This is a genomic window from Nocardia sp. NPDC058058 (genome assembly GCF_042885355.1).
Classification (GTDB): Bacteria; Actinomycetota; Actinomycetes; order Mycobacteriales; family Mycobacteriaceae; genus Nocardia.
The window spans coordinates 903,589-958,957 of record NZ_JBHVSA010000002.1 but is presented as its reverse complement, the minus strand read 5'-3'; the positions used below and the strand labels follow the sequence as shown (position 1 = coordinate 958,957).

60 protein-coding genes (2 of these 60 running past the window's edge) are annotated in these 55,369 nt (G+C 66.9%); 39 read left to right on the top strand and 21 right to left on the bottom strand.

Annotation, left to right across the window (positions count from 1 at the left end; all coding sequences use genetic code 11):
- The 16 genes from folK to ACFVUS_RS19060 form a co-directional block, all read left to right on the top strand.
- A protein-coding gene (gene folK, locus ACFVUS_RS19135) for a 2-amino-4-hydroxy-6-hydroxymethyldihydropteridine diphosphokinase (RefSeq protein ID WP_387767634.1) crosses the window boundary here: on the top strand, positions 1–475 show its 3' portion. 62 nt of this gene lie to the left of the window's left edge; only the last 475 of its 537 coding nucleotides appear in the window; its start codon lies beyond the left edge, outside the window; its stop codon occupies positions 473–475.
- Positions 463–942: a DUF3180 domain-containing protein gene (locus ACFVUS_RS19130; RefSeq protein ID WP_387767631.1), complete on the top strand. Its 480-nt coding sequence runs from the start codon at positions 463–465 to the stop codon at positions 940–942. The genes folK and ACFVUS_RS19130 overlap by 13 nt, the downstream gene beginning before the upstream one ends.
- A 69-nt stretch (positions 943–1,011) precedes the next feature.
- Positions 1,012–2,304, top strand: coding sequence for a DUF6779 domain-containing protein (locus tag ACFVUS_RS19125; RefSeq protein WP_387767628.1), 1,293 nt, complete (start codon positions 1,012–1,014; stop codon positions 2,302–2,304).
- Between the two features lie 114 nt (positions 2,305–2,418).
- Positions 2,419–3,348: a Rossmann-like and DUF2520 domain-containing protein gene (locus ACFVUS_RS19120; RefSeq protein WP_387767625.1), complete on the top strand. Its 930-nt coding sequence runs from the start codon at positions 2,419–2,421 to the stop codon at positions 3,346–3,348.
- Positions 3,348–4,277 carry a pantoate--beta-alanine ligase gene (gene panC / locus ACFVUS_RS19115; RefSeq protein ID WP_387767622.1) on the top strand — a complete coding sequence of 310 codons (930 nt, stop codon included), beginning with the start codon at positions 3,348–3,350 and terminating at the stop codon, positions 4,275–4,277. The genes ACFVUS_RS19120 and panC overlap by 1 nt, the downstream gene beginning before the upstream one ends.
- A 14-nt stretch (positions 4,278–4,291) precedes the next feature.
- Positions 4,292–4,711: an aspartate 1-decarboxylase gene (gene panD, locus ACFVUS_RS19110; protein WP_387767619.1), complete on the top strand. Its 420-nt coding sequence runs from the start codon at positions 4,292–4,294 to the stop codon at positions 4,709–4,711.
- 20 nt (positions 4,712–4,731) lie between these two features.
- The gene (locus ACFVUS_RS19105) at positions 4,732–5,532 is read left to right on the top strand and encodes a type III pantothenate kinase (protein WP_375962334.1); all 801 of its coding nucleotides are present in this window, start codon (positions 4,732–4,734) and stop codon (positions 5,530–5,532) included.
- A 191-nt stretch (positions 5,533–5,723) separates the two neighbouring features.
- On the top strand, positions 5,724–6,338 hold the full coding sequence (locus ACFVUS_RS19100) for a cysteine dioxygenase (RefSeq protein WP_387767615.1): 615 nt from the start codon (positions 5,724–5,726) through the stop codon (positions 6,336–6,338).
- Between the two features lie 5 nt (positions 6,339–6,343).
- Positions 6,344–6,766 carry a rhodanese-like domain-containing protein gene (locus tag ACFVUS_RS19095; RefSeq protein ID WP_364638010.1) on the top strand — a complete coding sequence of 141 codons (423 nt, stop codon included), beginning with the start codon at positions 6,344–6,346 and terminating at the stop codon, positions 6,764–6,766.
- Positions 6,767–6,944: 178 nt separating this feature from the next.
- A complete protein-coding gene (gene lysS, locus ACFVUS_RS19090; RefSeq protein ID WP_387769992.1) occupies positions 6,945–8,411 on the top strand; it encodes a lysine--tRNA ligase in 1,467 nt (488 codons plus the stop codon).
- A 117-nt stretch (positions 8,412–8,528) separates the two neighbouring features.
- Complete coding sequence (locus ACFVUS_RS19085) at positions 8,529–8,891, top strand: Lsr2 family protein (protein ID WP_364637635.1); 363 nt, start codon at positions 8,529–8,531, stop codon at positions 8,889–8,891.
- Between the two features lie 197 nt (positions 8,892–9,088).
- The gene (locus ACFVUS_RS19080) at positions 9,089–9,712 is read left to right on the top strand and encodes an FHA domain-containing protein (RefSeq protein ID WP_387767611.1); all 624 of its coding nucleotides are present in this window, start codon (positions 9,089–9,091) and stop codon (positions 9,710–9,712) included.
- A gap of 174 nt (positions 9,713–9,886) precedes the next feature.
- On the top strand, positions 9,887–10,579 hold the full coding sequence (locus tag ACFVUS_RS19075; protein WP_387767608.1) for a DUF1772 domain-containing protein: 693 nt from the start codon (positions 9,887–9,889) through the stop codon (positions 10,577–10,579).
- 153 nt (positions 10,580–10,732) lie between these two features.
- A complete protein-coding gene (locus tag ACFVUS_RS19070) occupies positions 10,733–11,689 on the top strand; it encodes a lipase family alpha/beta hydrolase (protein ID WP_387767606.1) in 957 nt (318 codons plus the stop codon).
- A 249-nt stretch (positions 11,690–11,938) separates the two neighbouring features.
- Positions 11,939–14,482, top strand: coding sequence for an ATP-dependent Clp protease ATP-binding subunit (locus ACFVUS_RS19065; protein ID WP_387767603.1), 2,544 nt, complete (start codon positions 11,939–11,941; stop codon positions 14,480–14,482).
- 82 nt (positions 14,483–14,564) lie between these two features.
- A complete protein-coding gene (locus ACFVUS_RS19060) occupies positions 14,565–15,344 on the top strand; it encodes a phytanoyl-CoA dioxygenase family protein (protein WP_387767600.1) in 780 nt (259 codons plus the stop codon).
- Positions 15,345–15,395: 51 nt separating this feature from the next.
- Here the strand turns inward: ACFVUS_RS19060 and ACFVUS_RS19055 are convergent, their stop codons facing one another.
- Positions 15,396–16,190, bottom strand: a complete 795-nt coding sequence (locus tag ACFVUS_RS19055) for an LLM class flavin-dependent oxidoreductase (protein WP_387767597.1) — start codon at positions 16,188–16,190, stop codon at positions 15,396–15,398.
- Positions 16,191–16,367: 177 nt separating this feature from the next.
- On the opposite strand from ACFVUS_RS19055, the gene ACFVUS_RS19050 reads away from it, so the two are divergent.
- Positions 16,368–17,024 (top strand): VWA domain-containing protein, encoded by a 657-nt coding sequence (locus ACFVUS_RS19050; protein WP_387767594.1) that lies wholly within the window; start codon positions 16,368–16,370, stop codon positions 17,022–17,024.
- Between the two features lies 1 nt (position 17,025).
- Here ACFVUS_RS19050 and ACFVUS_RS19045 read toward each other — a convergent pair whose 3' ends face one another.
- Complete coding sequence (locus ACFVUS_RS19045; protein ID WP_387767591.1) at positions 17,026–17,688, bottom strand: response regulator; 663 nt, start codon at positions 17,686–17,688, stop codon at positions 17,026–17,028.
- 24 nt (positions 17,689–17,712) lie between these two features.
- Positions 17,713–18,933 carry a sensor histidine kinase gene (locus tag ACFVUS_RS19040; protein WP_387767588.1) on the bottom strand — a complete coding sequence of 407 codons (1,221 nt, stop codon included), beginning with the start codon at positions 18,931–18,933 and terminating at the stop codon, positions 17,713–17,715.
- Between the two features lie 126 nt (positions 18,934–19,059).
- Between ACFVUS_RS19040 and ACFVUS_RS19035 the strand changes: the two genes are divergently transcribed.
- Both ACFVUS_RS19035 and ACFVUS_RS19030 read left to right on the top strand, forming a co-directional pair.
- Entirely contained in the window at positions 19,060–19,956 is an 897-nt protein-coding gene (locus tag ACFVUS_RS19035) for an ABC transporter ATP-binding protein (protein ID WP_387767585.1), read from the top strand.
- Entirely contained in the window at positions 19,953–20,801 is an 849-nt protein-coding gene (locus tag ACFVUS_RS19030) for an ABC transporter permease subunit (RefSeq protein WP_387767582.1), read from the top strand. The genes ACFVUS_RS19035 and ACFVUS_RS19030 overlap by 4 nt, the downstream gene beginning before the upstream one ends.
- On the opposite strand, the gene ACFVUS_RS19025 is transcribed toward ACFVUS_RS19030, so the two are convergent.
- A complete protein-coding gene (locus ACFVUS_RS19025; RefSeq protein WP_387767579.1) occupies positions 20,802–21,422 on the bottom strand; it encodes a TetR/AcrR family transcriptional regulator in 621 nt (206 codons plus the stop codon).
- 103 nt (positions 21,423–21,525) lie between these two features.
- Between ACFVUS_RS19025 and ACFVUS_RS19020 the strand changes: the two genes are divergently transcribed.
- The 4 genes from ACFVUS_RS19020 (at position 21,526) to ACFVUS_RS19005 (ending at position 23,468) form a co-directional block, all read left to right on the top strand.
- Positions 21,526–22,173, top strand: coding sequence for an FMN-dependent NADH-azoreductase (locus tag ACFVUS_RS19020; protein WP_387767576.1), 648 nt, complete (start codon positions 21,526–21,528; stop codon positions 22,171–22,173).
- A 1-nt stretch (position 22,174) separates the two neighbouring features.
- On the top strand, positions 22,175–22,495 hold the full coding sequence (locus ACFVUS_RS19015; RefSeq protein WP_387767573.1) for a DMT family transporter: 321 nt from the start codon (positions 22,175–22,177) through the stop codon (positions 22,493–22,495).
- A gap of 99 nt (positions 22,496–22,594) precedes the next feature.
- Entirely contained in the window at positions 22,595–22,972 is a 378-nt protein-coding gene (locus ACFVUS_RS19010) for an SRPBCC domain-containing protein (protein ID WP_387767570.1), read from the top strand.
- Between the two features lie 52 nt (positions 22,973–23,024).
- On the top strand, positions 23,025–23,468 hold the full coding sequence (locus tag ACFVUS_RS19005) for an OsmC family peroxiredoxin (RefSeq protein WP_375962371.1): 444 nt from the start codon (positions 23,025–23,027) through the stop codon (positions 23,466–23,468).
- A 91-nt stretch (positions 23,469–23,559) separates the two neighbouring features.
- On the opposite strand, the gene ACFVUS_RS19000 is transcribed toward ACFVUS_RS19005, so the two are convergent.
- From ACFVUS_RS19000 to ACFVUS_RS18990, 3 genes are all read right to left on the bottom strand, one after another.
- Positions 23,560–24,351, bottom strand: a complete 792-nt coding sequence (locus ACFVUS_RS19000) for a CbtA family protein (RefSeq protein ID WP_387769989.1) — start codon at positions 24,349–24,351, stop codon at positions 23,560–23,562.
- Between the two features lie 41 nt (positions 24,352–24,392).
- The gene (locus ACFVUS_RS18995; protein WP_375962374.1) at positions 24,393–24,587 is read right to left on the bottom strand and encodes a CbtB-domain containing protein; all 195 of its coding nucleotides are present in this window, start codon (positions 24,585–24,587) and stop codon (positions 24,393–24,395) included.
- A gap of 206 nt (positions 24,588–24,793) precedes the next feature.
- Positions 24,794–25,108, bottom strand: coding sequence for an antibiotic biosynthesis monooxygenase family protein (locus ACFVUS_RS18990; protein WP_387767566.1), 315 nt, complete (start codon positions 25,106–25,108; stop codon positions 24,794–24,796).
- Between the two features lie 73 nt (positions 25,109–25,181).
- Between ACFVUS_RS18990 and ACFVUS_RS18985 the strand changes: the two genes are divergently transcribed.
- From ACFVUS_RS18985 to ACFVUS_RS18975, 3 genes are all read left to right on the top strand, one after another.
- A complete protein-coding gene (locus ACFVUS_RS18985) occupies positions 25,182–25,946 on the top strand; it encodes an alpha/beta fold hydrolase (RefSeq protein WP_387767563.1) in 765 nt (254 codons plus the stop codon).
- 78 nt (positions 25,947–26,024) lie between these two features.
- Positions 26,025–27,197 carry an acyl-CoA dehydrogenase family protein gene (locus ACFVUS_RS18980; protein WP_387767560.1) on the top strand — a complete coding sequence of 391 codons (1,173 nt, stop codon included), beginning with the start codon at positions 26,025–26,027 and terminating at the stop codon, positions 27,195–27,197.
- Positions 27,198–27,259: 62 nt separating this feature from the next.
- Positions 27,260–28,072, top strand: coding sequence for an enoyl-CoA hydratase/isomerase family protein (locus ACFVUS_RS18975; protein ID WP_387767557.1), 813 nt, complete (start codon positions 27,260–27,262; stop codon positions 28,070–28,072).
- A gap of 78 nt (positions 28,073–28,150) precedes the next feature.
- On the opposite strand, the gene ACFVUS_RS18970 is transcribed toward ACFVUS_RS18975, so the two are convergent.
- From ACFVUS_RS18970 to carD, 6 genes are all read right to left on the bottom strand, one after another.
- Positions 28,151–28,429, bottom strand: coding sequence for a DUF4190 domain-containing protein (locus ACFVUS_RS18970; protein WP_387767554.1), 279 nt, complete (start codon positions 28,427–28,429; stop codon positions 28,151–28,153).
- 161 nt (positions 28,430–28,590) lie between these two features.
- Complete coding sequence (gene rlmB, locus ACFVUS_RS18965) at positions 28,591–29,574, bottom strand: 23S rRNA (guanosine(2251)-2'-O)-methyltransferase RlmB (RefSeq protein WP_387767551.1); 984 nt, start codon at positions 29,572–29,574, stop codon at positions 28,591–28,593.
- A 259-nt stretch (positions 29,575–29,833) separates the two neighbouring features.
- Complete coding sequence (cysS, locus tag ACFVUS_RS18960; RefSeq protein WP_387767548.1) at positions 29,834–31,228, bottom strand: cysteine--tRNA ligase; 1,395 nt, start codon at positions 31,226–31,228, stop codon at positions 29,834–29,836.
- A 59-nt stretch (positions 31,229–31,287) separates the two neighbouring features.
- Positions 31,288–31,755 (bottom strand): 2-C-methyl-D-erythritol 2,4-cyclodiphosphate synthase, encoded by a 468-nt coding sequence (gene ispF / locus ACFVUS_RS18955; protein ID WP_364638016.1) that lies wholly within the window; start codon positions 31,753–31,755, stop codon positions 31,288–31,290.
- A 14-nt stretch (positions 31,756–31,769) separates the two neighbouring features.
- Positions 31,770–32,492: a 2-C-methyl-D-erythritol 4-phosphate cytidylyltransferase gene (gene ispD / locus ACFVUS_RS18950; protein WP_387767545.1), complete on the bottom strand. Its 723-nt coding sequence runs from the start codon at positions 32,490–32,492 to the stop codon at positions 31,770–31,772.
- Positions 32,493–32,494: 2 nt separating this feature from the next.
- On the bottom strand, positions 32,495–32,983 hold the full coding sequence (carD, locus tag ACFVUS_RS18945) for an RNA polymerase-binding transcription factor CarD (RefSeq protein ID WP_067569016.1): 489 nt from the start codon (positions 32,981–32,983) through the stop codon (positions 32,495–32,497).
- 305 nt (positions 32,984–33,288) lie between these two features.
- On the opposite strand from carD, the gene ACFVUS_RS18940 reads away from it, so the two are divergent.
- On the top strand, positions 33,289–33,948 hold the full coding sequence (locus tag ACFVUS_RS18940; protein WP_387767542.1) for a hypothetical protein: 660 nt from the start codon (positions 33,289–33,291) through the stop codon (positions 33,946–33,948).
- 197 nt (positions 33,949–34,145) lie between these two features.
- Entirely contained in the window at positions 34,146–35,546 is a 1,401-nt protein-coding gene (gene radA / locus ACFVUS_RS18935) for a DNA repair protein RadA (protein ID WP_387767539.1), read from the top strand.
- Between the two features lie 125 nt (positions 35,547–35,671).
- Here radA and ACFVUS_RS18930 read toward each other — a convergent pair whose 3' ends face one another.
- Positions 35,672–36,346 (bottom strand): hypothetical protein, encoded by a 675-nt coding sequence (locus tag ACFVUS_RS18930; protein WP_387767536.1) that lies wholly within the window; start codon positions 36,344–36,346, stop codon positions 35,672–35,674.
- A gap of 112 nt (positions 36,347–36,458) precedes the next feature.
- Entirely contained in the window at positions 36,459–37,082 is a 624-nt protein-coding gene (locus ACFVUS_RS18925; protein WP_364637691.1) for a carbonic anhydrase, read from the bottom strand.
- A gap of 113 nt (positions 37,083–37,195) precedes the next feature.
- Here ACFVUS_RS18925 and ACFVUS_RS18920 point away from each other — a divergent pair, with 113 nt between their 5' ends.
- Complete coding sequence (locus ACFVUS_RS18920; protein WP_387767533.1) at positions 37,196–38,074, top strand: A/G-specific adenine glycosylase; 879 nt, start codon at positions 37,196–37,198, stop codon at positions 38,072–38,074.
- A 119-nt stretch (positions 38,075–38,193) separates the two neighbouring features.
- Here the strand turns inward: ACFVUS_RS18920 and ACFVUS_RS18915 are convergent, their stop codons facing one another.
- The 5 genes from ACFVUS_RS18915 to kstR form a co-directional block, all read right to left on the bottom strand.
- Positions 38,194–39,072: a metal ABC transporter permease gene (locus tag ACFVUS_RS18915; protein WP_387767530.1), complete on the bottom strand. Its 879-nt coding sequence runs from the start codon at positions 39,070–39,072 to the stop codon at positions 38,194–38,196.
- Positions 39,069–40,034, bottom strand: coding sequence for a metal ABC transporter ATP-binding protein (locus ACFVUS_RS18910; protein WP_387767527.1), 966 nt, complete (start codon positions 40,032–40,034; stop codon positions 39,069–39,071). Before ACFVUS_RS18910 ends, ACFVUS_RS18915 begins: the two co-directional genes overlap by 4 nt.
- A gap of 137 nt (positions 40,035–40,171) precedes the next feature.
- Positions 40,172–41,101, bottom strand: a complete 930-nt coding sequence (locus ACFVUS_RS18905) for a metal ABC transporter solute-binding protein, Zn/Mn family (RefSeq protein ID WP_387767524.1) — start codon at positions 41,099–41,101, stop codon at positions 40,172–40,174.
- 326 nt (positions 41,102–41,427) lie between these two features.
- Positions 41,428–43,998 carry a trehalose-phosphatase gene (gene otsB, locus ACFVUS_RS18900; RefSeq protein ID WP_387767521.1) on the bottom strand — a complete coding sequence of 857 codons (2,571 nt, stop codon included), beginning with the start codon at positions 43,996–43,998 and terminating at the stop codon, positions 41,428–41,430.
- A 301-nt stretch (positions 43,999–44,299) separates the two neighbouring features.
- Complete coding sequence (gene kstR, locus ACFVUS_RS18895; RefSeq protein ID WP_364637704.1) at positions 44,300–44,965, bottom strand: cholesterol catabolism transcriptional regulator KstR; 666 nt, start codon at positions 44,963–44,965, stop codon at positions 44,300–44,302.
- A 147-nt stretch (positions 44,966–45,112) separates the two neighbouring features.
- On the opposite strand from kstR, the gene ACFVUS_RS18890 reads away from it, so the two are divergent.
- Genes ACFVUS_RS18890 through ACFVUS_RS18865 form a run of 6 tightly spaced genes read left to right on the top strand, consistent with a single transcriptional unit; the run spans position 45,113 to position 52,100 of the window.
- Positions 45,113–47,278 carry an acyl-CoA dehydrogenase gene (locus ACFVUS_RS18890; protein ID WP_387767518.1) on the top strand — a complete coding sequence of 722 codons (2,166 nt, stop codon included), beginning with the start codon at positions 45,113–45,115 and terminating at the stop codon, positions 47,276–47,278.
- A 26-nt stretch (positions 47,279–47,304) separates the two neighbouring features.
- Positions 47,305–48,393, top strand: a complete 1,089-nt coding sequence (locus ACFVUS_RS18885; protein WP_387767516.1) for an acyl-CoA dehydrogenase family protein — start codon at positions 47,305–47,307, stop codon at positions 48,391–48,393.
- The gene (locus tag ACFVUS_RS18880; RefSeq protein ID WP_387767513.1) at positions 48,378–49,547 is read left to right on the top strand and encodes an acyl-CoA dehydrogenase family protein; all 1,170 of its coding nucleotides are present in this window, start codon (positions 48,378–48,380) and stop codon (positions 49,545–49,547) included. The genes ACFVUS_RS18885 and ACFVUS_RS18880 overlap by 16 nt, the downstream gene beginning before the upstream one ends.
- 17 nt (positions 49,548–49,564) lie before the next feature.
- Entirely contained in the window at positions 49,565–50,515 is a 951-nt protein-coding gene (locus tag ACFVUS_RS18875; protein ID WP_387767510.1) for a bifunctional MaoC family dehydratase N-terminal/OB-fold nucleic acid binding domain-containing protein, read from the top strand.
- The gene (locus ACFVUS_RS18870) at positions 50,512–50,931 is read left to right on the top strand and encodes a MaoC family dehydratase (protein ID WP_364637714.1); all 420 of its coding nucleotides are present in this window, start codon (positions 50,512–50,514) and stop codon (positions 50,929–50,931) included. Before ACFVUS_RS18875 ends, ACFVUS_RS18870 begins: the two co-directional genes overlap by 4 nt.
- On the top strand, positions 50,928–52,100 hold the full coding sequence (locus ACFVUS_RS18865; protein ID WP_387767506.1) for a lipid-transfer protein: 1,173 nt from the start codon (positions 50,928–50,930) through the stop codon (positions 52,098–52,100). Before ACFVUS_RS18870 ends, ACFVUS_RS18865 begins: the two co-directional genes overlap by 4 nt.
- A 61-nt stretch (positions 52,101–52,161) precedes the next feature.
- On the opposite strand, the gene ACFVUS_RS18860 is transcribed toward ACFVUS_RS18865, so the two are convergent.
- The gene (locus ACFVUS_RS18860) at positions 52,162–52,362 is read right to left on the bottom strand and encodes a hypothetical protein (RefSeq protein WP_387767503.1); all 201 of its coding nucleotides are present in this window, start codon (positions 52,360–52,362) and stop codon (positions 52,162–52,164) included.
- 71 nt (positions 52,363–52,433) lie between these two features.
- Between ACFVUS_RS18860 and ACFVUS_RS18855 the strand changes: the two genes are divergently transcribed.
- The 4 genes from ACFVUS_RS18855 to zapE form a co-directional block, all read left to right on the top strand.
- Positions 52,434–52,997 (top strand): TetR/AcrR family transcriptional regulator, encoded by a 564-nt coding sequence (locus ACFVUS_RS18855; RefSeq protein ID WP_387767500.1) that lies wholly within the window; start codon positions 52,434–52,436, stop codon positions 52,995–52,997.
- Positions 52,998–53,080: 83 nt separating this feature from the next.
- Complete coding sequence (locus tag ACFVUS_RS18850; RefSeq protein WP_387767497.1) at positions 53,081–54,109, top strand: medium chain dehydrogenase/reductase family protein; 1,029 nt, start codon at positions 53,081–53,083, stop codon at positions 54,107–54,109.
- A gap of 66 nt (positions 54,110–54,175) precedes the next feature.
- A complete protein-coding gene (locus tag ACFVUS_RS18845; RefSeq protein WP_387767494.1) occupies positions 54,176–54,484 on the top strand; it encodes a hypothetical protein in 309 nt (102 codons plus the stop codon).
- A 92-nt stretch (positions 54,485–54,576) separates the two neighbouring features.
- Positions 54,577–55,369 carry the 5' portion of a cell division protein ZapE gene (gene zapE, locus ACFVUS_RS18840; RefSeq protein WP_387767491.1) on the top strand. Its footprint extends 167 nt past the window's final position, so only the first 793 of its 960 coding nucleotides appear in the window; the start codon lies at positions 54,577–54,579; the stop codon falls past the right edge of the window.

The window sequence follows — 55,369 nt, the reverse complement described above, 5'->3', positions numbered from 1 at the left end:
CGTGATCGAGGCGCTGCGCCCGCGCCTGCTGGCGGTGTCCTCGGTGTACTCCACACCGCCGTGGGGCGGTGTGCCGCAACAGGATTACCTGAACGCGGTGCTGGTGGCCGAGGATCCGGATCTGGAGCCCTCGGATTGGCTGCGGGTGGGTCAGGAGTTGGAGCAGGCCGCCGAGCGGGTGCGCGAGGTGCGCTGGGGCGCACGCACGCTGGATGTGGATATCGTGTGGGCCGCGCAGCGCCGCCGGGACGGTGAGGTGCCCTGCCGCAGTGCCGATCCGACCCTGACGCTGCCGCATCCGCAGGCGCACAATCGGGCTTTCGTGCTGGTGCCGTGGCTGGAGGTGGAGCCCGAGGCCGCGCTGGAGGTGAGCGCCGGTGCGCCGCGATCGCTCCGGGATCTCCTCGATGCCCTGGACGCCACCGAGATCGAGGGTGTGCGCCGCACCGAATTGGCACTGGGATGGCCGGTGTGAAGCCGACTCGCGTCCTCGATCTGTGCATGAATGTGGCGCTGGCGGCGGTGGTCGCCTGGATCGCCACCAATATCGCGTATTCGAGTTTCCCGCCCATCACGGTGTTCTCCGGGGCCTCGCTGCTGCCGGTGGCGGTGCTGGAGGTGGTGCTGGCGTTCGTGATTCGGGCCCGGGTGGAGAACCGGGGGATCGGCGACAGTCCCAGGCAGCTGCATCCGATCACCGCGGCGCGGGCGGTGGCGCTGGCGAAGGCGTCGGCTCAGGTGGGTTCGCTCGTCGGCGGTATCTGGCTGGGGTTCCTGATCTGGCTGCTGCCGCGGGGCTCGGATCTGCGGGCGGCCTCGGCGGACACCCCCGGTGCGGTGGTGGGGCTGGTGGCCGGGCTGCTGCTGGTCGCGGCGGCATTGTGGCTGGAATATTGCTGTCGAGCGCCGATTGATCCGCCCGATGAAGCGGCTACCTCGTAGCAAACATAAAGTCGACGATGATCGGCAAGGTTGAAGCCGGAGTGTCCAGTTCAAGCTATGTTGGTGGCTATGGTTTCACCCTCCCGGAGCAGTGCTTCCCGTCGACGACGTGAAGACGCGGGAAAATTCTTCACCGGTCTGCTGCTTCTCCTCGGTCTGGTTGCCAGTATTTTCCTGGTCTTCAGCGATAACGTCCACATGATCCGTGTGGGCCTGGTCGCGGCGCTGTGGGCGGCCGCCATCGGAGCCCTCGCCGCGACCCGTTATCGCAGGGAGTCGGCTACGGACCGGGCGAAAGTGGGTGACCTGCAAAAGGTCTACCAACTGCAGCTGGAGCGCGAGGTTGCTGCCCGCCGCGAATACGAGCTCGGCGTCGAGTCGCGAGTGCGTAAAGAGGTCGGCGCCGATGCCGAGGAAATGGCCGCATTGCGTGCCGAACTGACGGTATTGCGCGAGAGCCTGCAGCGTCTCTTCGACGGCGATCTGCCCGGTGAACGTCCCGCGCTGCGCGCCGATGCCGTTCGAGTGCAGGAATTGCCGGCCAGCAACGGCAATTCCGGGAATGGGTCGGCGAACGGTAACTGGGAGGACACCGACGCCTGGGATCCGTGGTCCGCACCGGTCGATCCGATCGAACAGGACCTCGGCAGCCGCATCACCCCGGTCTTCGACGCCGACCATCCCGAGCCGCCGGCCTTCGCCAGTCCCTTCGACGATCCGGTGACCGCGGAGACCTCCATCGTCACCGACAGCATCGACCGGCTGCGCGTGCCGCACCATCCGGCCGACCGCAACCGCGACTACGAGCCGCCGCACGATTTCGAGCACCTGCGCCCGTTCGAGGACGACTTCGCCGCCAAACCCGGTGCGCCGCAGGATGATTCCCGCGACGACGTGGATGCCGCGCGTGCGGCCGCCGACGCGCTCCGCTCGGGTTCTGGTGCGGCGCAGCCGATTCCGCACGCGAACAATGGCGCCGCCGCCGAGCGCAAGCACACCGAACCGCTCACCAGCCTGGAACGTGAAGGGCTCGAGCAGGTTCCGTGGTTCGAAACCGACCTGTCGGAGGCGGAGGGTGTGCCGCCACCCGTCACGGGCGGCGCCGCACAATCCGCCGCGCAGCCCGCGTCCGCGGATGGCGACCAGGCGCGGTCCGGTGCGAACGGCGAACAGCCCGCGGCCGAGCAGTCCGGGTCTAACGGCAATCCGCGACTGGCCCCGCCGACCGCGACCGCGCAGCCGATGGGCACCGCGAGTTCGCGTCGCCGCCGCCGCTCGGACGAGGACGCCGACGATGATTCGGGCCGTCGTCTGTCGGTCGCCGAGATCATGGCGAATCTGCGTTCCGAGGGTGGTCGGTAACCGCCTGTAAGACATCCCACAGTCGGTGGCCTCGCCGTATCGAGGCCGATATCCTCGGGCCGTAACGTCCGGTACCCGCAATGCGGGACTGGAACGAACTTCGAGAGGACAAGGGTGACCTCGGACAAGGATGTCTGCGGAACCGATCTTGCGCCTGCACGACTGACGGTGGGAATCGTCTCGGCGGGACGCGTCGGCTCCGCCCTGGGTGCGGTACTCGAGCGTGCCGGGCATGTGGTCTTCGGTGTTTCCGCGATTTCGGACGCCTCGATTCGGCGGGCCGAGACGCGGCTGCCCGATTCCCGCATTCTGCCCGCCGAAGAGGTGGCGGCGCGCAGCGAACTGCTGGTGCTGGCGGTGCCGGACAGCGAATTGGCCGGGCTGGTCGCGGGTTTGGCGACCGCGGGCGTGGTGCGGCCGGGCACCATCGTGGTGCACACCTCCGGTGCGAACGGCATCGCGATCCTGGCCCCGCTCACCGCGCTGGGCGCGCTGCCGCTGGCGATTCATCCGGCCATGACCTTCACCGGCCATGACGAGGACATCGCGCGACTGGCCAATGCCTGCTTCGGCGTGACCGCCGCGGACGATATCGGCTATGCCATCGCGCAGGCGCTGGTGATCGAGATGGGCGGTGAGCCGGTACGGGTCTCGGAGGAGAACCGCACGCTCTATCACGCGGCCCTCGCGCACGGCAGCAATCACCTGGTGACCCTGATCGTGGATGCCGTCGCGGCCCTGCGCGCCGCGCTCGCGGGCCCCGGCCTGCTCGGTCAGCAGCTGGTCGACGACCAGCCCAACGGCCTTGCCGAGCGCATGCTGGCCCCGCTCGCCTCGGCCGCACTGGACAACGCGCTGCGCCGCGGCCCGGCCGCGCTCACCGGCCCGGTGGCTCGTGGCGATGTGCCCGCGGTCGCCGCCCACCTGGCGGCGCTGGAGGATCTGGACCCGCGTATCGCGGCCGGATATCGCGCTCTCGCACTGCGTTCGGCCGAACGCGCCCAGACCAACCCCGCCCTGTTCGATCTGCTGGAAGGACACTGATGGACCCGAAACTGCGTGGTACGTACAAGCGCGGTGAGCTGACCGTGTTGCACGAGCCTGCGGTGGTCACCTCGGTTGCCAAGGCTTTGCGTTCGACGGGTCGCACGGTCGCTCTCGTGCCGACCATGGGGGCACTGCACGAGGGCCACCTGGAGTTGGTGCGGCGGGCCAAGCGCACCAATCAGGTCGTCATCGTGTCCATCTTCGTGAATCCCCTGCAATTCGGTGCGGGCGAGGATCTGGACAAGTACCCGCGCACCCTGGACGCCGATGTGGAGCTGCTCCGCGCCGAGGGTGTGGAGCTGGTGTTCGCGCCCAGCGCCGCCGAGATGTACCCGGAAGGCCCGCGCACCACCGTGCATCCCGGCCCGATCGGCGATGAGCTCGAGGGCGCGGTGCGCCCCGGCCATTTCGCGGGCATGCTGACCGTGGTGGCCAAGCTGTTCCAGATCTGCCGTCCCTCCGAGGCGTTCTTCGGCGAGAAGGATTATCAGCAGCTGACGCTGATCCGGCAGATGGTCCGTGACCTGAATTTCGATCTGAAGATTGTCGCCATTCCCACCGTGCGTGAGCCGGACGGTCTGGCGCTGTCCTCCCGAAACCGATTCCTCGATCCCGCCCAGCGTGAGCTGGCGACCACGCTGTCCGCCGCGCTGGCCGCGGGCGGGCATGCCGCCGGACTTGGCCCGAAAGCCGTATTGGAAGCGGCACATTCGGTACTGTCCACGGTGTCGGGCATTGAACTCGACTACTTGGAGATCCGCGACTCCAATCTCGGTGTGGTGCAGACCAGCGGAAACGCGCGTCTGCTGATCGCCGCCCGAGTGGGCGGCACCCGCCTCATCGACAATCTGCCCGTCACCCTCGGTACGCCCGTCGACGGCAATCCGAACACTCCCTACCGGCCTGCTCAGGCCACAATTCGTTAGAAAGGCAACAGGCGATGTTGCGCACCATGATGAAGTCCAAGATCCACCGTGCCACGGTGACCCATGCCAACCTCCACTACGTCGGCTCGGTGACCGTAGACCAGGACCTGCTCGATGCCGCCGATCTGCTCGAGGGTGAGTTGGTCGCGATTGTCGACATCACCAATGGCGCCCGGCTCGAGACATACATCATCGCGGGTGAGCGCGGTTCCGGCGTGATCGGAATCAATGGCGCCGCCGCCCATCTGGTGAATCCGGGTGATCTGGTGATTCTCATTGCCTACGCACAGCTGAACGAGGCGGAAGTGCGGGAGTACGCGCCCCGCGTGGTATTCGTCGACGAGCGCAATCGCCAGGTGGAGCTGGGTTCGGATCCGGCGCACGCGCCCGAGGGCTCGGACCTGATCTCACCGCGGTCTCTATCCACGAACTGAACGGAGCGTCGGGGACACCCATGCTGCTGACCATCGATGTCCGCAATACCAGCATCGAGCTGGGCCTGTTCTCCGGTAGCGGGGAGCACGCGAAGCTGGTGCGGCAGTGGCGGACCCATACCAATCCGCTGCTGACCGCCGATGAATTCGCGCTCATGGTGCGGGGTTTGATCGGTGCGGACGCGGAGCAGGTTATGGGTGTCTCCGCGCTGTCCACGGTGCCGCCGGTGTTGCGCGAGCTCCGCGAAATGCTGGGCCGCTACTGGGGTCATGTCCCGAACATTGTGGTGGAACCCGGTGTGCGAACCGGTATTCCGTTGCTGGTGGACAATCCCAAGGAGGTGGGCGCGGACCGTATTGTGAACTGTCTGGCGGCCTACCATCGGTACCAATCCCCGGCCATTGTGGTGGATTTCGGTACGGCTATCTGTGTTGATCTGGTGTCCGCCAAGGGAGAATTTCTCGGCGGCATCATCGCGCCCGGTGTGGAGATTTCCACCGAGGCGCTGGTGGAGCGCAGCGCGTTGCGCCGGGCCGAGCTGGCGCGGCCGCGTTCGGTGATCGGTAAGAACAGCATGGAATGCATGCAGTCCGGCGCCGTTTTCGGTTTCGCCGGTATGGTCGACGGCCTGATCGATCGAATTCGCGATGAATTCGACGCCTTCTCCAGCGACGATGTGGCGATCGTGGCGACCGGTGCGACGGCCCCGCTGATCGTGCCGGAGTCCGAGACCATCGAGCATCATGAACCGCATCTGACCCTGGATGGTCTGCGCCTGGTTTACGAGCGCAACCAGCAGCGCAAGGTGCGCCAGCCGTAATGCGTACCCGTCGGTTTGTGACGCAGTCGTTTCCCGGAGCCTCTGTTGCTCCGGTTGGAACGGCTGCTAAGCTCGCCAACGTGTATTTCCGCGTGAGCACCCAGGAGTGTTGTCGAGGCTGATCAGCCTCGGCGTCGTCGAGGCATCGTTTTTGCCCTCGACCGTGCACACACTTCTTGGAGTTTCGCCTCATGCGATCTTCGGTACTTTCCCTTTCCACAGCCGATGCCACCCATGGCGCCTCCCGGCTATTGCCCGAGGTGACCGAGCGGGCCACCGCTTCGGCTCTCCCCACCCGGCTGCGTCCCGCCGACCTGCTGCGTCTCACCGACGAGGGCGCCGAGGACGTACTGGCCGGGCGTTACGATCACCTGCTTCCGGCCGATGGGCTGTGGCCGACCGAAAAGCGCTGGGCGGTAAGACTTCTCGCCGATGACGAGGTCGACCTGTGGCTGATCAGCTGGGTGGCCGATATCGCCACCGAATTGCACGATCACGCCGGTTCGCTCGGTGCGCTGACCGTGCTCTCCGGTGCGCTCTCCGAATTCCGCTGGAACGGTAAGGAATTGCGCCGGCGCGTGCTGTCCGCCGGTGATCAGGCTTCCTTCCCGCTGGGCTGGGTGCACGACGTGGTGCGTGCCCCCGCCGCCGAGGCCGGTATTTCCGGTCCGCTCGATCCGACTTTGAGTGTGCACGCCTATTCCCCGCCGCTGACCGCGATGTCCTATTACGAGGTCACCGGTCACGGCACGCTGCGCCGCACTCGCTCCGTTCTCACCGACCAGCCCGAAGGCGAACTCGAATGACCCACATGACGATCGACGGCATGCTCGCAGAGGCGCGCGAGCGGCTGCGACGCCTGTACCCGGTGGAAATTCCGCAGGCCATCGCCCGCGGTGCGCTGCTGGTGGATATTCGCCCGCAGGCGCAGCGCATGCGGGAGGGCACGCTCCCCGGCGCGCTGGTGATCGAGCGCAATGTCCTGGAATGGCGTCTGGACCCGACCAGTTCGGCGCGCCTCGCGCTGGCCGACGACCACGACCGCGAATGGATCATCGTCTGCTCGGAGGGCTATACCTCCAGCCTCGCCGCCTCATCGCTGCAACAGCTGGGCCTGCGCCGCGCCACCGATCTGGTGGGCGGATACCAGGCGCTCAAGGCCGCCGGACTGCTCATGGTGGCCGCCACCGCACCGCATTTCGAGCGCGAGGTCGTCACCCTCGCGTGGCTCTGAGCCGATCCGCGATTATCGGGGCACAGTTTGCCCGGGCGGCGGAAAAATGGGTTTCCACCGCAGGATAAGCTAAAGCCCCGTGAGCACCCCCACCCCCTCTTCTCCCGCCGGCACCACGTCTCCCGCAGGTCAGAAGCGTTCCGCGACTCCGGTCGTGGAACAGGATGTCCCCGAGCAGATGCGGATTCGCCGCGAGAAGCGGGAGCGGTTGCTGGCCGAAGGCCGTGAGGCTTATCCGGTGGTCATCGACCGCACGCATACCCTCGCCGAAATTCGCGCCGCATATCCCGAACTCGAAGCCGATACCCAAACCGGTCAGGTTGTCGGAGTCGCGGGCCGCGTAATTTTCCAGCGGAATAGCGGAAAACTGTGTTTCGCCACTCTGCAGGAGGGCGACGGCACCAAGTTGCAGGCCATGATCAGCCTCAACGGTGTGGGCGCGGAGTCGCTCGCGGCGTGGAAGTCCGATGTGGATCTGGGCGATTTCGTATTTGTGCACGGCGAGGTGATCGCTTCGCGCACAGGCGAATTGAGCATCATGGCGGATGGCTGGGAGATGGCGGCGAAGTCGCTGCGCCCGCTGCCGGTGGCGCACAAGGAGATGAACGAGGAGTCCCGCGTCCGGCAGCGCTACGTGGACCTGATCGTGCGCCCGGAGGCGCGTGAGATGGCCCGCACCCGCGTGGCCGCGGTGCGCGCGCTGCGAGACGCGTTGGAGCGCAGGGGTTTCCTCGAGGTCGAGACCCCGATGCTGCAGACCATCCACGGCGGCGCGGCGGCGCGCCCGTTCGTCACCCACTCGAATGCGCTGGATCTGGAGTTGTTCCTGCGTATCGCTCCGGAGTTGTTCCTGAAGCGATGTGTGGTCGGCGGTATCGAGAAGGTCTTCGAGATCAACCGGAACTTCCGAAACGAGGGTGCGGACTCCACCCATTCGCCCGAGTTCGCAATGCTGGAAACCTACGAGGCGTACGGCACGTACGACGATTCCGCGAAGATGATGCGGGAATTGATCCAGGAAGTGGCGCAGTCGGTCTACGGCACGCAGGTGGTCACTCTTGCCGATGGCACCGAATACGATCTGTCCGGCGAGTGGACGACCGTCGAGATGTACCCGTCGTTGTCGGAGTCGATCGGTGTGGAGGTCACGCCGGAAACGTCCGTACCGGAATTGCTGGCACTGGCCGAACGAGTCGGTCTGGAAATTCCGCAGGACAAGGGCTATGGCCACGGCAAACTGGTCGAGGAACTCTGGGAGCACGTCTACGGCGACAAGCTGTACGCGCCGACTTTCGTTCGTGACTTCCCGGTCGAGACCTCTCCGCTGACTCGTCAGCATCGGAGCAAGCCCGGGGTTACCGAGAAGTGGGATCTGTACGTGCGCGGGTTCGAACTCGCGACCGGATATTCCGAACTCGTAGATCCGGTGATCCAGCGGGAACGTTTCGAGGATCAGGCGCGTTTGGCCGCCGCGGGCGACGATGAGGCCATGCGGTTGGACGAGGACTTCCTTGCCGCGATGGAGCACGGTATGCCTCCGACGACCGGAACGGGTATGGGAATCGACCGGTTGCTGATGGCCCTGACTGGCTTGGGAATCCGGGAAACGATACTCTTTCCAATTGTGCGTCCAGTAGCTCGCTGAGTTCTCTGGATTGCATTGTCGGTGCCCGTTCTGGGACTATCGAATTCAGCGGTATTCTAGTTTTGGGTAATCGGCCTAACTATGCGGGTCGCACGATTTCGAGAGGACGTTCATCTCATGGCAAAGAAGGTCACCGTTAGCCTGATCGACGATGTCGACGGTGAGTCCATCGCGGACGAGACCATCGAGTTCGCAATCGATGGCGTCTCGTACGAGATCGACTTGTCGACGGCTAATGCGTCCAAGCTGCGGGACGGTCTGGAGGTCTGGGTTGCCAACGCTCGTCGCGTGAGCGGCCGGCGCCGTACCAAGGGCGCTGCCGTCGCTTCGACGGGTCCGAAGAGCCGGGTTTCGATCGATCGTGAACAAAGTGCGGCGATTCGTGAATGGGCGCGCCGGAATGGGCACAAGGTTTCTGCTCGTGGGCGTATCTCCGCGGACATCACGGAGGCTTACAACAAGGCCGCTGCGAAGAACTAGTCGTCTTTGCGACTGCCGTCCGGGTGTTTCGTGCGAGCCCGGGCGGCAGTGGTTTATTCATACGCTTTGCACATAACTCGTATGGGTGCGCCGTGTCCATATCCGTGGCACGATCTTGCTCGTGCCGAGGCGGCACGGCACCATTGAACTGTGCGGACGATGTCACTGGCTGGGTGTAGAGACGAGGTATCGGCGCAGTGACCGCATTTCACGGCTCATTACTGCGGGTCAACGACCACGAGGGCCGTCAGCACGAGTTGATGCTGGCCCCGGATCACCCGCGCGTCACCATAGGCCGTTCCCCGCAGGCCGACCTCTCGCTCTTCTGGGACGTCGAGGTGTCCCGCCTGCACGCGACCGCCGAATATCTGGGCGCGCACTGGACCATCGTGGATGACGGGCTTTCCCGCAACGGCACTTTCGTCAATGGGGACCGCCTGGTCGGACGGCACCGGTTGCAGCCGGGCGATGTGATCCGGATGGGCACCTCGCGGATCGTCTTTCACGACTTCTCCGGCGCCCCAGGCGATGTCACGCAGACCTCCACCGGCGGGCTGCCCACGCTGCGCTCGCTCACCGAAACCCAGCGGGCCGTGCTCATCGCGCTCTGCCGTCCGCTGCGCGGAAATGACGGGTTCGCCTCGCCGTCCTCCAATCAGCAGATCGCCGCGGAGCTTTTCCTGAGCGTGGATGCCATCAAGACGCATTTGCGTGCCCTGTTCGCGAAGTTCGGCGTGGAGGATCTCCCGCAGAACCAGAAGCGCGTGCAATTGGCCAATCTGGCCCTGCGCAGCGGCGTCGTCTCCGAACGGGATCTCTGAACCCGGCGAAACGGCGTCGGTGAATCACGCGAAACGGCATCGTCGAGCGTCTCGAGACGCTCGCTGATGTCCCCGAGCTTCTGGGGTATGTCGCACACTCGCGCCGGACGGTTGACTGGAAGTCGTTGAACAGCCCGGGAATTCCGGGACAAAGACCCAGTCAGGAGACATCTGATGTTTGCGCTTCGTATGGCCGCGCTGGTGGCGGCGACCCTGTCGACCGGCCTCATCGCCGGCCTCTTCTACGGTTACGCGAACTCGGTGATGCCCGCGCTGGGTCAAACCGACGACCGCGTGATCGTCGATGTGATGCAGCGGATCAACGTGATCATCGTCAACCCGCTCTTCATGCTGATCTTCATGGGCACGGTCGGTTTCACCGTGCTGGCGGCGGCGCTGCACCTGGGCAAGGACTCCCGAACCACGCTGCTGTGGATCGGTATCGCCCTGGTGCTCAACGTGATTGCCTTCGCGGTCACCTCGGGATTGAATGTGCCGCTGAACAATCAGCTGGCCGCGGCCGGGGATCCGGCACAGATCGGGGATCTGGCGGCGGTCCGGGCGCAGTTCGAAACCTCTTGGGTGCGTTGGAATATCGTGCGGGCGGTGCTGCACACCCTGGCGTTCCTGGTGCTGACCGGCGCGCTGTTCGTGGCCGGTGTGCAGCACGGTAAGGCGAATGCGACGGCTGCTCCGGCGGGTGCCACGGTCGCGGCCGCTCCGGCCTTCCAGCAGCCGCGGGGCGGGTTCGCCACGCCGATCGCGATGACCCAGCAGCGTGTCGCACCGGTGGCCCAGCAGGGTTTCGCTCCGGTGTCGCAGGGTTTCGCGCCGCTCCCGCAGCAGGCCTACCACCGGCAGTTCTGATCACCCGACCGCAAAACCGGGATCCGATTCGGGTCCCGGTTTTTTGCTGCGCGAGAGAGTGAAACAGGTTTCATAAATTACCCGCCAGTATCCCATCTCGCGTGCTTGTTTTTCGATTACGTTGTCGGAACGCGTTCTAGTTCGGGAGGGAACATGCGTGCTGCGCTACTGCGCCGTTCGCCGGGAAAACTGCTGGCGACGGCATTTCTGGCGATCCTGTCCCTGGGGGTGAGCGGGACGGCCCGCGCCGACCTGCCGGTGGACTACAACTTCTTCGCGGGCATCCCGTACGAACTGGCGAATCCGGGCGGTTCGCTGCCCGGGGCCAACGACTGGTCCTGCAAACCGACTGCGGCACATCCGGATCCGGTGGTGCTGATCCACGGCACCGCGGGCGGCGGGCAGACCAACTGGGGTGCGTACGCCCCGCTGCTGGCCAATGAGGGCTACTGCGTCTACTCCCTCACCTACGGCAGTCTCGATGTGCCGTGGCCGCTTTCGGCCCTCGGCGGGATGAAGCCGATTCCGGAGAGCGCCGCGCAATTGGGCGCGTTCGTGGACCGGGTGCTGGCCGCGACCGGTGCGCCCAAGGTGGACTTCATCGCGCATTCGCAGGGCAATACCGTCGGGAACTACTACATCAAGCGTGCGGGCGGACACGGCAAGGTGGATAAGTTCGTCGCCATCGCACCGCCGTGGCTGGGCCTGTTCGGCGACAGCATGAATATGATCCGCGCCTTCGGTAAGCAGTTGGGCGCGGACGCCGACTCGGTGGACGGCATGATCAGCGCGGGCGTCTGCCTGGCCTGCCCGCAGATGCTCGGTAACTCCTCGTTCGTGAACGCCCTGAACGCCGACGGCATCTACGATCCGACCGTCTCGTATACCAATGTGGCCTCGAATTTCGACGAAGCGGTCTGGCCGTCGGTCGCGCTGGTCCCCGGCCCGAACGTGGTGAACATCCTGGTGCAGAGCGATTGCGCCACCGACTTCTCCGACCACATGGCCATCGCGGGCAGTCGCCGAGTGGCCGCCGATGCGCTGAATGCGCTGGACCCGGCCCATCCCAGGCCCGTGCCGTGCGTGTTCATCCCGCCCTTCACCGGGTAATAGTTCTCTTGTTCGCTGTGGGCGTAGCCGGGACGGAAACGTTCCCGGCTACAGCCCCGTTATGAGGGAATGAGTCGTACTGAGGCCGGTTCGCAATAGGGTGGACGGACGACGTGCGTGACCCCCGCCAACTAGAGTGGAGGCGGGGGATGCAACCCCAGGGCTTCATGGCAGGCTGGCGACCAGAAGGGCAGCACAGGGTCTGAAGCGCCGGATGCCGTAGTAAGCGGAGCAGGAAGTGAGGGAGCGATGTTCGAGAGGTTCACCGACCGCGCACGGCGGGTCGTTGTCCTGGCCCAAGAAGAGGCCCGGATGCTCAACCACAACTACATCGGCACCGAGCACATCCTGCTGGGCCTGATTCACGAAGGTGAGGGCGTCGCAGCGAAGTCGCTGGAGTCGCTGGGCATTTCGCTGGAGGGTGTGCGGTCGCAGGTCGAGGAGATCATCGGACAGGGCCAGCAGGCGCCGTCCGGTCACATCCCCTTCACCCCGCGTGCCAAGAAGGTTCTCGAGCTGTCGCTGCGCGAGGCGCTGCAGCTCGGCCACAACTACATCGGCACCGAGCACATTCTGCTCGGCCTGATTCGCGAAGGCGAAGGCGTCGCGGCTCAGGTGCTGGTCAAGCTGGGCGCGGATCTGAATCGCGTGCGGCAGCAGGTTATTCAGCTGCTGTCGGGATACCAGGGCAAGGAGCCGGTCGAGGGTTCGGGCACGCGCAGTGAGTCGGGCACCCCGTCCACGTCGCTGGTGCTGGATCAGTTCGGCCGCAACCTGACCCAGGCCGCGCTGGAAGGCAAGCTCGACCCGGTCATCGGCCGCTCGAAGGAAATCGAGCGGGTCATGCAGGTGCTGAGCCGCCGTACCAAGAACAACCCGGTCCTGATCGGTGAGCCCGGCGTCGGTAAGACCGCCGTCGTGGAGGGTCTCGCTCAGGCCATCGTCAACGGCGAGGTGCCCGAGACGCTCAAGGACAAGCAGCTGTACACCCTCGACCTGGGTTCCCTGGTCGCGGGCAGCCGCTACCGCGGTGATTTCGAGGAGCGCCTGAAGAAGGTGCTCAAGGAGATCAACACCCGCGGCGACATCATCCTGTTCATCGACGAGCTGCACACCCTGGTGGGTGCGGGCGCGGCCGAGGGCGCCATCGACGCGGCCTCGATCCTCAAGCCCAAGCTGGCTCGCGGTGAACTCCAGACCATCGGCGCGACCACGCTCGACGAGTACCGCAAGTACATCGAGAAGGACGCCGCACTCGAGCGCCGGTTCCAGCCGGTGCAGGTCGGCGAGCCGACGGTCGAGCACACCATCAATATCCTCAAGGGTCTGCGGGACCGCTACGAGGCGCATCACCGGGTGTCCATCACCGATGGCGCGCTGGTCGCCGCCGCGACGCTCGCGGATCGCTACATCAACGATCGGTTCCTGCCGGACAAGGCGATCGACCTCATCGACGAGGCGGGCGCGCGCATGCGCATCCGCCGGATGACCGCACCGCCGGACCTGCGCGAATTCGACGACAAGATCGCCGACGCCCGCCGCGAGAAGGAAAGCGCTATCGACGCGCAGGACTTCGAGAAGGCAGCGCGCCTGCGTGACAAGGAGAAGCAGCTCGTCGCCAAGCGGGCCGAGCGCGAAAAGCAGTGGCGCTCGGGCGATCTGGACGTCGTGGCCGAGGTCGACGATGAGCAGATCGCGGAGGTGCTGGCCAACTGGACCGGTATCCCCGTCTTCAAGCTCACCGAGGAGGAGACCACCCGTCTGCTCCGCATGGAGGATGAGCTGCACAAGCGGATCATCGGGCAAGAGGATGCCGTCCGTGCTGTGTCGAAGGCGATTCGCCGTACCCGCGCCGGTCTGAAGGATCCCAAGCGTCCCTCGGGCTCGTTCATCTTCGCCGGTCCGTCCGGTGTCGGTAAGACCGAGCTCTCGAAGGCGCTGGCCAACTTCCTGTTCGGCGATGACGACGCGCTCATCCAGATCGATATGGGCGAGTTCCACGACCGCTTCACCGCTTCGCGTCTGTTCGGTGCCCCTCCGGGCTACGTCGGCTACGAAGAGGGCGGCCAGCTGACCGAGAAGGTGCGGCGCAAGCCGTTCTCGGTGGTGCTGTTCGACGAGATCGAGAAGGCCCACCAGGAGATCTACAACACCCTGTTGCAGGTCCTCGAGGATGGTCGCCTGACCGACGGTCAGGGTCGCACGGTGGACTTCAAGAACACCGTCCTGATCTTCACCTCGAACCTCGGTACCTCGGATATCTCGAAGGCGGTCGGCCTCGGCTTCGCCCAGAGCAATGCCGAGGGCTCGAACTACGAGCGGATGAAGCTCAAGGTCAACGACGAGCTGAAGAAGCACTTCCGCCCCGAGTTCCTGAACCGCATCGACGATGTCATCGTCTTCCACCAGCTGACCCAGGATCAGATCATCCAGATGGTGGACCTGATGATCGGCCGCGTCGCCAAGCAGCTCAAGAACAAGGATATGGAGATCGAGCTGACCGAACAGGCCAAGAGCCTGCTCGCCAAGCGCGGTTTCGATCCGGTGCTCGGCGCCCGTCCGCTGCGTCGCACCATCCAGCGTGAGATCGAGGACCAGCTGTCGGAGAAGATCCTCTTCGGCGAACTGGGCGCAGGTCAGATCGTGAAGGTGGATGTCGAAGGCTGGGACGGCGAAGGCCAGGGCGAGAACGCGAAGTTCACCTTCGCGGCCCGCGCCAAGCTGACCAAGAAGGAGACCGCCGAGGAGCAGCCGGTGGTCGTCGCAGGAGAGGCCGCCGCCGTCGGCGAGTAGTCTCCCGCGATGAAAATCGCTTGATCGTGAAGCCCCCTCTCACCAATGGTGTGAGGGGGCTTTCGCGTATCGAAGGGACGGCATGCTCACAGATGCTCAGGTGGACGCGTTCATCACCGATGGATTCGTGAAGGTCGAACAGGCCTTCCCGCGCGAGGTGGCCGATGCGGGCCGCGCCTTCCTCTGGCGTGAAACCGGTTGTGATCCGGACGATCCCGCCACCTGGACGCAGCCGGTCATCCGGTTGAACGGGTACGGCGACGAACCGTTCCGGCAGGCCGCCACCGCGCCCGCACTGGCGGAGGCCTGTGATCAGCTGGTGGGCACGGGGCGCTGGGTGCCGCGAAAAGGCATCGGCACCTTCCCCATTCGCTTTCCGAGCGCGGTGGCTCCCGGTGATGACGGCTGGCATATCGACGCCAGTTTCCCGGGCGACGACGATCCGGCCGACTACTTCCGATGGCGAATCAATCTGCGCTCCAAGGGCAGAGCCCTGCTGATGCTCTTCCTGTTCTCCGATATCACCGATGCGGACGCGCCCACCCGGATTCGCGTCGGATCGCACCTGCGGCTGCCGAAAGTGCTGGCCCCCTACGGTGATTCCGGGGTGCCGATGCCGGATCTGCTGGACGCTTACGCCGCGACCGCGGATCTACCGCAGGCGCTGGCGACCGGCCGGGCGGGCGATGTGTACCTGTGCCATCCGTTCCTGGTGCACGCCGCCCAGCCGCATCACGGCCGCACGCCGCGGTTCCTGGCGCAGCCGCCGCTGGAGCTTCGGGAGCCCTGCGTGCTCGACCGACCCGATGGCGCGTATTCGCCCGTGGAACAGGCGATTCGACTCGGTCTGGGTGAGCACTGATCGGTCCGGGGAAGCGCTGATCGTCCCTGGTGAGCGAACGCGTCGGTGTGGTCAGCGGAAGCGGGCCAGGATCGGGGCGAAGCTCTCGGCGAGTTCGCCGGGCACCAGCAGTTCGTCGATGCCGTACTTGTCGCGCAGCTGTTCCAGTGCCGCCGCCGCCTCCGACGGATCGCCGGGAAGCAGTGCGGCGGCGCGGGATTCGCGGAGGTGGTCGATGGTGATGCCGAGGTGGCGGGCGACGTAGAACGGGAGCTGGTCGCCGATGCCGACCAGTTGGAGGCTGAATCCGATGGGCCGGTCGGTGTGGTCGCGGACGGTGGCGGTGCGGATGGCGAGATCGTATTCGGTGCTGGCGGGGTCCACCGCGAGGTGAATGCGGTCGGCGTATTCCGCCGCGGTGGCAAGCATTTTCGGACCGCTCGCGGCGATGACGATGGACGGCGTGGGTTGTACGGTGGCGCGGACGTTTTCGATGGTGTCGATGAGTTGGCGGCGGCGATCGGCAGCGGAACCCCATGGCATACCGAACTTTTCGGCTTCTTTGCTCGCGTCGGGGCGACCGGTGCCCAGGCCCAGTTCGAAGCGGCCGTCGGAAAGCATCTGCAGCGCGGCGGTTTCGCGCGCGGTGACGGCGGGGGTGCGCATCGGTGCGGCGAGCACATTGGGGCGCAGCCGCAGGGTGGTGGTGACGGCGGCCGCCGCGGCCAGCGTCGGGAAGGGCGATGGGGTGTACAGGGTGTCCGGGAGCAGGACGGTGCCGTACCCCTGACGCTCCGCATCCTGAACGGCGCGAACCCATTCCGCGCCGGATCGGGGTGCCATGACGATTCCGAAGTTCATGCTCATGGTTCGAGGATGCGCGTGCGCCCGGGGTGGGCACATCGGTTTGGCGGCGGCCCGGGGACTACGTCTCGAGGCGTAGCGAATGCGGGCCGCCGCGGCCCGGAAACTCGGCGGCGGGGTCGGTTTCGCGGGCGTACGGTGGGCGGGGTCAGTCACCAATTCGGCTCGGGGGAGCGCACCATGACCAATCCTGATCTCACCCTCATCGCGGTTCTGCTGGACCGTTCGGGCTCCATGCAGTCCATCAAATCCGATACCGAGGGCGGTTTCGCGGCCTACTTCGAGCAGCAGCGCGAGGTGCCCAGGCGCATCGAGGTGACGCTGGCGCAGTTCGATACCGAATACGAAGTGGTGTACGCGAATCGGCCACTCGCCCAGGTCCCGCCGCTGGATCTGCAACCGCGCGGTATGACCGCCCTCTACGACGCCGTCGGCAAGCTCATCACCGATGTGGGCGCGGAACTCGCGGCACGTGATGAAGCGAATCGCCCGGGCACGGTCATCGTGGTGGTGATGACGGACGGCCATGAGAATTCCAGCCGGGAGTGGTCGCATACCGCCGTGAAGTCGCTCATCACCCAGCAGCAGGACACCTGGAACTGGAATTTCCTGTTCCTGGGCGCGAATATGGATGCCGTCGCCATCGGCACGGATATGGGTTTCTCGCCCCGCCAGTCCATCACCTACGCCGCCGCCCCGCAGGGTGTGTCCGGCGTCTTCAGGGCCGCCTCCGCCTACTCCGCCCGGTTGCAGGCCCCGCCCGCCCCCGGCAGCTACTCGCCCCGCGAGGAGGGCTTCACCGACGCCGAGCGGGATCAGTCCAACCCCGGCCGCTGAACTACTGCCAGCCGGGGCGGACCATGCCGGATTCATAAGCCATGACCACGAGTTGGGTGCGGTCACGGGCATTGAGTTTCAACAGGATTCGGCTGACGTGGGTGCGGGCGGTGGCGGGGCTCAGATAGAGGCGTTCGGCGATCTCGGCGTTGGTGAGCCCCTCGGCGACCAACGTCATGACTTCGCGTTCGCGATCGGTGAGTTCGGAGAACTGCTGTGCGGGAGCGGGTTTGGCGTGCGTGGCGAATTCGGCGACCAGTCGCCGGGTGACGCTGGGGGACAGCAGCGCATCACCGCCCGCCACCACCCGCACGGCCTTGACCAGATCGGCGGGCTCGGTGTGTTTGACCAGGAATCCGGTCGCGCCCGCCCGCATCGCCTCGAAGACGTACTCGTCGAGTTCGAAGGTGGTCAGCACCACCACCCGCACCTCGGAAAGCTCCGGCGCGGAGACGATTTCGCGGGTGGCGGCGAGGCCGTCGAGGATCGGCATGCGGATATCCATCAGCACCACATCGGGGATGAGTTCGCGGGCCAGGCGCACGGCCTGTTCGCCGTTGCCGGCCTCGCCGACCACCTCGATATCGTCCTGCGCGTCCAGCAGGGCCGCGAAGCCCGCGCGCACCAGCGCCTGGTCGTCGGCGATGAGAACCCGAATGCTCATGAAACCTCCTGCGGCACAGTGAACCTAGGCTGCCGGTTCGGGATGGTTCAGATGGACCGGTAGCCGGGCCTCCACCCGGAAGCCGCCGTCGGCCTTGGGTTCGGCGAGCAGTCGCCCGCCCAGGGCCTTGGCGCGCTCGGTCATTCCGGTGATGCCGTGCCCGCCGGTGTTCACGATGGCGCCGGGTCCACGCGTGGGCCGGGTGTTGTCGACCGCCAGATGCAGCCGGTCGGCCGAATAGCGCACGGTGACAAGCACACTCGCGCCGGGCGCGTGCCGCACCACATTGGTGAGCGATTCCTGCACGATGCGCGCGGCGGCCACGTCGACGACCGACGGCAGTCGTTTGGGCACCCCGGTCACGATGGCACGCACCTCCAGCCCGGTGGCGCGGGCGGGTTGCAGCAGGCTCTCCAGATCGCTGATGACGACCGTCGGCGCGATCGGCGCGGGCACGGTCCCGGTGCCGCCGCGAATGGAACGCAGCAGCGCGTGCACCTCGCCGAGCGCGTCCTTGCTGGCGTCCTTGATCGCGGCCAGCGCGGTCGCGGCCTGTTCGGGCCTGCGATCGATGAGTTCGAGCGCCACCGAGGACTGCACATTGATGAGCGAGAGGCTGTGCGCGAGCACATCGTGCAGTTCCCGCGCGATGGCGAGCCGCTCCTCGCTGACCCGCTGTTCCCGTTCGGCCGCGGCCCGGGCGCGTTCGGCGGCTTCGCGCTCGTGCTGCGCCTGTTCATTGCGGCGCGCCTCCTCGGCCCGCCCGCGTCGCGCGGTGGTGGCGGCCATGCGCTGTCGTAGCCCCTCGGCGATGGCGACGAGGACGACCAGCCAGGCGAGCAGTCCGAACTGCTGCCACGAATTGGTGTCGTAGCCGCGCCAGCCGGGTACCGGCCACACCATCAGCAGATAGCCGACCGGTACGAAACCGTAAGTGCGCCAACGTGGTCCGCGCACCCCGGCGGTGAGGAAGGCCACCACGAGCGCCAGGAACACCGGCCCGTACCCGTAGCCGATGAGCAGGTAGGCGCTGGTGATCGCGAGCACCGCGTAGAACACCGGTTCGGGGTAGCGTCGCCGCACCGTCAGTAGTAGCGGTCCGGCGGCCAATAGCGCGTATCCGAGCAGGTCGAGCCCGCGTGTTCCGGTCTGATGCTCGTTGGCCAGGGTGCCCGCGCCGAGCTGGATCGCGGCGACCACCAGTGCGAGCAGCACATCCCACCGCCGTGCCGCACTCGTCTCCATAGCTGCACGGTAGCGCCGTATCCACCGGTTCGGCACTGTCTCGGGGGTAAATACGTCGCGATACGTACGCCCGATCGCGCTGTGCGGCGGATGTTTCTGCGCAGGTCGCGGCGGATTCTCGTAGTCATGAACGAAGCGATCGCCGAGACCGGCCGGTTGACCAAACGCTACGGCGCGCACACCGCGGTCGATGCCGTGAGCATGAGCGTGCGCCGCGGCGAGATCTACGGATTCCTGGGTCCGAACGGTGCGGGCAAGACCACCACCCTGCGCATGCTGGTCGGTCTGATCCGGCCCACCGAGGGGACCGCGACGGTGCTCGGCAGACCGCCGGGCGATCCCGAAACCCTGCGCCGCATAGGCGTTCTCATCGAAGGCCCGGGCTTCTACCCGTACCTGTCCGGCCGCGACAATCTGCGCGTGCTGGCCAAATATCGCGGTGTCACGCACGACGAGGTGGAGCGATCACTGCACCGGGTCGCTCTCGCCGATCGCGGCAATGACAGATTCCGCACCTATTCGCTCGGTATGAAACAGCGCCTGGGTGTGGCCGCCGCCCTGCTCGGCACCCCTGACCTGCTGATTCTCGATGAGCCCACCAATGGCCTGGATCCCGCCGGGATGGCCGAGATGCGTGAACTCATCACCGGGCTCGCCGCCGACGGGCACACCGTCGTGCTGTCCAGTCACCTGCTCGCCGAAGTGCAGGAGATCTGCGATCGCGTCGGCGTCATCTCCGGCGGGCGGCTGCTCACCGAGGCCACGGTGCGCGAATTGCGCGGCGCGGCATCGCTTTTCCTGCGCGCCGAACCGCTGGATCTGGCTTTCCCGGCGGTGCGCCGGGTGGTGGGGGAGCGTGCCGCACTGCTCACCGCGAACGGCATCAGGGTCGATGCCGGGGTGGCGAAGGCGCCCGCGGTGGCCCGTGCGGTGATCGAGGCGGGCGCGGATCTGCTGGAGCTGCGCACCGATGAAAAGTCCTTGGAAGAAGTGTTTTTCGAGATGACGGAGTCCGCGAAATGAATGACCTGATCGCCAGCGCCCGGGCCGAGATGCTGCGGCTGCGCAAGTGGCCCGCGTTCTGGATCGTGCTCGGCACGTGGATCCTGTTGAACCTCACCTTCGCCTACCTGTTCAACTATCTGGCCTATACGACGGGCGATTCCAGCCGCATGTCGAACGGCCAGCCCCGGGAAGTCCTGCTCCAGCTGATGCTCCCGGCGGCGGTCCCGGAGGTGTTCACCCAGGGCATGGCCATGTTCGGTGGCGCGCTCATGCTGGTGCTGGGTGCACTCGCGGTGGGCAGCGGATACGGCTGGGGAACCTGGAAAACCGTTCTCACCCAAGGGCCTTCGCGGACCGCCGCCGTCGGCGGGGTGGTGGTGAGCCTGGCGGTGACGGTGGTCGCGCTGGTGCTGGTCGCCTTCGTGGTCGATACCGGCGTGGCCGCGCTCATCGCCGCGACGCAGGATCAGTCCCTGGCGCTGCCGTCCGCGAGCCGGATACTGCTCGGAATCGTCTCGGGCTCAGCCATTCTGGGCATGTGGACACTGGCCGGAGCGTTGATCGGCGCGCTCGCCCGCGGTCCGGCGCTGGCCGTCGGCCTGGGTCTGGTGTGGGTGCTGGTGGTGGAGAACCTGCTGCGCGGCGTGGCCGGAATCTTCTCGCCCATCAAGGCTCTCACCGATCATCTGCCGGGCACGGCCGCCGGATCGCTGGCGGGTTCGCTGCGCACCACCACCGGTTCGGGCACCCCGGGCGTGCTGAATATCCTGGGCCGGGGTGAATCCCTGCTCGTGCTGGCCGCCTACGTCGCGGTCTTCGCGGCGGGCACGATCTGGCTGATCCGCCGCCGGGACATGATCTGATCAGTCGGAACCGTTTGTGGCACAACCGATGACGCCGTCCGCGAGCTGTCGCAGGGCGGCGTCGATCTGTGCCGGGGTGAGGCCGCGTTCGCGCTGATGCCGATAGACCTCCGCCGCGAGTGGCGCGAGCAACACATCCACCAGCGATTCCGGTTCCGGCACACCGGCTTCGGTGAGCAGTGACCGCACATGCACCCGCCAGAACTGATACGCGCCGGTCCGGAAGCGCGCACCGCCGGTCTCCGCGCCCAGGATCAGATTGGCGTGGGTGCCGAGTAATTCGAGCATCGCCGTATAGAACGCCGCGAGCCGCGCGGCGGGTGGCGCGCCCGGACCCAAAGGCGGTGCGCCGCGCAGTAATTGCTCCTGGAGTTCGCGTTCGTGCTGATCGAGCAGGGCGACCGCGATGGATCCGGCATCCGGATAGCGCCGATACAGCGTGCCGCGTCCCACCCCGGCGGCCTTGGCGATGTCGTCCATGGTGACGGTGCGCGGATCGCGGGTGGTGAACAGTTCCGCCGCCGCGGCGAGGATCTTGGCCCGGTTGCGCGCGGCATCGGCGCGTTCCGGTGGCGGGGTCGCCTGCGCCGAGTCGAGCAGCGGTAGTTCTGCCGGTTCCATGCGGCCACTGTAACCCCGGAATCGATAAGTGGACAAGCTGTCCGGTTAGCGCTACCGTCGAATCATCAACCGGACACTCTGTCCATTTATGAGGAGAATGGCCATGCCGACCCTGCTGCACATCGATTCCAGCGCCCGCCGCACCTCCATCAGCCGCGAGCTCGGGGCCGCCTTCGCCGACTCCTGGCGCGCCGAACACCCGGACGGGGTCTACGTCCATCGCGATGTCGCCGCCGATCCCATCCCCTTCATCGACGAGGGCTGGACCGAACTCTGCGACCGCGTCCTGGCGCACGGCAGCACCGATCTGGACCACCTCGGAGAACTCGCCGACACCCCCGCCGCGGCCGCCGCCTGGGCGATCGCGGCGCCCCTGCTCGCCGAGATCCGCGCCGCCGACGTGGTGCTCATCGGCACCCCGATGTACAACTACTCGATTCCGGCCAGCCTCAAGGCCTGGCTGGATCAGCTCACCTTCCCGCGAATGTCGCTGGCCCCAGGTCGTTTCGTGGTCGTCACCGCGCGCGGCGGCGCGTACACCCCGGGAGCGCCCAAGGCCGCTTTCGACTATCAGGAGCGTTATCTGCGCGACTTCTTCGCGGGCCATTTCGCCGTGCACGACACGGTTTTCGTCAATGCGGAACTGGTGAACTCCCGGCAGGATCCCGTGCTAGCGCATCTGCGCGAGCAGCATGACGCGTCCTATGCCGCCGCCCTGGAGGCCGCTCGCAGACTCGGCAAGGAGTACTGACATGAACTGGCTCATCCTGGGGCTCGCGGGTCTGGTGGAGATCGCCTGGTCCCAATCCATCAAGCCGACACAGAATTTCACCAAACCGCTGGCCACCCTGATCTGCTTCGTACTCATGGTGATCGCGGTGTACCTGCTGTCCTACGCCATGCGGACGCTGCCGGTCGGCACCGCGTACGCGATCTTCACCGGCATCGGCGCGGTCGGGGCGATCGGCCTGGGCGTGATCGTGCAGCGCGATCCGCTGTCGGCGGGCCGGGTGCTGGCGCTCTCGCTCATCATCGGCGGCATAGTGCTGGCACGGGTGACCAATCCCGAATGAACCGCGGGGCGGACTGTATCGTGCTCCGCCATGGACGTTGCGCCGATCCGGCCTCCCGACCTCTCCGCGCGGCCCTTTTTCCTGGCCGTGGAACGCATTATGTCCGCTTCGCCCGATGAGCTGTATCGCATGGCCACACAGCAATTGGGCCTCTGGTTCGCCGATCCCGGTTCGGTGCTGATGCGCCCCGCGGTGAACGAACCGTTCTTCTTCACCGCGGGCGGCGGACATCCGCACTACGGGCGCTTCCTGCGCCTGCTCCCGGACCGCCTGGTCGAATTGACCTGGGTGACCGGTCCCGGCGGCACCGAAGGCTCCGAAACCGTACTCACGCTGGAACTCTCGGCGCACGGCGCGGGCAGTGCGCTGCTGCTCACGCACGCCGGATTCCCGACCGCCGCGGCCCGCGATCGGCATGAGCGGTCCTGGCCGCAGGTCCTCGAGCAGTGGGATCAGCGAACCCTCGCGGTGAGCTGAAACCGGCGGGGTAGGTTCGAGTCCGTTCTCCCCCTTACTCGAAAGGACAGCGATGCCAACACGTACCGCACGCACCGCCTGGACCGGCGGCCTGCAGGACGGCTCCGGTCAGGTCGAACTCGTCAGCTCCGGCGTCGGCAAGTACGACGTCAGCTTCCCCAAGCGCGCGGCCGATAACGCCGACGGCACCACCAGCCCCGAAGAGCTGATCGCCGCGGCGCACTCCTCCTGCTACTCGATGGCGCTGTCCGGTCAGATCGCCGCCGCCGGCGGCACCCCGGAGAGCCTGGACGTGACCGCCGATGTCACCCTGAGCCCGGACCCGGCCGGTGGTTTTCGCATCTCCAAGATCAAGCTGACCGTGGTCGGGCGCGCCTCCGGCATCGACGCCGACGGTTTCGCGACCGCCGCCGCTGCCGCCAAGGCGGGCTGCCCCATCTCCAAGGCCCTCGCGGGCGTGGATGACATCGAGCTGGACGCCACCTTCGAGTCCTGAGCTCGGACAGCGACTTTCGCCGAACATACGAAAAGGCAGTGCCGGTATCGCACCGGCACTGCCTTTTTCGTTGCTTCGATCCCGAAGGGTGTTACCGCACCACGGCTTCGGCGGTCCGCTCCTTCGACGCGGCGAATTCGGTGAGCGCCGCGAACCCGAGTCCGAGCACCAGCCACAGCGTGCCGGTCTCGGCCAGGGACGCCGCCCGGAACTGCCACAGCAGCGCGGCCGGGAAATCGTCCTTCACCTCGTTGATGCCCGGCAGCAGCACGTAACCGATACCCGCGACGACCACCAGGGCCAGCACCGAACCGATCAGCCGTACGGTGCCGAGCTGACCCCGCAGCAGCTTGAACACGTACACGCTCACGCCGACGGCGGCGAACCCGAGCAGCACCACCGCGACCCACAACCAGGTGCGCTGATTGATGGTGTCCGGATCGCCGACGGCCGGCGGATTGGCCGGGTACTTGAAGAACGGGATGATGACGATGGCCAGCCAGCCGCCACCCGCCAGCGCGAGCGCCAAACGCGGACCGGACAGCGTGGAGTACCTGCGCGCCACATTGGCCACCACGGCCAACAGCGCGCCGATGGCCATGCCGAACAGGCCGAGCGCCAGGAACTGACCGGCCTTCTGACCGGACCGGCTCACCAGCGGCTCTTCCTCGTCACCGTGCGAGTGACCGCTCGCGGCCTGATCGGCCGCCGCGCCGTGCTCGTGGGTATCGGCGGCCTGGGACTGCGATTCCTCGATGGCGATGGCCGCGTTGATCTTCGGTTCACCGACGAAGAAACCGACGGTGGCCGCCAGCAGTCCGGCGATGAGACCGGCCAGCAGACCGCGCAACAGCAGCGTCTTGAGTGAACCGGTCAGCGGCAGTGCTTCGTTCGGCCGGGATTCGGCCGGCGTCTGCGTCTCGGTCAGTGGCACGGGACGCCCAGCAGGTGTCGTCCGTCATGCATGAGCTCGTGCATGTACATGCCGCTGCGCGAGATCGCGCCCTGATCGAAACCGACCAGGTACAGCGTGAGCAGTGCCAGTAGAACGACACCCGCCGAAACGAGCAGCGCGGTGAGCGCGTCGTTCGACCGGGCGGGGCTGTGGACGATTGCCATACGAGTCCTCCTAGGGGATGCCGCGTCCCCGCGAGCTTCGGGTGCGACGGTGCCGGTGTCTGGCTCTCCCTATCGGGATACAGTGGCGCGACCGCCCCGGATTCACACCGGGTTACGCGTCACCGTCGCTTACTTCACCCCGAACTGTGACATCCGTGCTGGCTCTGCGTCAACACGCATGCTGATCAGGCATTCTCAGCAGAAGCTCAGGAGTTCTTGGCGGGCACGTCCAGCACGACCTCGAACTCCAGCAGCGAAGCGCCGGTGGAGACGGGCTGACGGTTCTCCCCGCCCGCGTGTGCCTCCCGCGCCGGGCCGTCCCGCCACGCCTCGAACGATTCGTTCGAATCCCAGTGCGTGACAACGAAATACCGATTGTCACCGGAGACCGGGCGGAGCAGCTGGAAGCCGAGGAAACCGGGGGAGCCCTCGACGGCGTGCGCGCGATGCGCGAACCGCTTCTCCAGCTCGGGGCCCGCGCCCTCGGGAACTTCAATAGCGTTGATCTTGACGACTGCCATGCAGCCGAGGCTACGCCCGCCGCCGGACGGGGCAGTACACCGCCGAATGGTTCGCGCGTCCTAGATTGGTGGCGTGTTGGTTGACGATCACGGCCCGCTGCACGACCAGGGCGGAAGCGGAACCCCAATCCTGTTGCTGCACGGCCTGATGGGCAGTGCGCGCACCTGGAATCGGCAGGTGGACTGGTTGCGCGGGTTCGGGCACGTCTACACCTTCGACGCGGCGGGGCACGGTCGTCCCGCGCCGGCCGAACTCACCACCGAGGCGTTCGTGGCGGATCTCGCGGCCGCGACCGCGGGCATCACCGAACCCATGGTGGTGATCGGACACTCCATGGGCGGACTGCACGGCTGGATGTTCACCGCCGCGCATCCGGATCGGGTGCGCGCCTTGGTCGTCGAGGATATGGCCCCGGATTTCCAGGGCCGCACCGCCGAACACTGGGCCGCGGTGATCGGCGCGTGGCCGCAGCCGTTCCCGAATGACGATGCGGTACTGGAGTTCTTCGGTCCGGTGGCCGGGCGATATTTCCTCGACTCCTTCACCTCCGGACCCGACGGGTATCGCCTGCACGGTGAGGTGGCGACCTTCCGCGATATCTCCGAGGAGTGGGGCACCCGCGATTTCTGGACCCAGTGGAAGTCGATCACCGTGCCCACCCTGCTGATCGAGGGCGAGTACACCATCACCCCGCCCGGGCAGATGCGCGAGATGGCCGCGGTGCATCCGGACGCGCGGCACGTGGTGATCGCGGACGCCGGGCATCTCGTACACGATGATCAACCCGCCGCCTACCGGGCCGAAGTCGAGGCATTCCTGCGTCGCGTACTCGTTTGAGGGCGGGTGCCTTCAGTCTCCGGTGCGGCCCGTCGTATGCTCGGCTCCGACGCAACCCGGAATGAATGGTGACCAACGATGATCGACTTCACGATTCCCGCCGAACTCGCCGCCGAACGCGATCGGGTGCGGCAATTCGTCATCGACAAGATCGTCCCGTACGAGCGCGATCCGCGCCTGACCGCGCACGGCCCCAATGATGAATTGCGCCAGGAGCTGGTCGAACTCGCGCGCGCGGAGAAACTGCTCACCGTGCAGGCCCCCGTCGCACTCGGTGGCCGCGGACTCAGCCATATCGAGCAGGCGGTCATCTACGAGGCGGCGGGCTGGTCCACGCTCGGCCCCGTCGCCATGAACTGCGCCGCACCCGACGAGGGCAATATGTTCCTGCTCTCCAAGGTCGCGAATCAGGAACAGACCGAACGCTTCCTGCAGCCGGTCATCGACGGAGCGCAGCGCTCGGTCTTCGCCATGACCGAACCGGACGGTGCGGGCTCGGACCCGAATCAGCTCACCACCGCCGCCACCTTCGACGGTGAGAACTTCACCGTCAACGGTCGCAAATGGCTGATCACCGGTGCCGACGGCGCGAAGACCTGGATCATCATGGCCCGCCTGGCCGATAACCCGCACCTGCCCGCCGGGCCGACCCTGTTCCTGTGCGACGGCGACGCCCCCGGCATCGTCATCGAACGCATCATGAACACGATGGACCGCAACTATGTCGGCGGCCACGCGGTGGTGCGCTTCGAGAACCTGGTGCTGCCCAGGGAATCCGTACTCGGCGAGACCGGGCAGGCGCTGCGCTACGCCCAGCTGCGCCTGGCCCCCGCCCGGCTCACGCACTGCATGCGCTGGCTGGGCGCGGCCGAACGCGCGCAGTCCATCGCCATCGACTACGCCAAGACCCGCACCGCCTTCGGCAAGCCCATCGGTGAACACCAGGGCGTGTCATTCATGTTGGCGGACAACGAGATCGCGCTGCACCAGTGCCGCCTCACCATCTGGCACGCCTGCTGGCTGATGGATCAGGGCGAGAAGGCCCGGCATGAGAGCTCCATCGCCAAGTCCTACGTCTCCGAGGAACTGTTCAAGGTCACCGACCGCTGCGTCCAGGTGCTCGGCGGCATCGGCATCAGCGATGAGACCGTGGTGGAGATGATCTTCCGCGATATGCGCGCCTTCCGCCTCTACGACGGCCCCACCGAGGTACACAAGTACGCCATCGGCCGCCAGATCTTGCGCGGCTGAGCACGTAAAGGCAGCTCGGACATGGCCCGGGGCGGGCGGGCGTTGCATTAGGATTCCGGGGCATGAGCTCGGAACTGCATGTGGACGTGTCCGACGGGGTCGCTGTGCTCACGCTCAATCGGCCCGCTCAGCAGAACGCGCTCACGCCCGGGATGGCCGCGGCGCTGGGCGCGGCACTGCGGCGCTGCGATACCGAGGACGCCATCGGAGCGGTCGTCATCACCGGCACGCCGCCCGCGTTCTGCGCGGGCGCGGACCTCTCGCTCAAGGCCGGTGAGGTGAACGGGCTCATCGATCCGCCGCCGTTCCGGATTCGCAAACCCGTCATCGCCGCGGTTAACGGGCACGCCGTCGGTATCGGCCTGGAGCTCGCGCTGCAATGCGATCTGCGCTATGTGGCGCGCGATGCGGTGTACGGGCTCAACCAGGTTCGCCGCGGCGCGCTCGCGGGTGGTTACGCGCACTGGACGCTGCCCCGCCTGATCGGCAGTGCGAACGCCGCCGATCTGCTGCTCACCGGGCGCACCTTCGACGGTGACGAGGCGCGGGCGCTCGGCGTCGCCAATTCCTGTCTGCCCGCCACCGAGGTGCTCCCGACCGCGCTCGCGATAGCGCATGACATCGCGCACGGTTCCGCTCCGCTTCCGGTCGCGCTGTCCAAGCGCCTGCTCTGGGAAGCACCCACCATGAGCCCGGAAGCCGTGGGCCGCTTGGAAACCGAACTCAACGACTACGTCGCCAAGAGCGCCGACGGTGGTGAGGGCGTCGCGGCCCTCAAGAACGGCCGCGCGCCCAAATGGTCCGGCACGGTCAGCACCGAATGGCCCGCCTGGGACGCCGTCACCGGCGGAGAATCGCGCCCCGGTCTGGACTGACCCGGATCCGCTTGCGGCTCAACCTGTTCCGATACCGCTCAACCTGTTCCGATACGGCTCAGCCTGTTCCGACACCGCTCAGCCGCGTCCGCCGATGGCCAGCAGCAGGAACAGGATGCCGAAGACGACCATGAGGATGGTCCCGATAATCCCGAGCACGTATCCGACGACGACCTGCACGCGCCCGCCGTACGCGCCGCCGGACGCCTCGATGTCATTGAGCGCCCGCCGCCCCAGCGCCCACGCGACCGGACCCAGCGCGCCACAGCAGAACACGCTGAGCGCTCCCAATAGCAACACCGCCGTCGCATGCTCGTGCTCGGTCGGTGCGCCGATGGGCTGCTGAGGGATCACCACGATCCGATTTTACGTTCAGCACCCGCCCGTGAGCATGCTGACGCGCGGACTTCCCTTGCGCCACTTCACCCGTCACGCCCTCGGATACCGGAAATCCCCGGTCCGAAGTGGACCGGGGATTTCACGAATAGTGTTTTACCGCAGTGTTTTTGGCTCGCGGATCAGGCGCGGCGCTGGCGGGCCAGATCGGCGAGCACCACGCCCGCGGCGACGGAGGCGTTCAACGACTCCACCGGTCCGGCCATGGGGATGCTGATGATGGCGTCGCAGGTCTCGCGGACCAGACGGGACAGGCCCTTGCCCTCGGAGCCGACCACGATGACCGTCGGGGCGGTGCCGTCGAAGGCGTCCAGATCGGTGTCGCCGCCCGCGTCGAGGCCGACGATCTGGTAGCCCTTATCGGCCCAATCCTTCAGTGTGCGAGTCAGATTCGTCGCGCGAGCGACGGGCAGGCGCGCCGCCGCGCCCGCGCTGGTGCGCCACGCCACGGCGGTGACGCTGGCGCTGCGGCGCTGCGGGATCACCACACCCTGACCACCGAACGCGGCGACCGAGCGGATGACCGCACCCAGGTTGCGCGGATCGGTGATGTTGTCCAGCGCCACCAGCATGGCCGGTTCACCGGAGGCGCGCACCCGCTCCACCAGATCGTCCGGATGCGCGTAGCGGTACGGGGGCACCTGCAACGCCAGGCCCTGATGCATGGCGTTGTGGCTCATCTTGTCCAGGTCGGTGCGCGGCAGTTCCAGGATGGTGATGCCGGTGTCGGCGGCGATCTTCACCGCCTCGGTGAGCCGCTCGTCGTTCTCGGTGCCGACGGCGACGTACAGCGCGGTGGCGGGGACCCCGGCGCGCAGGCACTCCACCACGGGGTTGCGGCCGAGCACCAGCTCGGGACCCTCGTTGTCCTTACGCCCGGCGATCGGGCGGGAGGAATTGCGGGCGCGGGCATTGCTGGCCGCCGAGGCCGCCTTGGCCGCGGCCTTGGCGCGCTTGGCCGCGGGATGCTTGGTGCGCTCCACAGCGGGCGGGGTCGCGCCCTTGCCCTCGAGTCCCCGGCGGCGCTTACCGCCCGAGCCGACGACCTGCCCCTTCTTGGTGCCGTCCTTGCGGATCGCACCGCGTCGCTGCGAATTGCCTGCCATTACTTCGCCTTCCGTATTGCGCGGGAAACCCGCGGTCGGCCGGTCACGGGAGAACCCGCTCTCGATCGATCATGCGGGATACCTGCATCCGGTCGGCGCAGCGAACGGCTGCGCCCAAATATCTGTGCCACCCGAGGGCAGCTGTCTGTGCCGCCCGAAAGCAGCGATGTGCCGCCCGAGAGCAGCGATGTGCCGCCCCAGTGCGGTGTGCGACCCGGCTGTGCCGCGTCCTGTCTCGCCTCGAATTTCTCGAGACCCGTCATTCCTTGGTCAAGGCCCATTCCGGTCCGCGCGGAGTGTCGGTGACCTCCACGCCCGCCGCCTTGAGCCGGTCGCGGACCGCATCGGCCGCTCCCCAGTCCTTATCGGCCCGGGCCTGTTGCCGCCGATCCAATTCCGCGCCGATGAGCACGTCCAGAGCCGCGATGGCCGAGGAGGAATCGGCCGGGGCGGCCCAGTGCTCGTCGAGCGGATCCACCCCGAGGATGGCGAGCATGGCCCGCACCTGTCCGGCGTAGTTGCGCGCGGCGTCCAGATCATTGGCGTCGAGCGCCTTGTTGCCCTCGTTCACCACACCGTGAATCTCGGCAAGCGCCTTGGGAACTCCGAGGTCGTCATCGAGGGCATCGGCGAATCCGGCCGTCCAGGTGCCGATCGGCACGGCTCCGGCGCGCTCGCCCACCCGCTGCACGAACGCCTCGATGCGCTGATACGCCGCGGCGGCCTCGGTGAGCGCCTTATCGGAGTACTCGACCATGGACCGGTAGCTCACGCTGCCCAGGTAGTAGCGCAGCTCCACCGGCCGCACCCCGACCCGCTCCAGCACATTCGGCACCGACAGCACATTGCCGAGGGATTTGGACATTTTCTCGCCGCCCATGGTCACCCAGCCGTTGTGCAGCCAGTAGCGGGCGAACCCGTCTCCGGCCGCACGCGACTGCGCGATTTCATTCTCATGGTGCGGGAAAACCAAATCCATTCCGCCGCAATGAATATCGAATTCGGGTCCGAGATAGAACTCGGCCATGGCGGAGCATTCCAAATGCCAGCCCGGTCGCCCCGGACCCCACGGCGACGGCCAGCTCGGCTCACCGGGCTTGGCGGCCTTCCACAGCGTGAAGTCGCGCTGATCCTTCTTACCGGTCCCGGCGCTCTCGCCCTGGTGCACATCGTCGAGCTTGTGCCCGGACAGCTTGCCGTAGTCCGGATAGCTCACCACGTCGAAATAGACATTGCCCTCGGACGGGTAGGCGTGCCCGCGCTCGATGAGCCGCTCCATCATGGTGACCATCTGGGTGATGTGCCCGGTGGCCCGCGGCTCCGCGGACGGCGGCAGCACACCGAGCGTGGCGTAGGCGCGATCGAAGGCGCGCTCGTAGGTGGCGGCCCATTCCCACCACGGGCGGCCGTGTTCGGCGGCCTTGTGCAGAATCTTGTCGTCGATATCGGTGACATTCCGAATGAACGCGACATCGAAACCATTGGCGCTCAACCAGCGTCGCAGCACGTCGAAGGCGACGCCGCTGCGCAGATGTCCGATGTGCGGTTCGCCCTGCACGGTCGCGCCACACAGGTACACCGAAGCGTGGCCGGGGACCAGCGGCGTGAATTCACGCAGGGTCCGCGTCTCGGTGTCGAAAAGGCGCAGAGTCACGACAGAGCATCCTAGCTGTTGGGATGGAGCGGAATTACGGCGGATACGGCTGCTGATTGTCAGGAACGACAACACAGCAGCGCGGTGGCGACCGATGCCACGCCTTCGCCGCGACCGGTCAGACCCAAACCGTCGGTGGTCGTGCCCGATACCGAAATCGGTGCGCCCAGAATTTCTCCGAGCACTTTCTGCGCCTCGGCGCGCCGCGGGCCGATCTTGGGACGATTACCGATTACTTGTACAGCCGCATTGACAATGCTGAACCCGGCCTCATCCAACAGCCGCCGCACTTCCTTCAGCATGGCGGCCCCGGAAACGCCTTCCCATTCCGGGCGGCCGGTGCCGAACACCGCGCCGACATCGCCGAGACCGGCGGCGGACAGCAGTGCGTCGCATAGTGCGTGAGCTGCGACATCGCCATCGGAATGACCTTCGCAACCGCTATCGCCCTCGAACAGCAGACCGGCCATCCAGCAGTCCCGGCCGGGGGCGATCGGGTGCACATCGCTGCCGATGCCCACGCGCATGGAGGTGGGGTCGATCATCGAGTTGTCACCGCCTCCCGCGTTCCGGTCGTCCCGTCCTGGGCCACCAGTGTATTGGCCAGCACCAGGTCCAGGGGTGTGGTGATTTTGAAGGCGAGCGCATCGCCGGGCACGGTACGCACGGTCGCGCCGAGCAATTCGACCAGGCCCGCGTCATCGGTCGCCTGGGTGCCGGTGGCATAGGCCGCGCGCAGCAGCGCCGCCTCGAAGCCCTGCGGAGTCTGGATGGCGCGCAAGCTCGCTCGATCCGGCGTCCCGACCACCGCGCCCGTGGCGTTCACGGCCTTGATGGTGTCGGTGACCGGCAGTGCCGGAATCACGGCCTGTGCGCCCGCGCGCAGCTCATCCACCACCCGGGTGATGAGCGAATGCGGGGTCAGGGCGCGTGCGGCGTCGTGCACGAGTACGAAATCGGCGTCCGGCGCGGCGTTCAGCCCGGCGCGGACCGAATCGGTGCGCTCGGCGCCACCGATCACGACGTGCACCAGGATATTCGAAACGGGGAGTAGTGCGCGGGTCTCGTCGACGAGTTCGGCGGGCACCATAACCACAACTTCATCGACGGACCCGGAATCGATCAGGCCGCTTACAGCGAGTGCGAGCATGGGACTGCCGCCGACTGGAACGAACGCCTTGGGCTTGTTCTCACCCAGGCGCACGCCCATACCGGCGGCAGGGACCAGCGCTACGACACGGCTCGCACCGTGTGACGCGTTCACGATCAGGAAGCCGCGGCGAGAACCTCGTCGAGCAGGGTCTCGGCACGTACATCATCGGTGCCCTCCGCGAGCGCGAGCTCACCGACGAGAATCTGCCGGGCCTTGGCCAGCATGCGCTTCTCACCGGCGGACAGGCCGCGGTCCTGCTCCCGACGCCACAGGTCGCGAACGACCTCGGCCACCTTGTTCACATCGCCGGAGGCGAGCTTCTCGAGGTTGGCCTTGTAACGGCGAGACCAGTTGGTGGGCTCTTCGGTATGCGGTGCGCGGAGCACCTGGAAGACCTTGTCGAGACCTTCCTGGCCGACGACGTCGCGGACGCCGACATACTCTGCGTTCTCTGCGGGAACCCGAACGGTCAGGTCGCCTTGAGCGACCTTCAGGACCAGATACTCCTTTTGTACACCCTTGATGGTGCGGGTTTCGATTGCTTCGATCAGCGCCGCTCCGTGGTGGGGGTAAACGACGGTGTCTCCGACCTTAAAAATCATGTGTCCCGTGCCCCTTTCGATGTTCACAGTTTAACATGCGACTCGGTAACGGCGCGATCAACGGTGCAGGTCAGAGCCACAACCAACCGGCGGTGGGGGTTGACAACCGCGGAAGTGTGTGCATCTTGTTGTGGCATAACGGGATACCGCTCAGTTGCGTTGGAACGCGAATGCGCGAGCGCTCTCCGCATACGCGACTTTCCGTATAGCCGCCCCCTCGAGGGGGCGTGGGAACACACGCATTACTCTTCTGGACTACTACTCTGCATAGTGGAGTGAGACCGGTCGACATGGAGGAACAACCCGTGACTGCCCTGAAAGCCACCACCGCGTCCAAGACGCGCCGGCGTGCCATGACGGTTGCCGCACTCGCCGCGGGCGCGGTGCTCGCGCTGACGGGTTGCGGCGCCGGTCAGATCTCGCAGACCGCCCACCAGGTCGCCGCCGTCAACGGCAACAGCGCCAATGTCGGCAAGGTCGCGCTGCGCGATGTGCGTTTCCTGCTGCCGCAGACCGAGGAATACGACAACGCCAAGGGCGGCAAGGCCGTGCTGGCGTTCAGCGCCGCCAACCTCGGCGAGGCCACCCCGGACGAGCTGGTCAGCGTGACCACCGAGCTGGGCACGGTGAAGATCGGCGGCAAGGCCGAGATCAAGCCGCAGACCACCCTGGTCGCGGACCTCGCCAAGAAGGAAGCCGCCCCGGCTGCCGGGCACGATTCGCACGGCACCGAGACCGCGAGCGATAACAAGGCCACCACCACCGACCCGGACGCGCACCCGCTGCTCGTCGAGGTCACCGGGCTGACCAAGGATGTCACCCCCGGCCTGACCTACCCGGTCACCTTCATCTTCAAGGAAGCGGGCACCGTCGTGGTGAACGTTCCGGTCGATGCCGGGCCGAACAATCCGCGTCCCGAGCCGGTGAACAACGAGACCAAGTCCGAGACCAAGTCCGGGCACTGAGTTTCGGCTCGAATTCGCTTGAACCGCACCCGCTTCGGAATTCCGGAGCGGGTGCGGTCGTATTCGGGCACGGAAATATCCGAGCCGATGCACGCCGGGCGTGTCGATGCGGAACGGATTCGCGTCGCTTTACCGACGACTCGAATGGACTCCGCGTGGCGTGAGTTTCTGTCGGGGGCGGTTATTAGGCTGCGCGCGTGGCCAAGGTGAAAACCGTGTATCGGTGCGCTGATTGCGCGAATGAGCTCGCCAAATGGGTGGGACGCTGCCCGGCGTGCGAAGCCTGGGGAACGGTCGAGGAGGTGGCGGCCTCGGCGGCGGCGACCGTGCCGGGGCGGCGGGCCATGTTGCCGAGTACGGCGGCCACGCCCATTTCGAGTATCGATTCCAAGACCACGTTCGCGCGCACCACCGGGGTGTCCGAATTGGACCGGGTGCTCGGCGGCGGCATCGTGCCCGGATCGGTGGTGCTGCTGTCCGGCGAGCCGGGCGTCGGGAAGTCGACGCTGTTGCTCGAGGTGGCGCATCGGTGGGCGCGGGCGCGCGATGAGATCGCGCTGTACGTGACGGCGGAGGAATCGGCGGGCCAGGTGCGCTTGCGCGCGGACCGCACGGGCGCGGTGCACGAAAAGGTGTATCTGGCGGCCGAATCCGATCTGGCCACGATTCTGGGCCATGTCGAGCAGGTGCGGCCGTCGCTGCTGGTGGTCGACTCGGTGCAGACCATGCTGGCCGCGGATGTGGACGGGGTGATCGGCGGCGTCACCCAGGTGCGCTCGGTGACGGCGGCACTCACCTCGCTGGCCAAGGCGAGCGGGATCGCGGTGCTGCTGGTCGGGCACGTCACCAAGGATGGTTCGGTGGCGGGACCGCGCACGCTCGAGCATCTGGTCGATGTGGTGTTGCAGTTCGAGGGGGACAAGCATTCGACGCTGCGCATGGTGCGCGGCATCAAGAATCGGTTCGGCAGTACCGACGAGGTCGGCTGTTTCGAGATGCGCGAGGCCGGAATCGCCTGTGTGGACGATCCTTCCGGGCTGTTCCTGCATCATCGGGGGTCGGCGGTGCCGGGGACCGCGGTCACCGTCGCCATGGACGGTAAGCGGCCGATGCTCGGCGAGGTGCAGGGTCTCACCGTTGACACCCAGGTGCCCGCACCGCGACGCGCCGTGAGCGGGCTGGACTACAACCGCGTTTCCATGGTCCTGGCTGTCCTGCAGAGCCGCTGCGGGGTCTATGTGGGTAAGCAGGACGTCTACGCGGCCACCGTAGGCGGTATGCGGCTCACCGAGCCCGCAGCGGATCTCGCTGTCGCGCTTGCCATTGCGAGCGCCAGTCAGGACAAGGCATTGCGGCCGGGCATGGTGGTGCTCGGCGAGGTCGGTTTGGCGGGGGAGGTGCGGCAGGTGACGGGGGTGACGCGCCGCCTCGCCGAGGCGGAACGGCTGGGGTTCACCGAAGCTCTGGTACCGACCGGTGTGGATCGTGCGGGTCGCACCATCAAGGTGCACGAGGTCGCGGATCTCAGTGCGGCGCTTGCCGCCTGCGGGCTGCGGCATCCGCGCCGCAAGGCCAAGGCGGGCGGCGACGAGGACTGACACGGTACGCCGGTTGCGCGCGCGGGACCGACTCGAATGCGGGCCGGGCCGGAACCCGTTCCGCTCCAACAGCGAAGGCCGGACCTCCTTGGAGGTCCGGCCTTCGTGCTGAAAAACGCTGGGTGTCAGGCGATATTGAACGGCTCCGGTGAGCTGCGCACCGAACCCAATTGGGCCACAACGGTGTACGGGCCGGAGGGCACCGGGACGCGATCCCCGGCGCAGCCGGGCTGGGAGCTGGAACCGGACCAGGTGACGGTGAACGCCGCCTGCTGCCCGGGCATCAGGTTGCGCATATCGGGGGTGCCGTCCGGATAGCAGTCGGTGCTGGCCCACAGGCGGCGCTGACCGTCCAGCGATTGCACCGACACCAGTTGCAGGCCCGAACCCATATCGCGTTCGCACGCCGAACTGGAGATATTGGTGATGACGATGCCGAATACCGGCTGCTCACCCGTCTTGTAGGTGGGTTGTCCGACATTGACCTTCACGGCCAGCGACTGATCCGAGCACTGCCCGGCTCCGGCGACCGGCGCGGCGCTGCCGCTGACCGGAGCCGCGGACGGCTTGGCCGAACTCGGATCGGCGGCACCCGAACTGCTCCCGGCGGGCTTGTTGGTCGCACCGGGAGCGGAGGTGGGGGCTTTGGCGTCGGCTTTCTTCTCATCGCCGCTGCCACCGCGCAATAGCGCGAAGCCCACCCAGAGCACCAGTAGCAGCGCGATCGCGATCGCGCCTATGGCGACCAGGCGACGGCGCCAGTAGATTTCCGGCGGCAGTGGTCCATTCGGTTCCAGCACGCTGTCAACGGTAAGGGCACCGTCGGGTGTGTCCGCGCCAGGGTCTCGGCGTGTCGGAGGTGAAAGAGCCTACGGGGCAGGTACATTTCGCCGCCCCGGGCAGGCGACCAGCTCAGACCACCTCGCCGATATTGCCGATCACGCGATGCAGTTTGATCTGGCCTTCTTCGAGGTTGTAGGTGACGCAGGCGATGGCGCACTCGCCGGTGGCCACGCGCTGGGAGATGATCATCGAGCGCTGCATGAGCAGGCGGGCGGTCTCCTCGACGTGCCTGGCCTCCAGCTCGTCGACCGATTCGAGTCCTTCGCGGCGGCCGATCAGAATGGACGGCGTGACGCGTTCGACCACACTGCGAATGAAGCCGCCGGGCACATTGCCGTGGTCCAGGGCGTCGATGGTGGCGCGGACGGCGCCGCAGCTGTCGTGGCCGAGCACCACGATGAGCGGAACCTTCAGCACCTCCACGCCGTATTCGATGGAGCCGAGCACCGAGGAGTCCACCACGTGACCGGCGGTGCGCACCACGAACAGATCGCCGAGGCCCTGATCGAAGATGATCTCGGCGGCGACGCGGGAGTCGCCGCAACCGAACAGAATCGCGCCGGGCTGCTGGCCGCCGACGAGTCTGGCCCGGTCCGCCGCCCCCTGGCTAGGATGCTGCAACGTACCGTCGACGAAGCGTTCATTGCCTTCGCGGAGGGCCTTCCAGGCACTGATCGGGTTGTTATGCGGCATGTGTCTCATTTTCCATACGGAAGCGGTTACCGGCGAGTCCGGAACGTTACGGTCCGGCAACTGACAACCGACCGGTCGACCGCTCAGCTTGTGAGCGGGGGATAAGGGAACGAATGACGATAGACAGCGACACCCTCATCGACTGGTACCGGGAAACTGCCCGGGACCTGCCGTGGCGACGGCCCGAGGTGACGGCCTGGCACATTCTGATGAGCGAGATCATGCTGCAGCAGACGCCCGTCGTGCGTGTGGAGCCGATCTGGCGTGAATGGGTGGCGCGCTGGCCGGTGCCCTCCGCCATGGCGGCCGCGCCGCAGGGAGATGTGTTGCGCGCCTGGGGAAAACTCGGCTATCCGCGCCGGGCGCTGCGGTTGCACGAGTGCTCGCGGGTGCTCGCGGAGCAGTACGGCGATGAGGTGCCGACCGATGTCGATGTACTGCTGAGCCTGCCCGGTATCGGTGATTACACCGCGCGCGCCATCGCCTGCTTCGCCTACGGTCAGCGAGTTCCCGTGGTGGACACCAATGTTCGACGCGTTGTCGCTCGCGCCGTGCACGGTCGCGCCGATGCGGGCAATCCGGCCAGCCGCGATCTGCGCGAGACCGAAGCCCTGCTGCCCGCATCCGTACCGCGCGCGGCCGTATTCTCCGCCGCTCTCATGGAATTGGGCGCGACCGTGTGCACGGCCCGCACCCCGGACTGCTCCCGCTGCCCGCTCCCCACCTGCGCGTGGGTCACCGCGGGCCGTCCCGCCTCCGAGATCGTCCGGCGCACACAGAAATTCGAGGGCACCGACCGGCAGGCCCGCGGCCGTCTCCTGGACGTGCTGCGTGACGCGACCGGCCCGGTCGAGCGAATCCGCCTGGATATGGCCTGGACTCGCGATATCGGCCAGCGCGACCGCGCCCTGGATTCGCTCCTCATCGACGGTCTCATCGAGCAGACCGCCGACGGCCTGTTCGCGCTCGCCGGCGAAGGCGGAGCCGCGTAGGCGGACGAGAACGTGCGCGACCATTTCCGGACGGGACGAGGGGACGTCGTCCGGAAATGGTCGCGGCACAGCACGATCTGCCACCCCTCATGTGGCAGATCGAGAATGGTCGCCAGAGGTCAGGCGGCTACGAGTTCGCGGCGGCGAGTTCTGGTGCGGGAGCCGATGATTCGGCACACCAGGTAGATGGTGAACGAGATCGTGGTGACGAAGGTGGACACCGGGACGCCGGGCGCGAGGGACAGCAGGATGCCGCCCACCGCGGCGGTTTCCGCGAACACGATCGCGAGGATGGTGGCGCGCACCGGGCTCGCGGTGACCTGCGCCGCGGCGGCCGCCGGGGTGATGAGCAGCGCCAGCACCAGTAGCGCGCCGACGATTTGCACGCCGAAGGCGGCGGTGATGCCGAGCAGTACGGCGAACACGATCGAGAGCGCCCGCACCGGAACCCCGCGCGCCACCGCCACTTCCGGGTCGGAGCTGGCGAACAGCAGCGGCCGGTACACGGCCGCGAGCACGATCAGCACGCCGACCGTGCAGGTCGCGAGCAGTGTCAGCCCGTTGTAGCCGACGCTCACCACCTGTCCGGTGAGCAGCGAGAACTTCGATCCCGCGCGCTCGGGTCCGAGCCACAGGAACAGCACCGACAGGCCGAGGCCGAACGATAGCACCACCGCAATAACCGAATCCCGTTCGCGCGCACGCGAACCCAGCACCCCGAACAGCACGGCCGCGACCACCGATCCGGCGATCGCCCCGAATCCCACGCCGACCCCGGCGAGCAGCGCCGCCGCCGCACCGGTGAGCGACAGCTCGCTCGTCCCGTGCACCGCGAACGACATCTGCCTACTGATGATCAGCGGGCCGATCGCACCCGCGAGCAGCCCGAGCAGCGCGGCCGCCAGCACCGCCTGCTGCACGAAGTCGTACCCGAGCAGATGCGCGGTGGTGGAGAAGTCGAACATCTTCGAGAAGACGCCGGAGAGTTTGTCGATCATGCGGATACTCCGTCCGTCTTGTCGTCGCTGCCGTGGCAGTGGCCGCCCGCTTCGCCCAGTGCGTCCATGACGTCGCCGGTGCCGACCACCACGAGGCGGCCGCGGACGCGCAGCACGTCGACCTGGGTGCGGTAGAGCTCGGAGAGGACTTCGGAGGTCATTACCTCGTCGGGGGTGCCGATCCGGAATTTGCCGTCGACCAGGTACAGGACTCGATCCACCAAGGGGAGGATGGGGTTGATCTCGTGGGTGACGAATAGGACGGCGGTGTCGTGGGTGCGGCGGCGCTTGTCGATGAGTTCGGAGACCAGGCGCTGGTTGGCCAGGTCCAGGGAGAGCAGCGGTTCGTCGCAGAGCAGCACGCTCGGGTCGCCCGCGAGGGCCTGCGCTACGCGTAGTCGCTGCTGCTCACCGCCGGAGAGGGCGTCGATGGGGGCGTATGCATACTTCTGCGCGCCGACGTCCGCGATCGCCTGCGCCACTTTGCGTTTGCGCTCCTTGCGGCCGCGCCAGCCCAGGCCCCAGCGGTGGCCGTCCACGCCGAGGCCGACCAGGTCGACGCCGCGCAGCTGCACCCCGGCGTCCATGGTCTTCTGCTGGGGTACGTAACCGATATCCGAATTGCCCAGTCGGGCGGGGGAACCCGCGATCTCGGCGGTGCCGTCGGACAGTGCCACCTGACCGAGCAGCATCTTCAGCAGCGAGGTCTTGCCCGAGCCGTTGGGGCCGAGCACCGCGATGAATTCGCCCGGCGCGACTTCCAGATCCAGGCCCTGCCATAGCGTGCGCGCCCCGTATGCCAGCCGCGCGTTCGTCAGCCGCACTGCCGGAACGGGCTGGGCGGCGGGAGCGGCGCTCGCGCGCGGCTCCGGGGCGGCGCTGTGGCCGGCGTGTGCGCCGGGTAGCAGGCAGTCGGAATCCGCTGTGGTGGTGCGGGTTTCGAAGGCGGGTTCGGTTTTCATGGTGATGCTCCCGGCTGCGGAGGTGGGAGAACCCCCGGGCGCGGGGTGCGCGGCGGGGGTTTGCTGGGCGACCCGGCCGCTGGCTGCGGCCGGGGCTCCCAGGGGTAATGCTTTGGCGGCGGGCATGATTCCGTGATCTAGGACAGTGCGGTGGACAGGGATTGGGCGTTGCGGGTCATCCAGCCGATGTAATCCAGGCCCTGCGGCAGGGTTTCGGTGACCTCGACGACGGTGATGCCCGCGGACTGCGCGGTGGCGCGCATATCCTTGGTGGTCTTGTCCTCGGTCTGGATGTTGTAGACCAGGGCGCGAACCTTCTTGCCGGACAGCAGGTCCCGGACCGCGGCGACATCGGCGGGGGAGGGGTCGGTGCCCTGTTCGATGGCTTCCTGGAAGGAGTGCGGGGTGCGGTCGTCGGCCTTGGCGGCGAGCAGCATGTAGTAGGCCAGCGGCTCGGTCTGCACCACGGGCTGATTCGGGTGCTCGGCGGCGATCTTGGCGGTAATGGCTTCTATCCCGGTCAGTTTCGCGGTGAAGGCGGCGGCGCGATCGGTGTAGTCCTGCTTGTGCGCGGGATCGATCTGGCCCAGGCTCTCGGCGATGTGCTCGGCGACATGGCCCGCGGCGTGCACATCGTAGAAGACGTGTTCGTTGCCGTGCTCGTGATCGTGGCCCGCGGTCTCCTTGGCGGGAGTGGCCGCGCCGTGCGAGTCCTCGCCCGCGATGTCGACCGCGTTCACGGTGCGCTTGTTCTTGCCGGAGATGGCCTTGTCGATGAATTCGTCGTAGCCGCCGCCGTTGTAGACGATGAGGCTGGCATCGCTGATCTGCGCGGCCTGCACGGCGGTGACCTCGTACGAGTGCGGGTCGGCCGCCGGATCGCTGATCAGGGATTCGACCTTGGCGTCGGGTCCGGCGACGGTCTTGGCGATATCGCCCCAGACATTGGTGGAGGCGACCACGGTCACCCCGGAATCATTCTTCGACGATCCGCAGGCGGTCAGGGTGGCCACGGTGGCCAGTCCCGCGGCGAACACGGCGAATCCTTTTGCAAAGCTTCTGGTCACGCGGGAACTCCTGGAACGCTTATCTGAAACGAAAACGATTGCCAATAAAATGTAGCGCAAGTGCCCGGCGCTGCCTAAATCCGACCGGTAGGTGTGGTAGGCGACACACGGGGGCTACGCCCCGGCACCCCCCGGAGGTGGGGAGGGGCCAGCCCCAAACCCCCGCGCTGCCGCGACCGCGCTGCCGCGACCGACCCGCCGCAATCGCCTCGGAGCCTCGACACACCCCCTGTTCGCGGCCTCAGCCCCACCCACCAACGAACTCGGCCCCCGCGAACTGTTGTTCGCGGGGGCCGATTCTTGTTTTGCTCTGTTCGAGCGGAGAACTACGTCAGTGCGGCTACCGGCTGCGAGAGGAGTTGGGCGCAGCGCAGCAGGCCGAGGTGGCTGTAGGCCTGGGGGTGGTTGCCGAGCGAGCGTTCGGCGACCGGGTCGTACTCCTCGGAGAGCAGGCCGGTGGGGCCCGCGACGTCGACGAGTTGGGCGAAGAGCGCCTCGGCGTCTTCGCGCTTGCCGATGAGGAGGTAGGCCTCGACGAGCCAGGCGGCGCAGAGGTGGAAGCCACCTTCGCCGCCGGGCAGGCCGTCATCGTGGTGGTAGCGGTAAACGGTTGAGCCGCTGCGCAATTCGGCTTCGGTCGCGACGACGGTGGCGGCGAACCGGGGGTCGGAGGGGTCGATCAGACCGCTCAGGCCGATGTGCAGGGTGGCGGCGTCGAGGTCGGTGCCCTCGTAGGCCGCGGTGTAGGACTGGACCTCTTCGCTCCAGCCTTCGACCTTGACCTCGGCCGCGATGGTGTCGCGGAGCTTCTCCCAGCCGGGTTCGACGGTGCGGCCGAACTGGCGGGCGAGGGTGATCGCCCGGTCGGCGGTGAGCCAGCCCATGACCTTGGAGTACACGTGGTGCCGCGGGTTGCCGCGGATCTCCCAGATGCCGTGGTCGGGTTCGCGCCAGCGCCGCTGTACGGCGGAGACCATGGCGTGCACCAGATCCCAGTCCGCGTCCGGCAGGGCCTTGGCCGGATCGGTGATGCCCTTGCGTTCGCGGGCGTGCGCGAGCTGTGAGATGAGGTCGACGATCGGCCCGAACACGTCGAGCTGCACCTGCATGTTCGCCGCGTTGCCGACTCGAACCGGCCGGGATCCGGCATAGCCGGGCAGCTGGTCGATGACGGCCTCGGGCGGCAGGGTTTCGCCGTAGAGCGTGTAGAGCGGGTGCAGCCGTTCGGGTCCGGGGATGGTCTCCAGCACCCGGTGCACCCAGGCGAGCAGTTCCTCGGCTTCGCCGACGGAGCCCAGCGATACCAGTGCGGACGCGGTGAGTGAGGCGTCGCGCAGCCAGCAGTACCGGTAGTCCCAGTTGCGCACGCCGCCGATGTCCTCGGGCAGCGAGGTGGTGGCCGCCGCCAGGATCGATCCGGAGGGGGCGTGCACGAGTCCGCGCAGGGTGAGCGCGGAGCGCTTCATGAGATCCGGCTTGAGCGGCGGAAGCTCCAGTGCCCCTGCCCATTCCGACCAGTACCGTTCGGCTTCGCGCCGCCGGTCCGCCTCGGGTGTCATGCAGGGTGCGAGATCGGAGGTGCCGCAGCGCATTTCGAGCACGATCGGACCCTGTCGCGGGTCCACGACGGCGCGGGCGGTGTGGTGATTGCCCTCGTCGATGATCACCCATTCCACGCCCGGGGAGCGCAGGACGAGTGGATCGTTGGTGCCCTGCACCCGCAGTCCGGAGTTATCGCGCACGATGCGCACCGGCACCTGACCGAATTCCGGTCGCGGTGCGAAGGTGATGACCGCCTTCGCGTCACCGGTGATGACACGGGTGAGGTCGGTCCGCACCGCGGCTACGTCGTGCGGCAGGTAGTCCACCACTTGCAGACTGGCCCACCGGGTTTCGACGGTCATGGTGCCGTCGATGTAGCGCTGGGACAGCGGCAGTCCGGCCCGTTCGGGCTGGATGGTGAAGTGTCCCGCGCCGGGTCCGCCGAGCAGGTGCGCGAACACCGCCGCCGAATCAGGCTCGGGATGGCACAACCAGGTGATGGTGCCGTCCGGGGTGACCAGTGCCTTGGATCGAGGGCTGGCCAACATGGTCAGCCGTTCGATTCGAGGGGCGGAGGCTCCTGCCAGCCAGGTGCGCCGCTCCTCGAGCAGGAAGGCGAGGGCCTTGGAGACGTCCTCGGTGCTGGAAACCCGGAATTTGGCGAGGCTTTCGCCGTCGCCGACCTTGATGCCGACGTCCGGTCCGGACAGGCGTTTGAAGGCCTTCTCATCGGTGACGTCATCACCGATGAACACTGCCGCGGACGCGCCCTGCTGGTGCCGGACGATGTCCAGCGCCGCGCCCTTATCGGTTTCGACGACCGCGAGCTCGATGACTTCCTTGCCCTCGGTGGTCTGCACGCCGACCCAGCTGGACGGGCCCTGGCGGACCTGAACCACTGCGCGGCGGCCTATTTCGGGGCTGGCGTTGCGCACGTGCAGCGCGACGCTGGCCGGTTTGATCTCGACGGTCGCGCCGGGGTTGTCCTGCGCGATCTGGGTCAGCGTCGACTGCACTTCCTGCAGTAGCTGTTTGGCGTCGTTATCGATGGCGTGCACGAAGCCGACATCGAATTCGGAACCGTGGCTTCCGATCAACTGCACCTCGACGGGCAGCCGGGAGAGAGCCGCGAGATCTCGCAGCGCTCGTCCGGAAATGACGGCGGCGGTGGTACCGGTCAGGCCGGAGAGTGCGCGCAGCGCATTCACCGACTCCCTATGGGGATAGGCCTTCGCGGGGTCGTCAACGATGGGTGCGATCGTCCCGTCGTAGTCCGAAGCGACCAGCAGCCGTGGCACTCGGGCGACAGCCGCCAACGCACGGCGAAGTTCCAGTGGCAAATCCTGTGCGCTCACGCATCCAACCTAGTGATCGGAGGAGATTTTTCAGGGCGAGCCAGACTCTACTGGGTCTTGATTGCCCGCTCGTTCTGACGGTGATACATAGCGTTTACAAGACACTTGCCTCCGGTTCACCATATGTCCGATTTCCGCTCGGGCAGTACGGCTTCGGTGCCTGTGACCTGTGACGTTGTGGTTGAACGCGAAAGGGCCGGATCGTCTCGAAAAGACGACCGGCCCGGATGCATCCGTGCGAAAGCCCGGAGTGCGTTTACCGCGTGCTACCCCCGGCGCTGGGAGTAAACCCGGAGAAATCTCACTTGTCGCCGATCAGCAGATCCACTGTGAGCTCCAGTCGTTCGGTGACATCGGTGGCCGACGCGCGGCGGGTGAGCCAGGCGACCAGATTCGACAGCCACACATCGCTTATCACGCGGGCGATGGCGAGCTGGCGCTCATCGGGCACCTCGTCGGACAGCGCGCGGGCGAAGAAGCGGTCCATCACCTTGCCGACCCGATCCACCTCGGCGGCCGCGGACGCGTCGGCGAACATGAACGCTCGCGTCATGGCCTCGGTGAGCAGCGGATCGCGCTGCATGGCCCGGGTGATCTGGGTGAGCATGAGGTGCATGCGCTCGCGCGGATCGCCGCCGGGCAGCGGCTTGCGGCGGCTCTCCAGCTGTTCGAATTCGCGAGCCAGGGCCGAGACGAGCAGGTGCACCTTGGACGGGAAGTACCGGTACAGGGTGCCGACGGCGACATCGGCGCGCTCGGCGACCGCGCGCATCTGGACGGCGTCGTAGCCGCCCTTGGAGGCCAGCGCGAGGGTGGCGTCGAGAATGCGTTTGCGCCGGTCGCGCTGTGCAGCCGAGCTCAGATCCTCCTCGCTGAGGGTGGTGACGGGCGCACTGCGCCCGGTGCCCACAGGCGCGGTGCCCGCAGCGGCGCCATCGGCGGACTGCGATCGGGAGGGACTGGCCATCGGTTGAAAGTCCTTTCCTGCACGAATCGTTCGATTCATCCCGGCTACGAGTTCGTACCGCGTTCGGGCGGCGCTTGACTTACGCCCGGCTCGAACATTAGAACATGTTCTAGGAGTGGAAGTCACCCCGGAAAGGCGGTACGTGGTGTGACCATAGCCACCACTGACGAGCATAAAGCCGTCCAGGAGTCCATGCGCGGGTGGGCGGCAGCGGTGCGCCCAATTGCAACAATGCGTTCCGGTGGGTCGGATTTCTGGCGCGAATACTGGTCGCGCCTCGCCGATCTCGGGATATTCCGGGTCGCGGTCCCGGAAGAGGCCGGCGGTGCGGGCTGTTCCGTCGGAGATCTGGCCGTGCTGGTGGAGCAGGCGGCACATGATCTCGTAGGCGGACCCGTACTTTCGACGGCCCTCGCCGGCCTCGTTGCCGGAGAGATGCTCGACGAGAATACGCCGTGCGGTATTGCGCTCGGTGGCGAAATCGCGATATCGGTCGGCGAATCCGGGGCAATTCTGTCCGGTGAGTGGGACTCGGTTCTCGGTGCCGCGCCGGGCACCGCGGTGCTGGTCCCGGTCGTCGACGGTGAGCGCCACCTGTGGTGCCTGATCGACGCCGATGCGGCGGGCCTGCGGGTGGAGCCGCTGCCCACCATCGATCAGACCGTCCCGCTCGCCCGGGTGGTGTGCGCGGAAGTCGTTGTCGCACCGGAACATTTGTTCGCGCCCACGCAATCCGTGCTCGATATCGCCGCCACGCTGATTGCCGCCGAGGCCGCCGGTATTGCCGGATGGTGTTTGGAAACCGCCACCGAATACGCGAAGGTTCGCGAACAATTCGGGCGCAAGATCGGCGAATTCCAAGCGGTCAAACATATTTGCGCGTGGATGCTGTGCCGGGCCGAGCAGATTCGCGCGGTGGCGGCCGATGCCGCGGCCGCGGTTGATGCTGAGACGAACGAACTTCCGCTCGCGGCGGCGGTGGCGTTGTCGATCGCGCTGGACGCCGCGGTGGAAACCGCCAAGGACTGCATTCAGGTGCTGGGTGGAATCGGTTTCACCTGGGAGCACGACGCGCATCTGTATTTGCGCCGGGCGACGGCCATGCGGCAGTTGCTGGGTGGTTCCGCGCGCTGGCGTGCCCGGGTCACCGAATTGACGTTGCAGGGTGTGCGCCGCACGGTCGGCCTCGATCTCGGCACCGCTTCCGGTGGGGCCGAGGGCGAACCCAATTGGGACGCAGTCGGATTGACCGCGGCCGAGGCCGCGGTGCTGGCCGCGGACCTGGCCAAGATCGCCGCCCTGCCCGAGGCCGAACAGCGCGACGCGCTCGCCGGGTCCGGACTGCTGGCCTCGCATTGGCCGGTGCCGTACGGACGCGGCGCGGGTCCGATCCAGCGCACCTGGATCGATGACCAGATCCGCAAGGCGGGCATCACGCTGCCCGAGCTGGCCATCGCCAACTGGGCGATTCCGACTCTGCTGCAATGGGGTTCGCCCGAGCAGATCGAGCGCTACGCGCTGCCGACGCTGACCGGTGAGGTCATCTGGTGCCAGCTGTTCTCCGAGCCGGAGGCCGGTTCCGATCTGGCCGCGCTGCGCACGGTGGCCGAGCGGGTCGAGGGCGGCTGGAAGCTGCGCGGTCAGAAGGTGTGGACCTCGCTGGCGGACAAGGCGACCTGGGGCATCTGCCTGGCGCGCACCGATCCGGCCGCGCCCAAGCACAAGGGCATCAGCTACTTCCTGGTCGATATGAAGAGCGCGGGCATCGATATCCGCCCGCTGGTCGAGATCACCGGTGAGGCGCGGTTCAACGAGGTCTTCCTGGACGATGTGTTCGTCCCGGACGACTGCCTGGTCGGTGCGCTGGAGAACGGCTGGAAGATCGCCCGCTCGACGCTGTCGGCCGAGCGGGTCGCCATGGGCGGCAAGGGAATCGGCGATGAGTTGGAGGCGTTGATCGCCGCCGCGCCCACCGCCGGACCCGGTGCGGAATTGGTCGCGGATCGCCTCGGCGGACTCGTCGCCGAATCGATCGCTGGAACATTGCTTGATGCACGTGCGGCGCAGAAACTGCTGTCCGGTGGAGATCCCGGTCCGCAGAGCAGCGTGCGCAAACTGGTCGGTGTCAGACACCGGCAGGCAGTCGCCGAATTTGCCGTGGAAGTGGCTGGCGCGGCGGGTGCTTTGGAAACCGATGTGGTGAAAGAATTCCTGCTCACACGCTGTTTGTCCATTGCGGGCGGTACCGAGCAGATTCTGTTGACCGTCGCCGGTGAACGAATTCTCGGGCTGCCACGCGAATCGCACGGTTAGCCCACACCTCAACCGGGAGTAATGAATTGGACTTCACGCGGGACGAGAGCCAGGATGCTGTCGCCGAGGTTGTTGTAAGTTTGCTGGAGCGCGAAAGCGCACGCGATATCGCGCTCTGGCCGATCTTCGCGGGCAGTGGACTGCTCGCGGTGCCCCTACCCGAGCGGTTCGGCGGTGACGATATGGGTCTGCTGGAGGTTTCCGCCATGCTGACCGAACTCGCCACCGACGCCGTGCAGATTCCAGCACTCAGCACGCTGGCCTTCGGCGTACTGCCGCTACTGGCCATCGGGGTACCGGATGCGGTGGCGCAGAAGGTATTTCCGGCCGTCGCCGAGGGTGCGGTGCTCACCGCCGCACTGCACGAGACGGGCGCGCCGTTCACCGTGAAGCCCGAGACCACCGCGGTCGCGGACGGGGCCACCGTCCGCGTCACGGGCCACAAGATCGCGGTGCCCTACGCGGACACCGCGCGCTGGATTCTGGTGCCGACCGATTCCGGTATCGCGATCGTCGACGGTGACGCGCCGGGCATCACCAAGACCGCGAACCCGACTTCCGATGGCGTGCCGGAGTTTTCGCTGCGCCTGGACGGCGTGGAGATTCCCGCCGAGCAGCTGCTGTCCGGCGGCATCGCCGATCTGCATCGCTTCGCGCTGGCCGGAATCGGCTCGGTGGCGGACGGTCTGCTCAAGGGCGTGATCGCGCTGACCGCCGAACATGTGCGCACCCGCGAGCAGTTCGGCCGTCCGCTGGCCGAATTCCAGGCCGTGGCCCAGCAGATCGCCGATGTGTACGTGGTCTCGCGGACCCTGCACGCGGCGGCGGCATCGGCCAATTGGGCGCTCGCGCAGGCTGTGTCCTTCTCCCGGGAGGGAGCGGACAACGCCGAACACCTGGACCGCACCGAAGACGATCTGGATGTACTCGCCTACACGGTGGCATCGGAGCTGCCGGCGGCCATGCAGAAGTGTCATCACCTGCACGGTGGTCTCGGCGTCGATATCACCCATCCACTGCACCGCTACTACTCACAGGCCAAGGACATCGCGCGCTGGCTGGGCGGCGAATCGTTCCGGCTGGACCGTTTGGGAGCCAGATGTTCATCGAACTGACCGCTGAGCAGCGCCGGCTGCGGGATGAATTGCGTTCGTATTTCACCGGTCTCGTGACTCCCGAAGAGGAGGCCGAGATGCTGGTGAACCGGCACGGTGATGCCTACCGCACGGTCGTCAAGCGCATGGGCGCGGACGGCAAGCTGGGCGTCGGCTGGCCGAAGGAGTACGGCGGGCAGGGTTTCGGGCCGCTGGAACAGCAGATCTTCTACAACGAGGCGGTGCGCGCCGACGTACCCGTCCCGCTGGTGACGCTGCTGACCGTCGGCCCGGCCCTGCAGTCGTACGGCACCGATGAGCAGAAGCAGAAGTTCCTGCCCGGAATCCTCACCGGCGACATCCATTTCGCCATCGGCTACTCCGAACCGGATGCCGGAACCGACCTGGCGGCGCTGCGCACCAGCGCCGTGCAGGACGCCGGCGGTGACTGGATCGTCAACGGGCAGAAGATCTTCACCACCGGAGCGCACGAGGCCGATTACATCTGGCTGGCCGTGCGCACCGGCACGGTGGAATCGCGGCACCGCGGCATCACCATCCTGATCATGGACACCAAGGATCCGGGCTACTCCTGGACCCCGATCATCACCGCCGACGGTGCGCACCACACCAACGCCACCTACTTCGACAATGTGCGCGTGCCCGCGAGCATGGTCGTCGGCGAGGTGGACAAGGGCTGGAAGCTCATCACCACCCAGCTCAATCACGAGCGGGTCAGCCTGGGCCCGTCCGGCAAGATCGAACAGCTCTACACCCGGGTCCGCGAATGGGCGCACAAGCAGGGCGTGCTGGGCGAGATCGAGGTGCGCCGGTCGCTGGGTCGCCTGCATGCCATGGTGCGGCTCAACGAACTGCTGAACTGGCAGGTGGCGTCCAATATGGAACGCCCCGACGCCGATCCGGCCGATGTGATCGCCGACGCTTCGGCGACCAAGGTGTACTCCACCGAGGCGCTGCAGGAGGCCGGACGGCTGGCCGAGGAGATCGTGGGCCGCTACGGCGATCCCGCCGATCCGGCGACCGCGGAACTGCTGGTGTGGCTGGACCGCCGCACCAAGCAGAACCTGGTGGTCACCTTCGGCGGCGGCGTCAACGAAGTCATGCGCGAGCTCATCGCCCAAATGGGCCTGCGGCTACCCCGCGTGCCGCGCTAGTAAGAAGGAATTCGACAGTGACGCAAAGCTTCACGGCCGACGAGATCCGCGCGGCCGGGGAAAAGATCAAGGAGGCGGGGCAGTCGTCCCCGCGCCTGGCCCGCGATCCGGTGAACCAGCCCATGATCAACAACTGGGTGGAGGCCATCGGGGACGCCAACCCGATCTATGTCGACGAGGCCGCCGCGATCGCCGCCGGACATCCCGGCATCGTCGCACCGCCCGCCATGGCGCAGGTGTGGACCATGTTGGGGCTCAACGGGACCCGCCCCGCGGACGACCCGATGACGGTCACCAACGAGCTGCTCGACGCGGCCGGGTTCACCTCGGTGGTCGGCACCAACTGCGATCAGGTGTACCACCGCTACCTCGAGGTCGGCGAGCAGGTCACCGTGCGTTCCTCGCTGGATTCCCTGGTGGGGCCCAAGCGTACGGGTCTGGGCGAGGGCTGGTTCGCCACCTACCGCACGAATTGGTATGTGGGCGAAGAGCTCGTCACCGAGATGCTCTTCCGCATCCTGAAGTTCGCGCCCGGCACCGGTGCCGCGCCCAAGGCCGACCCGGCGGCGGATCTCGCCAAGCGGGTCAAGCCGGTGGTCTCGCACGACACCCAATTCTTCTGGGACGGAACCAAACTCGGCGAGCTGCGGATTCAGCGGCGGCCCGACGGCACGCTCCAGCACCCGCCGGTACCCGCCATCTGGCAGGACAAGGCCAAGGAAACCGAGTACGTCGTGGCCTCCGGGCGCGGCACCGTCTTCAGTTTCGTCGTGCACCACGCCCCGAAGGTGCCCGGCCGGGCGCTGCCGTTCGTGGTCGCGCTGGTCGAACTGGAGGAGGGTGTGCGCATGCTCGGTGAGCTGCGCGGTATCGATCCCGCCGACGTCGCCATCGGTCAGGCCGTCGAGGTCGGTTTCGAGGCCCTCGATGACGACAACACCGTGCCCTATTGGAAGGCTGTGTCATGACCTCCACCGTGGAACTTGCCGCAGTGCAGGTCGGAACGACGTTGCCGGAGTTGGTGATTCTCGCCGACACCACCTTCATCGTGTCCTCGGCGCTGGCCACCCGGGATTTCCAGGACGTGCACCACGATCCGGCGCTGGCGGTGGAGCGCGGCTCCAAGACCATCTTCGCCAATATCCTCACCGATACCGGTGTGGTGCAGCGCTTCGTCACCGACTGGGCCGGTCCGGCCGCTCGGGTGAAGTCCATCTCGCTGCGCCTGGGCGTGCCGCTGTACTCCGGTGACACCCTCACGCTGTCCGGCACGGTATCGGCCGTGCAGGGCACCGAAATCACCATCGACGTGGTCGGCAAGGACAGCCTGGGCGACCACATCACGGCGAAAGCCGTTATCTCGCTTCAGGAGGCACGCGCGTGACCGGTCTGAGTGGCCGCGCCGCCATCGTAGGCATCGGCGCCACCGACTTCTCCAAGGATTCCGGCCGCAGTGAACTGCGCCTGGCCGCCGAGGCGGTCACCGCCGCGCTCGCCGACGCCGGACTCACCCCCGCCGATGTGGACGGCCTGACGACCTTCACCATGGACACCAATACCCAGGCCGCCGTGGCCCGGGCCGCCGGTATCCCGAGCCTGAAGTTCTTCAGCAATATCCCGTTCGGCGGCGGCGCGGCGGCCGCGACGGTGCAGCAGGCGGCCATGGCCGTGGCGACCGGTGTCGCGGATGTCGTTGTGGCGTACCGCGCTTTCAACGAGCGCTCGGGTCACCGCTTCGGTCAGTTCTCCACCCAGCTGGCGGGCAATGCCACCTCCTCGGGTGTGGACAACGCGTTCTCGTACACGCACGGCCTGGGCACCCCGGCCGCGCAGGTGGCCATGGTCGCGCGCCGCTATATGCACGTATACGGCGCCACCAGTGCGGATTTCGGCACCATCGCGGTGACCGATCGCAAGCACGCCGCGGTGAATCCGAACGCGCACTTCTACGGTAAGCCGATCACCCTCGAGGAGCATCAGGCTTCCCGCTGGATCGCGGAGCCGCTGCATCTGCTCGACTGCTGCCAGGAGACCGACGGCGGTGTGGCGATCGTGGTCACCAGTGCCGAACGGGCCAAGGATCTTCCGAACAAGCCCGCCGTGATCGTCGGCGCGGCACAGGGTTCCGGCGCTGATCAGTACGTCATGACCAGTTACTACCGCGATGCCATGACCGGGCTGCCGGAAATGGGCCTGGTCGGCGATCAGCTGTGGGCCCAAAGCGGTTTGCGCCCGGAGGATATGCAGGCCGCCATCCTCTACGACCACTTCACCCCGTTCGTGCTCATGCAGCTCGAGGAACTGGGTTTCTGCGGTCGCGGTGAGGCCAAGGACTTCATCAGGGACGGTGCGCTGGAGGTCGGCGGGCGACTGCCGCTGAACACGCACGGCGGTCAGCTCGGTGAGGCGTACATCCACGGGATGAACGGCATCGCCGAGGGCGTGCGCCAGATTCGCGGCACCTCGGTGAATCAGGTCGCGGGCCTGAGCAATATCGTCGTGACCGCCGGCACCGGCGTCCCGACCTCGGGTCTGGTGCTCAGCTCCAACTGATCCCGTTTCGTCGAATGCCCGGGTGAGATCCGTTCTCGCCCGGGCATTTCGCGTCTTCGGGTTACTTCCGGTGGAACACCCGATAGAGGTTGAAGTCATAGCCCCAGCCGTAGGTCTTGGGGGTCAGGAAACGCGGCTCGTCCGGATTCCACCAGCGCGCCTTCGCTCGCTCCCAGGTCGGTCGCCGCCAGTCATAGGGCATGCCCAGGAAGGTGCCCTGTGGTTCGGGCGGTGTCTTGTCGGTGCGCTCCGGTTCCGTCATAGGGCCAGGTTACGGCCATTTTCCGAGTGAGGGGTTGCGCGCCGCGAAAGAGTGAGTGTACAGTCACTCACATGACCAAGCGCGGAGTTACCCTCTCCACCTCGGACGTTCGCCGGGAAGCCGTTCTCGACGCGGCCATCGTGGAGTTCGCCCGGACCGGGTACCACGGCACGCCGATCACCACCGTCGCCACGGCGGCGGGGATATCGACGGCCTACGTGTTCAAGCTCTTCCCGAGCAAGGTCGAATTGTTCGTCGCGGCACTGGATCGGTGCTTCGAACTGGTGGAGCGTTCGCTCGCCACGGGTGCGGCCCGGGCGGGGGAGGGTGATCCCGAGCGGATCCTCTACGAAATGGGCGGGGCCTACGCCGAACTCATCTCGAACAAGAGTCTGCTCATGCTCCAGGTGCACGCGCAGTCCGCGACCGATATCGCCGATATCGCCGAGGCGCTGCGACGGGGTCTGGCCCGGGTCACCGACTATGCCAAATCACGTTCGGGCGCAACCGATCCCGAGGTGCAGAAGTTCATCGCCTACGGGCAGCTGTGCCATCTGATCACCACGCTGGGGCTGGACGGGCACGAGGGCGGCTGGGCCGCGATCCTCAATCTCGGCATCCGGCACCCGGGCTGATTTCTCGGGCCTCCCGAACGGGAGGCTTTTCATTTGACCATCGAGTGACTGAGCGGTCACTCACCAGCTGAGAGAAGAAGATTATGTCGATCACCGCCACCGAGATCGTCCTGCCCGGCACCGTCGAGCCCGAGGGTCTGCGCACCACCCATCGCGAACTGGCCGCGCCGCGGGCGGGCCAGGCGCTCATCGAGGTCGAGGCCACCGGCGTCTCGTTCGCCGAACAGCAGATGCGCCGCGGTAAGTACTACGACCAACCCGCCTTCCCCTTCGTGCCCGGTTACGACCTGGTCGGCACGGTTCGCGAGGTCGGCTCGGCGGCCGACGCCGGACTGATCGGCAAGCGGGTCGCCGCGTTGACCAAGGTCGGCGGCTGGGCCAGCCACGTGCTGCTGGACAGCGCCGATCTGGTCGAGGTCCCCGCCGAACTCCCGGCCGACGCCGCCGAAACCTTCGTGGTCAACGGCATCACCGCCTGGCAGATGCTGCACCGGGGCGCGAAAGTGCAAGCGGGACAGACCATCCTGGTGCACGGCGCGAACGGCGGCGTCGGCTCCACGCTGGTCCAGCTGGCCCTGGCCGCCGGCGTGAACGTGATCGGCACCGCCTCGGCCCGCAATGCCGACCAGGTCAGGGCGCTCGGTGCGATCCCGGTCGACTACCGCGGCGATGTGGTCGCCCAGGTGCGCGCGCTCGCACCGAACGGCGTCGACGCGGTCTTCGACCACGTCGGTGGTCCCGGCATCGTGGACTCCTTCAACCTGCTCGCCCCCGGCGGCACCCTGATGGCCTACGGCACCGCCTCCACCAAGGACGACACCGGCAACTCCCGGCTTCCGGTGCTGAAGCTGTTCGCCCGCCTGATGCTCTGGAATGTGCTGCCCAACAAGCGCGGCGCGCACTTCTACAACATCTGGGCCGGACAGCGCCGCGCGGGCGCGTTCCGGGCCAAGCTGGCCGCCGATCTGACCGCGGTCTTCGGCCTCGCCGCCAAGGGTGAGTTGCACCCGCAGATCGCCGCCCGCTTCCCACTGGCCCGGGCCGCCGAGGCGCTGACCCTCGCCGAATCCCGCACGGTCACCGGCAAGGTCGTACTGCTCCCGCAGCGATGACCCGCCCATCCGAACCCCGGCCCGGGCGTACGTTGGGGGGACGTATGTTCGGGAAGGGGATCGGCCATGTTGCAGGATCGAATGAAAGAGCTTCCGGCGGTGGATCATTCGCTGGTCTACGGTGCTCCGTTGCAGACCGCGGATGGGTCGACCATCATCACCGTGACCGGGACCTCGGGGTTCTTCCGGCCTCGTCCCAGGCCGTTGGGGGTATTCGTGGTGCACGCGGGTGAGGTGAAGTGGGAGCCCGTGGAGGATGACGGGCGGATCGCGTTGATCGGGGTGCTGACCGGGTTCGTGGCGGCGGCGTTCGCGACCGCCGCGATGGTGAAGCGCCCGCCGTGGCCGGATGTGCGCATCACGCAGCAGAACTGAAACATCCTGTGCGAGTGGTCACCTTCGGCTCCACTCGGCCGCGATTCCCTCTATAGATATAGAGGAAAGTGATTCGGGCGCAGGAGGTTGCCGTGCAGACCAGCGATATCGTTCTCGACCACGATCAGCGGCTGGCCGCCGATCGACTCGACGAGATTGCCGCGCGGGTGGGGAAGCGGTGGCATCGGCCGCGCGGGCTGTACCTGTACGGCGGTCCGGGACGCGGCAAGACCATGCTGATGGATCGGTTCTTCGCCGCCGTCCCCTCGGAAAGCAAGCGGCGCTTCCACTTCCACAGCTTCTTCGCGCAGCTCAACGCGGGCATCCACGAGCACGGCGGTATCGATGCCGCCGCCGCGGCCCTGCTCGGTGACGCCCGGCTGATCTGCTTCGACGAATTCCACGTGCACGACGCGGGTGATGCCCGGCTGGTGGCACGGCTGCTCGATCTGCTGTTCGCCCGGCACATCACGCTCGTGGTCACCTCGAACTACCCGCCGCGGGAGCTGCTGCCGAATCCGCTGTGGCACCCCATGTTCGTGCCCACCATCGACCGCATCCTGGAACACCTCGATGTGCTCTCGGTGAACGGTCCGCAGGACTACCGGCGGCTCGGCACCAGGCACACCGGATTCGCCGCCGGGCGGTACGTGGTGGGGGAGTGCTCGATCACCGGGCGCGCGGAGGTTCCGATCGCACACCGCCTGATGCACGCGCGCGCCGCCGAAAACGGAGAGCTGACGGTCGATTTCGCCGAGCTGTGCGGAATCCCGGTGTCGGCGGCCGATTTCCTGGAGCTGGCGGGGCGGTTCCGGCGCTGGACCCTGTGCGATGTCCCGCCGCTGGATTCGGTGCCGCCGGACTGGGTGATGCGGCTGGTGAATC

Bases quoted from the DNA above. Each gene is read 5' to 3' on its own strand.
- ACFVUS_RS19130 (WP_387767631.1), top strand. From the start codon at position 463: ATGGCCGGTGTGAAGCCGACTCGCGTCCTCGATCTGTGCATGAATGTG.
- ACFVUS_RS19125 (WP_387767628.1), top strand. From the start codon at position 1,012: ATGGTTTCACCCTCCCGGAGCAGTGCTTCCCGTCGACGACGTGAAGAC.
- panC (WP_387767622.1), top strand. From the start codon at position 3,348: ATGGACCCGAAACTGCGTGGTACGTACAAGCGCGGTGAGCTGACCGTG.
- panD (WP_387767619.1), top strand. From the start codon at position 4,292: ATGTTGCGCACCATGATGAAGTCCAAGATCCACCGTGCCACGGTGACC.
- ACFVUS_RS19105 (WP_375962334.1), top strand. From the start codon at position 4,732: ATGCTGCTGACCATCGATGTCCGCAATACCAGCATCGAGCTGGGCCTG.
- ACFVUS_RS19100 (WP_387767615.1), top strand. From the start codon at position 5,724: ATGCGATCTTCGGTACTTTCCCTTTCCACAGCCGATGCCACCCATGGC.
- ACFVUS_RS19095 (WP_364638010.1), top strand. From the start codon at position 6,344: ATGACGATCGACGGCATGCTCGCAGAGGCGCGCGAGCGGCTGCGACGC.
- lysS (WP_387769992.1), top strand. From the start codon at position 6,945: ATGCGGATTCGCCGCGAGAAGCGGGAGCGGTTGCTGGCCGAAGGCCGT.
- ACFVUS_RS19085 (WP_364637635.1), top strand. From the start codon at position 8,529: ATGGCAAAGAAGGTCACCGTTAGCCTGATCGACGATGTCGACGGTGAG.
- ACFVUS_RS19075 (WP_387767608.1), top strand. From the start codon at position 9,887: ATGTTTGCGCTTCGTATGGCCGCGCTGGTGGCGGCGACCCTGTCGACC.
- ACFVUS_RS19070 (WP_387767606.1), top strand. From the start codon at position 10,733: ATGCGTGCTGCGCTACTGCGCCGTTCGCCGGGAAAACTGCTGGCGACG.
- ACFVUS_RS19065 (WP_387767603.1), top strand. From the start codon at position 11,939: ATGTTCGAGAGGTTCACCGACCGCGCACGGCGGGTCGTTGTCCTGGCC.
- ACFVUS_RS19060 (WP_387767600.1), top strand. From the start codon at position 14,565: ATGCTCACAGATGCTCAGGTGGACGCGTTCATCACCGATGGATTCGTG.
- ACFVUS_RS19055 (WP_387767597.1), bottom strand. From the start codon at position 16,190: ATGAGCATGAACTTCGGAATCGTCATGGCACCCCGATCCGGCGCGGAA.
- ACFVUS_RS19050 (WP_387767594.1), top strand. From the start codon at position 16,368: ATGACCAATCCTGATCTCACCCTCATCGCGGTTCTGCTGGACCGTTCG.
- ACFVUS_RS19045 (WP_387767591.1), bottom strand. From the start codon at position 17,688: ATGAGCATTCGGGTTCTCATCGCCGACGACCAGGCGCTGGTGCGCGCG.
- ACFVUS_RS19040 (WP_387767588.1), bottom strand. From the start codon at position 18,933: ATGGAGACGAGTGCGGCACGGCGGTGGGATGTGCTGCTCGCACTGGTG.
- ACFVUS_RS19035 (WP_387767585.1), top strand. From the start codon at position 19,060: ATGAACGAAGCGATCGCCGAGACCGGCCGGTTGACCAAACGCTACGGC.
- ACFVUS_RS19030 (WP_387767582.1), top strand. From the start codon at position 19,953: ATGAATGACCTGATCGCCAGCGCCCGGGCCGAGATGCTGCGGCTGCGC.
- ACFVUS_RS19025 (WP_387767579.1), bottom strand. From the start codon at position 21,422: ATGGAACCGGCAGAACTACCGCTGCTCGACTCGGCGCAGGCGACCCCG.
- ACFVUS_RS19020 (WP_387767576.1), top strand. From the start codon at position 21,526: ATGCCGACCCTGCTGCACATCGATTCCAGCGCCCGCCGCACCTCCATC.
- ACFVUS_RS19015 (WP_387767573.1), top strand. From the start codon at position 22,175: ATGAACTGGCTCATCCTGGGGCTCGCGGGTCTGGTGGAGATCGCCTGG.
- ACFVUS_RS19010 (WP_387767570.1), top strand. From the start codon at position 22,595: ATGTCCGCTTCGCCCGATGAGCTGTATCGCATGGCCACACAGCAATTG.
- ACFVUS_RS19005 (WP_375962371.1), top strand. From the start codon at position 23,025: ATGCCAACACGTACCGCACGCACCGCCTGGACCGGCGGCCTGCAGGAC.
- ACFVUS_RS18995 (WP_375962374.1), bottom strand. From the start codon at position 24,587: ATGGCAATCGTCCACAGCCCCGCCCGGTCGAACGACGCGCTCACCGCG.
- ACFVUS_RS18990 (WP_387767566.1), bottom strand. From the start codon at position 25,108: ATGGCAGTCGTCAAGATCAACGCTATTGAAGTTCCCGAGGGCGCGGGC.
- ACFVUS_RS18980 (WP_387767560.1), top strand. From the start codon at position 26,025: ATGATCGACTTCACGATTCCCGCCGAACTCGCCGCCGAACGCGATCGG.
- ACFVUS_RS18975 (WP_387767557.1), top strand. From the start codon at position 27,260: ATGAGCTCGGAACTGCATGTGGACGTGTCCGACGGGGTCGCTGTGCTC.
- rlmB (WP_387767551.1), bottom strand. From the start codon at position 29,574: ATGGCAGGCAATTCGCAGCGACGCGGTGCGATCCGCAAGGACGGCACC.
- ispF (WP_364638016.1), bottom strand. From the start codon at position 31,755: ATGCGCGTGGGCATCGGCAGCGATGTGCACCCGATCGCCCCCGGCCGG.
- carD (WP_067569016.1), bottom strand. From the start codon at position 32,983: ATGATTTTTAAGGTCGGAGACACCGTCGTTTACCCCCACCACGGAGCG.
- ACFVUS_RS18925 (WP_364637691.1), bottom strand. From the start codon at position 37,082: ATGCCGCATAACAACCCGATCAGTGCCTGGAAGGCCCTCCGCGAAGGC.
- ACFVUS_RS18920 (WP_387767533.1), top strand. From the start codon at position 37,196: ATGACGATAGACAGCGACACCCTCATCGACTGGTACCGGGAAACTGCC.
- ACFVUS_RS18915 (WP_387767530.1), bottom strand. From the start codon at position 39,072: ATGATCGACAAACTCTCCGGCGTCTTCTCGAAGATGTTCGACTTCTCC.
- ACFVUS_RS18910 (WP_387767527.1), bottom strand. From the start codon at position 40,034: ATGAAAACCGAACCCGCCTTCGAAACCCGCACCACCACAGCGGATTCC.
- kstR (WP_364637704.1), bottom strand. From the start codon at position 44,965: ATGGCCAGTCCCTCCCGATCGCAGTCCGCCGATGGCGCCGCTGCGGGC.
- ACFVUS_RS18880 (WP_387767513.1), top strand. From the start codon at position 48,378: ATGTTCATCGAACTGACCGCTGAGCAGCGCCGGCTGCGGGATGAATTG.
- ACFVUS_RS18870 (WP_364637714.1), top strand. From the start codon at position 50,512: ATGACCTCCACCGTGGAACTTGCCGCAGTGCAGGTCGGAACGACGTTG.
- ACFVUS_RS18860 (WP_387767503.1), bottom strand. From the start codon at position 52,362: ATGACGGAACCGGAGCGCACCGACAAGACACCGCCCGAACCACAGGGC.
- ACFVUS_RS18855 (WP_387767500.1), top strand. From the start codon at position 52,434: ATGACCAAGCGCGGAGTTACCCTCTCCACCTCGGACGTTCGCCGGGAA.
- ACFVUS_RS18850 (WP_387767497.1), top strand. From the start codon at position 53,081: ATGTCGATCACCGCCACCGAGATCGTCCTGCCCGGCACCGTCGAGCCC.
- ACFVUS_RS18845 (WP_387767494.1), top strand. From the start codon at position 54,176: ATGTTGCAGGATCGAATGAAAGAGCTTCCGGCGGTGGATCATTCGCTG.